Source organism: Ruegeria sp. CDSC079 (assembly GCF_059610505.1).
Window position 1 is genome coordinate 390,833 of record NZ_JBXWNT010000004.1, and the last position, 45,989, is coordinate 436,821.

Below are 45,989 nucleotides of genomic sequence, written 5' to 3' on the forward strand. Positions count from 1 at the left end.
CCGGTCGTTTCCGACTGCATTTGCGAAACTGTCTCGCCCTCTTGATAATACAGGGAAAGCGGCCCACACGCAGTTAGCAACAGAGTCAAAGAAATCGTGAGAGCTATTGTTTTCATACGCTTACCTTGCCTCAGCTTTGCTTGTGTTACAAACTAATTGACCGTCTGGGGGGCATCTGTCATTCAAAGATTTCAGGCAGAAGGGCCAATAGCATGAAGGTCATCATTTGCGGTGCGGGTCAGGTTGGCTGGCAGATTGCACGGCATCTTTCGGGCGAGTTGAACGACGTTACTGTGGTTGACAACAATCCTGATCTGGTGCGACGAGCGACCGAAACCTTGGATGTTCAGGGGATTGCGGGATTTGCAAGCTATCCGGATGTTCTGAACCGAGCGGGCGCGCGCGATGCGGATATGATTATTGCTGCCACCCATTCGGACGAGGTGAACATGGTCACCTGTCAGATGGCACATTCGGTTTTCTCCATTCAGCGCAAAATCGCCCGGCTTCGGTCGAAATCCTATCTCGAGGCGATTCATTCGGATCTGTATCGCCGCGATCACCTGCCGATTGATGTGGTGATCAGCCCCGAGCGCGAGGTTGCCGCAGCGGCGATGCGCCGGTTGTCTGCCCCATCCGCATTTGACACCGAGATGTTCATGGACGGCAAAGCGCAGTTGCTTGGCATACGCATCGCCGAGGATTGCCCGATCGTGAACACGCCATTGCGGCAACTGACCGATCTGTTTTCGACGCTCAGCTCTATCGTGGTGGGTGTCCGGCGCGAGGGTACGCTGTTTGCCCCGGAATCCGAGGACCAGCTGTTTGTCGGTGACGAATGCTATGTCTTTAGCAATGTCAAAGACGTGGACCGGACGATGGAGGTTTTCGGCAAGGCGCAAAAACGGCAGGACCGGGTGGTGATTGTCGGCGGCGGTAATGTCGGTCTTGAAGTTGCTCGGACTTTGGAAGAACGTGAAAGCCGCGTGCGTGCCAAGATAATTGAACGAGACCGCCACTGTGCGGAAGTGGCAGCCGAAGCGCTTGAGCGAACGATTGTCCTTCACGGTGATGGTCTGGACGCGGCGCTGCTGCGCGAAGCTGGCATCGAACGCGCAGATGCAATGTTGGCCGTCACGGATGATGACCGTGTAAATATGTTGGTTGCCGTGCGTGCCAAGGCCGAAGGTTGTGCTCTGGCGATTGCACTGATCAATGATCCCAGCATGGTTGCCCTGATGGGGCCGCTGGGTATCGACGCCTATATCAACCCCCGCGCCACCACCGTCAGTTCGATTCTGCGCCATATTCGGCACGGACGCGTGCGGCAGGTCTATTCCATCGGCGATGCCGAGGCCGAAGTGATCGAGGCCGAAGTACTTTCAACCTCGCCCATGGCCGGGCAGAGGCTGCGCGACATTGATTTCCCCGAAGGTGTGCTGGTTGGCGCAGTGCGTAAGGGCGATGAGATGTTGCGCCCCACCGGTAGTCTCAGGATTGAAGAAAAGGATGTGGTGGCGATTTTTGCCTTAGCCAAAGACGTGCCCGAGGTGGAACGGCTGATGCAGGTCTCGATCGATTTCTTCTGATGGCGCATGCACGGAAAAAACAGGTTAGCCTCATTCGGCGATTGCCGCTGTTTCTTCTGCTCTGGGGTATTTTTGCCGCCGCTATGTGGATGCCTGCCATATTTGCGCTGGTGCTGGATGATCACGAAACGTCCCGGTCGTTCTTCTATTCCGGGTTGCTGGGGTTGTTCGTGGTCGGGATCATCTCGCTGGCAACATCCAACAGAATGCCGCGCCGAGGGACATTGGGCCAGTTGGCGGTCTTGTTAGGCTGTTTCACCGTATTGCCCTTGTTTCTTGCGATCCCTCTGCATGATGCGTTGGGTAATACGAGCTTTCTGAACGCCTATTTCGACATGGTCAGCGCATTGACCACTACCGGGGCTGATTTGTTTCCAGATCCAGACCGGTTGTCGGCGCCGTTACACCTTTGGCGGGCTCAGGTCGGATGGATGGGCGGGCTTTTGATGTGGATTTCAGCGGCCGCGATCCTCGCGCCGTTGTCGCTGGGCGGGTTCGAGGTGACAGCCCGCGGTCAACCCGGTCGCCCGGTTTCAGGCGTGGCGCAAAGCGAGATGGTAGACCCGCGCGGGCGTCTAATCCGTGTCACGCTGACTTTGACGCCGGTTTATGTCGGGCTGACCGCTGTAATTTGGCTGTTGCTCGTGATCGCAGGAGAGCAGGGCCTGACCGCCATCTGTCATGCGATGTCGACCATGGCCACATCGGGTATCTCACCGGTTGGTGGGCTTGAGGGAGCGCAGGCCGGCGTAACCGGTGAGGCCATCCTGTTTCTGTTCCTGTTCTTCGCTTTGTCGCGGCTTACCTTTTCCTCGGACACAGCTACCTCCGGATATTCGCGGCTGGATAAGGACCCCGAGTTCCGGATCGGGCTCATGATCGTTGCAGGCGTAGCGGCGCTGCTTTTCTTCAGGGTTCTTGCCGGCGTCAGCGAAATTGGCGGCCAGATGGAGCCTCTTCAGGCGTTGAGCGTAATTTGGGGCATGATTTTTACGGTCTTGTCATTTCTGACAACCGCGGGGTTCGAAAGTGCGAACTGGGATGATGCCCAGCAAATTTCCGGTCTGGGCACCCCGGGATTGATCCTGATGGGGCTTGCGCTGATCGGCGGTGGAGTTGCAACAACGGCGGGCGGGGTAAAGCTGTTGCGGGTTTTTGCTCTGTACCTTAACGGCGCGCGCGAAATTGACCGTTTGATTTATCCGTCTTCGGTCAGCGGAGTAGGTGGTGGAAACCGCCGCATCCAAAGCGATGGGGCCTTTATCGCTTGGATATTTTTCATGATGTTTGCCCTGACAGCTGCTGTGTTCAATGTGTTGCTTGCTGCCATGGGTACGGGGTTCGAACACGCTATGGTGCTTAGCGTTGCAGCGCTGAGCACGACAGGGCCGTTGATCGAATTGGCAACCGATGTTCCTATCCGATTGATCGACCTTTCGGGCGGTGCCAAGCTGACCATGTGTGCCGCTATGGTGATCGGCAGATTGGAAACGCTGGCGATTATTGCCTTGATCACACCCGCTCTATTGAGGGGTTAAGAAACAATAACCATGCTAGTGACTGATTTTTCATCTGGAATATCGGTTAACGACACTCCATACTCCGCCGGAGGGAGCGCGTTGGTCCGCAGCGCGTAGCAAGAACAATGGCGAGATTATAAGAATATGGCTTCGGACAGACAGAATCTACAGGACGCGTTCCTGAATAATGTACGGAAAGCAAAAGTCCCGGTCACAATTTTCCTGATCAACGGTGTGAAATTGCAGGGTGTGATCACCTGGTTCGACAACTTCTGCGTATTGTTGCGCCGCGACGGACAGTCGCAGCTGGTCTACAAACACGCGATTTCGACCATCATGCCATCGCAGCCGATCAGCCTGTATGAGGGCGAAGACGCCTCTTGATGGAACATGAAAGGGTGCGCACCCGAGCGTGGGTGCTGCATCCGGAAATCAAATCAGATGAACAGCGCCGCGTTCCAGGACCGGCGCTGGCAGAAGCGGTGGCGCTGGCCGCTGCATTGCCCGACCTTGATGTGATCGGATCCGAAGTTGTGCGCTTACCTCGAGCGCAGGCCGGTTTTCTGTTCGGTAGCGGCAAGATCGAGGAACTGGCCGAACGGTTGCACGAGAACGAAGTCGAGCTGGTTTTGATCGACGGATCGGTTACGCCCGTTCAGCAACGCAATCTTGAAAAGGCGTGGAAGGTCAAGATCCTCGACCGGACCGGGCTGATCCTCGAAATCTTCAGCGACCGTGCGCGCACCCGTGAGGGCGTTTTGCAGGTGGAAATGGCCGCGCTGAGTTACCAGCGGACCCGGCTGGTGCGTGCCTGGACCCACCTGGAACGGCAGCGGGGCGGATTGGGCTTTGTGGGTGGCCCGGGTGAGACCCAGATCGAAGCGGACCGCCGGGCCATTGATGAACAACTGGTGCGCTTGCGTCGTCAGTTGCAGAAGGTGGTCAAGACTCGCACGCTGCATCGCGCCGCGCGGGCCAAGGTGCCATATCCGATTGTGGCGTTGGTAGGCTATACCAACGCGGGCAAATCAACCCTGTTCAACCGCCTGACCGGGGCTGATGTCATGGCCAAGGACATGTTGTTCGCCACGCTTGACCCTACCATGCGTCGAGTCGAACTGCCTGACGGTCCCGAAGTGATCCTGTCGGACACGGTGGGGTTCATTTCGAACCTGCCCACCGAATTGGTCGCCTCATTCCGGGCCACGCTGGAGGAAGTGTTGGGCGCTGATATCGTGGTTCATGTGCGCGATATCAGCCACGATGAATCTGAGGCGCAGGCGAAGGATGTCGAAACTATCCTGACTTCACTGGGTATTGACGATACGCGGCCCCGGATTGAGGTCTGGAACAAGATCGACCTGCTGTCCCCGGATGAGCGCGAAGCCGCGATGGCGCGGGCAGAGCGGGATCAGGGGATTTTCGCGATTTCAGCCGTCACCGGCGAAGGGATCGCCCCGCTTTTGGCGGAAATTGCCGTCACGCTGCAGGGCGTACGTTCTGAGGTAACGCTGGAACTGGGATTTGCCGAAGGCAACAAGCGCGCGTGGTTGTTCCGCCAGGAGGTCGTGCAGTCCGAAAAGCAGACCGAAGATGGCTTTGTGATCGACGTGCTGTGGACAGAGAAACAAGCTTCGCAATACGCAGCGCTTTGAACCCTGACTGGGGAAGAACTTTCCTATACCCATCGAACAAAGTGGTCCGTGATCAGCCGTCAATCTGGCGCTGAAAATCCTCGGCATCGAACCAACCCAAAGAGTTCTGGACCTGGTTGGTGTCGGTCATTTCCCATTCTTCCCAGCCCCGCGTCACGACGTGATTGCCGGTTTTGGAATGGTGCCCTTCAAGTGTCCAGACAAATATTGCGTGGCTTCCCGCCCAGCGAAACATGTCGCAGCGGACCTCAAGATCGGGGAAATCAGTGTAAAACCCGCGCGCCATTTCAGCCACCGCGGCGCGGCCTATGATCGGTTCTCCACGGTTGATCGTGATCTGTCCATCGGGCGCATAGAAACTGGCAACGGCCTCGGGGTCGCCCGAGCTCCAGGCGATCGCATAATCCCGCGCGAGATTGTTCAGCTTATCCCGGATACTGGCCATTTGGTCCCCCGCACACAAATCCTAGGCCTTTGGATCGTATGCCAAACGCCATTCAGCGTCCACGCGATGGAAAATAAACGGGCGAGGTCTTGCCGAAGCACGGAACTTAGCGGGGGATAAGGGTGGTCACTCCGACGGCGGCTGCATGTGCCAGGTCAAGGTCCAGGGACATCGGGATGTATTCACCCCGACGCCAAAGCTGGGCCTGATCGTCATAGTAGCGTGACAGGAAGTGACCCGACTGGCCCGTAGCCGTGATAAAGACCGAGCTGTCGGGATCCGCAAAATCATATACGCCACGATAGCCTGCACCGTGCACGTTCTGAAACGGATCAGGGCCTTCGCCCGATGTTCTGCCACGCAGCAGGGTGTTGTCGCCACCACTGGTGGACTGTCGGATATTCACAAAGAATCGCAGCACCGGAACCGATCCCAGAACCGGGTGGTCATGCGTCGCCTGATGCGCGTCACCCCAGCGTAGAGATTCCAGTGATCCTCCGTATTTTTCGGAAATCCAGATCAGCGCATCGTCCAGTGCCATGCGCGCCATATCGGTGCAGGTCTCTGTCGGCGCGCTCTGACGCACATTACACCAAGCCGAAGCTCCGTCGATGTCGCGATAGACACGTTCGATGAACAGTGGTTCGACATGTTTGTATTCAGCCGCCAGGGGGCCAAGCTCATCTGCGATCAACCGGATTTGCAGCGCCCGAACCCAAGCAGCATAGATCAGGGGTTCTGGCAGGTGTTCATTCATCTCGCCATTCCACTCGGCCAAAAGGTTCAGCGCGATCTGGCGCTGGCGTTCCTGGGTGCCTTCGGGGGCAGAGGCGCCGGTGTACCACAGATCAGCCCCGATCAGCGGAAGTAGAGAGCGCGCGGTAAAGCTGACGGTGTCCAGCTGTGCCTCGATAAAGCTGTCGCGCGTGTGTACCTCGCGCGATTGCATTAGCCGTTCCCAGCGATGGATGCGCTGCGTATCCCCCCATTCATATGAGACATGTTCGGGAAATGGCCGGTCGATGATCTTGTTGTTTGTGTTGCCCAGAATGCCGCCCGCAGGTGCGACGAATTCGGGGTTGTCAGCATAGGGCAGGCGGCCTTGCCACCGGTTTTCGGCCAGCCAGCCAGGCGTCGGAATACGCCCCCGGCTTTGGTTCTTTGCGGCACGGTGCGGCATTGCGCCGATCAGCTTCATGCCGATGGTGTCCTTGTCGACCAATGACAGGTTCTGAGATGGCGCCATGAACAGCTCGGCTGCGGTGATGGCTTGTCGGACAGTGTCCGCATTCATCAGCGCCATTGAGGCTGACATGGATGTGTCCTGTGCGCTCAGGGCTGTCCAGGACAGCGAGGCGACATGACCCGGCGGCGTGATCGTCCCAAGATCGTAATGGGTACCCGGCAGAACCGGTCCGTTCTCGGTCCAACGCAGGGTCAGAGTGATTGGGGCTTCGTCTTTGATCTCGATGATCGAAGGGCGGCTGCGAAAGGTCTTGTATCCTTCGGGGGTCAGGTATTCCTCGGGGTTTTCTGGGTTCAACTGCTCGATATGGATGTCCTGATCATCCAGATAGGATGAGGTCAAACCCCAGCCCAGTCGATCACTGCGTCCAGTCATCACCGCCGGGATGCCGGGGATCGTGGCACCGATCACGCCGCCTTTGGCCAGTTCCAGACGGGCCAGATACCAGATGCCCGGCGCTGTGAAACCCAAATGCGGGTCATTGGCCAGAAGCGTCCCTCCGCTGGCAGATCTTGTGGGCGCGGCAGACCATGCGTTCGATGCTCCGGCCAATCCGCGCTTTGGAAAGGGCGAGATGGGCATGTCCGGCATCGACGATCCGGCCGCATATCTGGGCAGGTTGGGAAACAGGGCGGCGTATTCGGGCAGAGCGGCGATTCCCGGCCCGGGGACATCAGGCAGAATATCGGCCAGTCGGGTCTGGTCATCCAGCATAAGCGATGTGCGCGCGCGCAGCACTTCATCCTCAAGATGGCCAGAAAGTTGCAGGCTCATGAGTTTGATGACGGCCAGGCTGTCGCCCGGTTGCCAGGGCGATACAGGCGCATTGAACAAAAACATCTCTGGCGCACCACGGCCCAATGCGTTTTCGTTAATCTCGGCCAGTCGTGCATTCACCCCGGCAGCATAAGCGCGCAGGGCCTCTTTGGTATAGTCGTCCTGGGCTTGTACCGACCGGTGTGCAAGCCCGTACAGATCAAACCGCCGCAACAGCTTGTCGATATGAACAGTGCGAGCGCCAAAGACTTCGGACAATCGTCCCTGCGCTGTCCGGCGCAGAACGGTCATCTGCCAGAGGCGATCCTGTGCATGGGCATAGCCAAGCCCAAAGAAGACATCCGGGTCTGATGCGCCCAGAATATGGGGAACATTCGCAGTATCCCTGACAACCTCAACCGGCGCAGTCAGGCCATCAACTTTAACGGTCTGATCGTAATCCGGCAGGGATTGACTGGCCAGAAAATACACCAGCATCACAGCCGCCAATGTCAGCAGAACAAGACCCGAGGCGATACGCACTAGCCAGCGAAAGACAATTCCCATCAGCGGTCACATTTCCGTTCACTCTATGATTGCGCAGACACTAGAGGATGGCCGCACGGATCGAAAGAGGAACCGCATGAGAACATGCGTGTTTACCGCGGTTTGAATGAAAAACCCCGCCTCGGGCCAAAGGCCGAAAGCGGGGTTTCTTGAAGGGGGAGGGTAGTCCGGTATCAGGGAATGATGCGGGTGTATTTCGTGCCTTCGACCGTCGCGCCGAACTTTAGCCCTGCCTGTCCGAAGACCGCCGCCAGAACCGGCGAACGCAGGGTGGTGGTGTCGGTCGACAGAGAGTCGCCCGTCGCATCGACCACGTAGCCGACTTCGGCCCCGGCGGTCCATCCGTTGGAACGGCGGAAATCGTTCAACGCATCCTGTGTCATGAAGAACAGGACATGCGCATATTGCTGGGCACCGATTTGCAGGCCAGCGGTTCCCGAAATTGCGGAATAGTAATCAACTGTCGCGCCCTGAATGCGTAGCGCGCCTGTGCCGTAGGCACCGCCAAAGACGATTAGTCCGGCATCGGTTATCAGAGGCATGACCAGCATGCCGTTGGCCTTGTTCGCGATTTCGAGCGTGTTGGGGTAGGTGGCGTACATCTGGTTCAATGTCGCATCCACACGGGCGTCAATCGTCGCTGCGTTGGAACTGCCGACGCCATTGCCGCAGGCGGCGGTCACTGACAGACCGGCCATGCCAAAAGCAAAGCCACGACGGCTTAATCGAGTAGGTTTGGAACTGCTCATGTTTTTTATCTCTGTATAAATGCCTGATTGTCGGGTGCTCCCGATCTTGTCCGCAAGAATACGCCGATTGTCGCCTCGTGTCACGGGAAAGCTGCCGGGTGACCAAAAATCGTCGGCGAAAAATCGCGGAAACGCGGGGGATTAGCCCTACAGGATCCGGGCGGCCTGAGGCGCGAAATAGGTCAGGATCCCGTCGCAGCCCGCCCGTTTGAACGCAAGCAGACTTTCGAGCATGACCTTCTCTCCGTCGATCCAGCCGTTCTGAGCCGCGGCTTGTATCATCGCGTATTCGCCTGAGACTTGATAGGCATAGGTCGGCGCGCCAAACGTGTCCTTGACCCGGCGGCAGATGTCCAAATAGGGCATGCCGGGTTTGATCATGACCATGTCTGCGCCTTCGGTCAGGTCACGCTCGATCATGCGCAGCGCCTCGTCCGAGTTTCCGGGGTCCATCTGATAGGTCTTTTTGTCCCCCGTCAGCGCGCCCGAGGCGCCCACTGCATCTCGGAACGGTCCGTAGAACGCACTCGCATATTTGGCCGCATAGCTGAGGATCATCACGTTGTGATGGTCTGCGCCTTCCAGGGCGCGCCGCATTTCACCGATCCGGCCATCCATCATATCTGACGGTCCGATGATGTCGGCGCCCGCATCTGCTTGCGCCAGCGTCATCTTTACCAGCGCCTCGATCGTTTGATCGTTTATGATCTCACCATCGACCACATAACCGTCGTGGCCGTTGATATTGTATGGGTCCAACGCCACGTCCGTCATCACCGCGATATTGGGTGCGGCTTTCTTGATGGCGCGAATGGCTCGGTTGGACAGGTTATCGGGGTTCCACGCTTCGGCGCAATCTTCGGTCTTTAGGGATACGTCGGTGTAGGGAAAGATGCAGATTGCCGGAATTCCCAGGGCCTGCGCTTCGACCGCAGCCTGTGCGATTAGATCGACCGAGCGGCGCATGACACCAGGCATCGAGGGGACAGGCTCTTCAATACCTTCGCCGTCTCGGACGAAAACCGGCCAGATCAGATCATCGGTGGTCAGTGTATTCTCGCGGACCAGCGCCCGCACCGCCTGTGATTGGCGTGTTCGACGAAAACGGGCCAGAGGATAGGGGGCAATGGTCGGTTTCATGACGCGCTCTCCTTGTAAATTCCAGCATTGGGTGGCATGAATTCCGTGTAGTCTCAAGGGTAACGATGGACGCGTCTTTGCGAAGAAGGTCCCTGAAGACGGAAATTAAGGGCTGACGCGTGGACTTATACTCTTCGATTTTTGAACTCATCGACATGCGCAGCTTTTCGAATCTCTGGTATTGGATCGGGCTTGCGGTGTTGTGGTCATCGGCCAGCCACTGGGCCATGGGCGTGCCGTATGACCTTGTTGTGCGCGCACGGCGGGTAGGCGGGCAATCGGAACAGGATTTGATGGATATCGTCCGCATTAACGGAAACCGATTGCTCTATATATTGGATGTATCCGGCCTCGCGATATTAGCGTTTAGTTGTTTTCTGTTCACGGGTCTCGCCACTTTGGGGTTCTATTACGGTGTCGAATTCGCGCAGGCCGTGTTTTTGTTGCTGTTTCCGATTTGTCTTGTCGTGCTGATCAATGTATCAGCCGCGCGGAAACTGCGCCGGGAAACACCCAGTCTGGAGTATATTTCCAAGATTCTTACGCGCTGCCGGATCTATACCCAGATAGTTGGTATGATTTCGATCTTGATCACTTCGCTTTGGGGCATGTACCAGAATTTTTCCATCGGCGTCCCGGGTTGGTAAAATCAGAAAGGCTTGGCGATGTCGGGTCCGAACCAAGTAATCGTTGGCGGCGCCCCCGAAGGGTTTGACGCGCAGCTTGTCCTGAATGAGCTGGCGCGCTCGGGCGGGCCGGTGTGCCATGTTGCGCGTGATGACAAACGGCTTGAGGCGATGCGCGCGGCGCTTGCCTTTTTTGCGCCTGACATGCCGGTATTTGTGTTCCCGGGTTGGGATTGTCTGCCATATGATCGGGTATCGCCCAATGCCGATATCTCGGCTGCGCGTGTGGCGACCCTGGCCGCGCTGGTACACCAGATGCCGCAGCAATACGTGCTGCTGACAACTCTGAACGCGGCAACCCAACGCGTGCCCGCCCGTGCAGTGCTGCGAGAGGCGGCGTTTACCGCCCGCGTCGATCACCGCATTGATGAAACCGCGCTGCGGAATTTCCTTGTGCGCATGGGCTTCACGCAAAGCCCCACGGTGATGGAGCCCGGCGACTATGCCGTTCGAGGGGGCATCATCGACATTTTCCCGCCCGGCGAATCCGGGCCGGTGCGGCTGGACCTGTTCGGGGATGTTCTGGATGGAGCACGTCGGTTTGATCCGGTGTCGCAACGTACGACCGAAAAGCTGGCTGTTGTGGAGCTGGCGCCAGTGTCCGAGGTCATTCTAGATGACGCCGCCATCACCCGGTTTCGGCAGAATTATCGCATCGAGTTTGGTGCGGCGGGCACCGATGATCCCCTGTACGAGGCCGTCAGCGCAGGCCGCAAGCATCAAGGCATCGAGCATTGGTTGCCGTTCTTTCACGAAAAGCTTGAAACGCTGTTTGATTATCTGCCTGGTGCCACAATCTCGCTGGATGATCAGGTCACGCCTGCGCGTTTGGCACGTTGGGAAACCATTGCGGATCAGTACGAAACGCGGCGGCTCGCACTGGAGAACCGGTCGCGCATGGACACGGTGTATAAACCGACACCACCGGGCCTACTGTATCTGGATGACACTGCTTGGGAACAAGCTGTCGGCGATAGGCGCGTTCTGCAATTCAATGCATTGCCTCAGGCCCTTGGGCCCGGGGTGATCGATGCTGGTGGTCGGATCGGGCGCAACTTTGCCCCGGAACGCCAGCAGGAAAACATCAGCTTGTTCGGAGCACTGGCCAGCCATATCACCGACAAAATGGCCAAGGGGCCGGTTCTGATTGCCTCTTATTCCGAAGGGGCCCGCGAACGTCTGACTGGGCTGATCGAGGATGAAGGCCTTGCCGAGGCGATCCCCGTGCCCGACGGTACGCGCATCGGCAAACGCGGGCTGCATCTGGCCGTCTGGGCGCTGGAGCACGGGTTCGAAACGCCCGACCTGACCGTGATCGCCGAACAGGATGTGCTGGGCGATCGGCTGATCCGGCAACCCAAAAAGCGCCGCAAGGCCGAGAATTTCCTGACCGAAACTCAATCCCTTAGCCCGGGTGATTTGGTTGTCCATGTGGATCATGGCATCGGGCGTTATCTGGGGATGGAAGTCGTGACGGCGGCCGGTGCCGCCCATGAATGTCTGCTGCTGGAATACGCAGAACAATCCAAACTGTACCTGCCAGTCGAAAATATCGAACTGCTGTCGCGATACGGTCATGATGAGGGTCTGCTGGACCGATTGGGTGGCGGCGCGTGGCAGGCCAAGAAGGCCAAGCTGAAAGAACGTATCCGCGAGATGGCGGATAAGCTGATCCGCATCGCTGCCGAACGGGCCTTGCGCAAGGCCCCGATCATGGACCCGCCTCCGCACGCGTGGGAGGAGTTCAGTGCGCGCTTTCCCTATCAGGAAACTGACGATCAGCTGCGCGCAATCGGTGAGGTCATGGAAGACATGCATTCCGGCGCGCCGATGGATCGTCTGATTTGTGGCGACGTGGGCTTTGGCAAGACCGAGGTCGCAATGCGTGCCGCTTTCGTTGCCGCAATGTCGGGCGTGCAAGTGGCGGTGATCGCACCGACAACGCTGTTGGCGCGTCAGCACGCGGCCAGCTTCAAGGATCGCTTCCGGGGCTTCCCGCTTGAGGTGCGGCAGCTGTCCCGCTTCATCTCGGCCAAAGAGGCGCAACAGACCCGTGATGGGTTGGCGCGCGGCACAGTGGATATTGTAATCGGCACCCATGCCTTGCTGGCAAAAGCGATACGGTTCAACAATCTGGGTCTGCTGATCATCGACGAAGAACAGCATTTCGGTGTTGGCCACAAGGAGCGTCTGAAACAGCTGCGTAGCGATATCCATGTCCTGACCCTGACCGCGACGCCGATTCCACGAACGCTGCAACTGTCCCTGACCGGCGTGCGTGACCTGTCGATCATCGGCACACCTCCCATCGACCGGCTGGCGATCCGCACCTATGTCAGTGAGTTCGACGCGGTCACGATCCGCGAAGCCCTGCTGCGTGAACATTACCGTGGCGGGCAGAGTTTCTATGTCGTCCCGCGCATCTCAGACCTACCCGAGATAGAGGAATTCCTGAAAGAGCAACTGCCCGAGCTGACTTATATGGTGGCGCATGGGCAGATGGCGGCTGGGGAACTCGACGATCGGATGAATGCGTTCTACGACGGGAAATACGATGTCTTGCTGGCCACCACGATTGTGGAAAGCGGGCTGGATATCCCGACTGCAAATACGATGGTTGTGCACCGGGCGGATATGTTCGGGCTGGCGCAGCTCTATCAGATCCGCGGCAGGGTCGGGCGGTCGAAAACCCGCGCCTATGCCTATCTGACAACAAAACCGCGCGCCCGTCTGACTGCCACGGCCGAAAAACGCCTGCGCGTTCTGGGCTCGCTCGACACGCTGGGGGCGGGGTTCACGTTGGCGTCTCAGGACCTTGATATTCGAGGGGCGGGTAACCTGTTGGGCGAGGAACAGTCGGGCCAAATGCGCGATGTGGGTTATGAACTCTACCAGTCGATGCTGGAAGAGGCGATTGCCAAGATCAAAGCCGGTGAGATGGAAGGCCTGTCGGATGCAGATGACCAATGGGCGCCGCAGATCAATCTTGGCGTCCCTGTCCTGATCCCAGAGGATTATGTGCCCGATCTGGATGTCCGCCTGGGCCTGTATCGCCGTTTGTCGTCGCTGTCGACCAAGGTGGAATTGGAAGGCTTCGCCGCTGAATTGATCGACCGCTTTGGCACGCTGCCGAAAGAGGTCAACACCCTGATGCTGGTCGTGCGCATCAAGGCGATGTGCAAACGGGCGGGGATTGCAAAGCTAGATGGCGGGCCCAAAGGCGCGACGATCCAGTTTCACAACGACAAATTCGCCTCGCCTCAGGGGCTGGTCGAGTTCATCCAGAACCAGCGCGGGTTGGCCAAGGTCAAGGATAACAAGATCGTCGTGCGCCGCGATTGGAAGAAGGACAGCGACAAGATCAAGGGGGCCTTTGCCATCGCCCGCGATCTGGCGGAAAAACTTGTGGCCGAAAAGAAAAAGGCCAAAGCCTAGTCACCGCTGACAAAGGTGCACAGCTGCCAGTCGCCCGCGTCGGATTGCGCCAATGCAGCCCGGAACCCGGTCATGGGCCACAGGAAATCGCTGTGCATATAGCCCTGGCCGCCGTCTGTCAGCAGAACCCTCTGGTACTGCGCGATGGGGGAGAAGTCGCGGATGATGACGACCTCATAGCTGATGAGGTCCAGTATCGCCGCGCCTCGATTTGGTGCGTTGCGCAGAGTTACATCCTGAGCGGTCACAAAATAGGCCAACGCCGGATCCAGCGAAGCGGGTAGGGTGAGCTGCCATTGGTGGGGCATCCAGAACTCGCCATCTTCGTTGAAATAGCCAGGCTGTGTCAGGGTGTTTTCCAGATCGGACCAAAAGGTTTCAACGACCTTTTCCCTGTCATCATCATCTTGCTCTGACGTTGCCGGTCCGGGAGTAAGATACTCGCGCAGCTCGTCCGGGCCGCCATTGCCGCCGTGGCTAAGGTAAATATCCGGGCAGGCAACAGACAGCACGCCTTCGATGTCGCGCTCGGCTACCATGTTCAGCAGGTTTGCCCGGAACGAGACGAGGGTGACATCCCGCTCGGCCTCGTCGACCGGCGGAAAGGATTGTCGATCCGCCAGCGCAGGGCTGCAGAGCAAAGCGAGCAAAAAGGCGTATCTCATTCGGCGGCCCTCATGGCGGCTTGAGCACAGAAACAGGACGCGCCAACAGCCCGGTCCGCACGAGCCAGAGCCAAATCCAGCCGTTGCCTGATCTGCACGATCTCAACCGTCTCACCGCGCGCCTTCAGGCAGTCATGCAGGCCCTTGAGGCTCCAGACATTGTCAGGATGGACAGAGGCACGGCTGAGCGTACCGCCCAACCCCAAATCCTCGCGGTATATGGCCTCGGCTTCGGCGGTATGCCCTTGTTCGAACAGCAATGCACCCAACGCGTGACGAGTGGGCTGCATCCATCCCCATGGCTCGTCATAGGGCAAGGTGTCGTCCAGTTCGACCGAGCGGCGCAGATGGGCGTAGGCCGCATCGTAGTTTTCCAGGCGATACTCGATTTCGCCACGCAGCATTTCGCGGGCAATGTCCAGCAGGTCGATCACGCGGTTATTGTGCAGCAATCGCGTTTCTGGCACGCGGGCCTTGGCAGCGAGGAACAACTGCTCTTCGGCTTCGGCTTCGCTGACCTGCCCTGTGGCGGCAAAAGCAATGGCTCGGGCATAATGCGTGGTTGCCGTGAGAGTGCAGTACAGATCGGGGTCCGAGGGCAGCTCAAGCGCCATTGCCTCTTCCCAACGGCCAAACCGGATGAGGATATGGGGGCCCATCGACATGTAACTTTCGAAGAAATCCGCCATGGGCGGGCTTTCTATGCGCAGCATGTCTTCGGGTGTGGTGTCCCACAATCCCTGATTGGCCCGCAGAGCCGGTTCCATCTGTCCCAGAAATAGGGCGCCATATATGACAAAATGATAATTGTGCTGGCGGTAGCCGGTGTAGATGTTGAACGCGCCTTCGCGTTCGTAATATTTCAGGTCGGCCTCAACGGCTTTTTGGTTCCAGTGGACGACGTTCTGGTAATGGCCGCACAGCACATCGATATGGGTGGGCATATGCACCAAATGGCCCGCATCGGGAACCAGCGTCCGCAGAACATCCCCCGCTTTCAGCGCTTTTTCCGGGGTCGGAGACATCTCCATCAGGTGGACATAAAGATGCAGTAACCCGGGATGAGACATCGCTGCTGGATCATCAGCCATCGCCTCCTCCAGCGTTTTTTGCGCCTCGACCGTGGCGGCCCCTTCGGCGGGCTGGCCGGTCGTCAAATCCCACATTTGCCAGGGAGTGAGGTTCAAAAGCGCTTCGGCATAGATCGTGCGCAGGTCCAGATGAGCGGGCTGCGATGCAAACGCTGCGCGCATGGCATCGGCAAAATCGTGATCCCAGTTGTGCATGTCGTCAATGGCTTCGCGCTGGGGATAGCGGGCGGGAAGCGCGCGGATCAGCGCTTGTTCAACCGGCGTACATTCGCCCGCAAGAGACATGGCCAGCTGCGTCGCATTATAGGCCAGCGTCAGCGCCTTTTGCCGGCCCGCGTCATCGTGCAGGTCCCAAGGCATGTTGTAATTCGGCCCCGCCGCATAGGCGACGCCCCAATGGGCCATGGCGCAGTTCGGGTCATGCTCTAGCGCGCGCTGAAAACAGACGACGGCCTCTTCGTGGTTATAGCCATAGGTCCAAACCAGCCCCCGGTCGAACCACAGTTGCGCATCGGGCGAAGAGGTGCTTACCGGACAGGAATGGGTGCCCAGATCGTAGTAGTCGCTCATTGAAAATCTCCCCTCGAAACAAGGGGAGGATAACGTGTTTCACGCGCTCTGCACAGATCAGGCGGGCAATCTGTCTTCTATCCGGCCCATATACAGCATCAGGCCGAACCCCATCGTGCACATAGTCAGGACACCTATTGCCAAGGGAAGGATCGATCCGTCAAACAACTGTCCCAGGGGGGCTGCCACTGCAGCGGCCAGAACGGTTGATACCGCGCCTATGACTGACGCTGCCATGCCCGCAATATGGCCCATCGGCTCCATCGCGATGGCATTCAGGTTGCCCATCGTCATACCGGCCATGAAGAACACGGCAGTCTGCCAACTGACGAAAAGCGCAAATGAGGCGCCATCAGAAAGGTCCAGACCGTTCATTACCATGACAAAACACGTAAAGACGATCTGTGCGCCCAAAGTCCAGGTTACAATCCGGCGCATCCCCAATCGGATGACCAAAGTCGCGTTCAACAAACTGGCCGAGCCAGCCATCAGAGCAACGAAACCAAACCAGAAGGGGAAACTGTCGGCTCTGTCGTAGATGATGTCATAAACAGGTTGTACCATCGTCAGCATGGTGAACAGCATCCCAAGGCAAAGCGTTTGCACCATGATCGAAACCCGCACAGTCGGGTGTGCAAACATCTGCCGCGCGGCATCAATCATGAGCGGCAGGCGCAGGGGACGGCGATTTTCGGGTGCCAGAGGTTCGCTCAGACGCAGGCCCATCCACGTGATGGTGATCAAAGAGAACAACATGAACGAAGCGAAGATGCCACGCCACCCGGCCAGAGCGATCACCCCGGCACCCATCATGGGCGCGATGGCGGGAACCAGCGTAAAGATCATCATGGCAATCGAGACGATGCGGGCCATCTCACGGCCGGAATAGAGGTCACGGATAATGGCCATGGCCACCACGCGTGGGGCCGCGCTGCCGATGCCTTGAAAGATGCGCGCAATCAACAGCATCTCAAGCGAGGAGGTGGCCCAGGCAACTGCGGCAGACAGGATATACAGCGCAGAGCCGACGTAAATTACCGGCTTGCGCCCGAATGCATCCGACAGAGGGCCGGTGAAAAAGGTGCCGATCCCCATGCCCAGCACAAATGAGGTCAGGATTAACTGCGCCTTGTTTGCATCACCTGGGCTGAGTTGCGCGCTGATCTGCGGCAGGGCGGGCAGCATCGAGTCGATAGAAAACGCGATTGTCGCAAACATCATTGCGATCAAAGCGACAAATTCTCCGCGCGGCATGCGATTACTCATGGGGCTCTCCTGACCCGTTCGCGCTATCACAGCGGATTGGGCACGGCCAGTGGTCAGAATGCACAGGAGGCTGTGCTATTTTGCAGGGGAAGCCTCGATTTGAGACATGATTTCACCGATCACGCGTTCCCACATTTCCGGTGGTTGCGCGCCGGGGACAGCATGTTGGTTGGCAACGATAAAAGTCGGTACCGACGTCACACCCATCTGCCGGGAATGCGCGTCACGGTTGCTGATGTCTGTGCGGTCGGCGTCGGATTTCAGCAGCTTCATGACGACGGCGGCGTCCATCCCCTGACTGTCGGCAATATCCGCCAGAACCTCGTGGTCGCCGATATCGCGACCCTGTACAAAATAGGCCTGAAACAGGGCATCAACTATAGCGTTCTGCTTGTTTTCGATCCCGGCCCAGTGGATCAGCCGATGAGCGTCCAGCGTGTTCGGGGTACGCTTCATCCCCTCAAAGTCGATGCCCAACCCTGCGTTTTCGGCATGCTCGACCACCGGGGCATACGCACGGATGGCTCCGTCTTTGCCGCCGAATTTGCGCTCCAAGTATTCGCGCCGATCCATGCCTTCGACCGGCATATCGGGGTTCAGCTGAAAGGGGTGCCATTCAATGATGAATGGATGGTCCGGAGTTGCAGCCAACGCCTTGTCCAGATGAGTCTTGCCAATATAGCACCAGGGGCAGATCGGGTCAGACATGATGTCGAGCTTGACGGTCTGGGTCATGTATTGGTCGCCTTGAAATAGGCCGGCAGCGCCCGGCGCAAAAGTTTGCCATTGCCGCCAGTTGGCAGCTGAGGCAGATGGATAAAGGCGCGCGGTTGCTTATAGCGCGCCAGATTTGTCTCGACATAGGCGCGCAGGGCGTCCTCGTCCAGCTTTTCCGGCCCGGTATAGAATGCCACTATGACAAAACTGTCCTGCTTGACCTCAACGGTGGCCGCGCCGACCTGCGTGATGCCGGGATATCGGGACAATGTGGCCTCGACCTCGATCGGTGAGACCCGGTAGCCGCCTGCATTCATCATATCATCGTCTCGGCCAAGATAGGTGATCTGACCATCAACTGCCATTGCACCCTGATCGCCGGTCAGAAACCACTCGCCTTGCATCCTGGCCAGCGCTTCGTCCGGCGCGTTGAGATAGGTCAGCATTAGGCCGGGGTCTGATCGGTGGATGGCGATGGTCCCTTCTTTCCCCTGTGGAACCGGCCCGTCTGGACCCAGAATTGCCACACGCCGCCCCGGTTGTGGTTGCCCCAGTGCATCGCCACGTGCCGGATAGGCCGGGCTTGAAGAGATGAAGGTCGAGCATTCGGACATTCCAAAAGCTTCATACAACTCGCGCCCGGTGATCCGTGTCCATTTCTGGTGCAGATGCCGTGAGAGTTTTTCACCAGCGCAAAGGCCGTGCCTCAGATCGGGAAGGTGCAGATCGTTTGCTTCGTTCAAAATTTTCCGAAACACGCCAGGAGCTGCAGCAAAAATCGTGGCACGGTGATTGCGCAGCATATCGGGTAGGGTCGACAGATCGGTGCCGGGTTCCGGTATCAGCGCTGTCGCGCCAATGGTCCAGGGATCCATCAGTCCTGTCCCCAACGTATAGGTCCAGTTGAACGCACCTGCATGGCACAATCGATCCGTTTCCTGCAGGCCGTACCACCCATCCACCATCATCTGCCGCGCCCAAATTGCACGATGGGCATGTGCAACGGCCCGTGGCTTGCCCGAGGTGCCAGACGTATAGACCACATAAGCCATGTCTTCGGGGTCGCCCATCCGAAACTCGGCCAGAGGTAGATCGCGCATCTCGCGCAGTTGGCTCAAAGATATTTGGTTCGGGTGATCCGCGCTGGCGATATCGGGATCGCGCAATATGGCGGCGGGCTTCAGATCTTGGATGATCTTTGCCGTTTCTGGCTGTGTCAGCTGTGACGATGTCGGCACGGGTACAATGCCGACCGCGATTGCACCCAGATAGGTTATTGGGAAATCAACCGTGTTCCCCAAACGCATCAAGACCAGATCGCCCGGTTTCAAACCGGCCCGCAGCAGACCTGTACCGGTTGCAAGGATCGCGCGTTTCAACGCAGCAAAGCTCCAGTTCTGTGCCGATGTTGCGCCAAGTACGGACAAGGCAATCTTGTCGCCATTGCGATCTGCTTGACGCAACACATGCGCGGCCAGATTGAAGGGGGTGGGGCAGGCCTTGGGCGGGCCTTGATCGAACAGGGAAAGCATGGCGTCTGGCTAACGCGGCAACTGCTGCGTTGCAAGCGGGACAGGCTGGCCCTATAGAGTGGCCCATGAGAACCAAAGAGCAGACATCTCTGATCCGAATTGCCCGAAACTCGGGCGAGCATACAGAGGTTGAACCGCTGGACCTTGGCGTCCGTGTGCGTGAATTGCGCAAGGCGCGAAACTGGACTTTGGAACAAGCGGCCAATCAGGCGGGATTGGCGCGTTCAACGCTCAGCAAAATCGAAAACGGGCAGATGTCGCCTACATACGATGCGCTGAAGAAACTGGCGATCGGGCTGGAAATCTCTGTTCCGCAGCTGTTCACGCCGCCACAGCGCGAGCAGGTGATCGGGCGTATGGCCGTGACCCGGATGGGGCAAGGCACCAGCCACGCAACCACAACATACGAGCACGAACTGCTGGCTGAGACGCTTACGAAAAAGCAGATGCTGCCCTATCGCGCCCGTGTACGTGCCCGGTCGATGGATGAGTTTGACGGGTGGGTCCGCCACGATGGCGAAGAATTCCTGTACGTGCTGACGGGTGTCGTTCGCCTGTATACCGAGTTCTACGAACCCGTCGAAATGCGCCGCGGTGACAGCGCCTATTACGACGGCAGCATGGGGCATAATGTCGTTTCGGTCAGTGAAGAAGACGCGATGATCCTGTGGGTGACGTCACTTACCTAGATGTTTGGTGACTTCACGGGTTAGCGCTTCGGTGAACAGGAAATCCTCAAGCTCTTCATGTGCCTCGTTCACCGTCAGATGATGGCGTTCGGCCAGATAAGCCTCGAATTGCGCACGGTCGCGCCCGACCGCATCCATGTCTCGGTCGCGCAAATTGGGAAACCGCCGTTTTGCACGGGCGTACATTTCATTCCAATCTTGCGTCAGATCGTTCCACTTAAACATCAATTGGGCTTTCTGTTTGTCTGGCTACAGATCTGCTCGGCCCTGAATTCAGGGTACGAATGGTGTTTGCAGGTAGGGCTATGGCAAAATGTCGCACCTTGAGCGTGCGAAGTTTAAATCAGTTAGGCCCGCCACAGGAAATCTGAGACGGGCCTACGGACCAAATAGTTTTGAGTGAGTGGAGGCTGGTCCGAAAATACTGTTCCTGACGTTGTAACACAGCTATGTGTCGGTAATGTTTGGCGTAATTCAAATTGGATACATTTGTACTAGTCGCAGGCTATATCTTTCGAACCCGTTACGTAAAGCCCCTTGTTGAAATTTTTCAAATTTGTCTGAAACTAGGGATCGCATCAATTTATAGCGGAATGCCCACAGCCTTTACCTGCATGTCGTGGTACTGCGGGTCTGTGCCAGAATCCGCCGAAGGGTATGAGACCCACACAGCAAACGCCGAACGGGTCTTATTGCATCACATCTGCAGCGGTTGCGATCCTCTGGAACGAGATTGGCACGGACAGTTAGCAATTAGGAAAGGACGGGGCCGCCTCTTTTGAGACGCTGCTATTCCTCGTACCACCAGACCTGCGGCATGTATTCCGGCCCGTCACCGTATATGGGCAGGGTTTCCGGCTGTTTCAGCTCACGCGCATGTGCAATCCGGCCGACGTCAAAGCTCCAGATCGGGATGACATACCGGCCAGCGGTTAGAACGCGATCCAGCGCGCGGGTCGCAGACACGAAATCTTCGTGGCTTTCAGAGGCCAGCATCGTATCGATCAAACCGTCCACTGCTGGCGACTGAACCCCCATCAGGTTACGTGTTCCTGCCGTGTCAGCATTTTCACTGCCCCAATACAGGCGTTGTTCGTTACCCGGCGACAGGGAAAGAGCCCGGCGAAATGGGGTCATGTCAAAATCATGCGCATCCATCCGAGAGGTGTATTGTGCGTCGTCGATTTTTTCGACTGTAAGCTCGATGCCAAGCCGTTCAAGCGTACGCGCATAGATTTCGGCGATCGTTCCGACATTCTGGACAACGTTGAGGCTGCCCTGGCTGATGACCATGTCAACGATGAACGCTTCGCCATCTGCGTTTCGCAACACGCCATCCTGAACTGTCCAGCCAGCCTCTTGCAGAAGCTTGGTTGCCTTGCGCAGATTGGCCCTGTTGCGTTCCGAACCGTCACCTACCGGCAGCTCGTAACCTTCCAGCGTACCGGGCAACAGTGTATCGGCGTACGGCTGCAGCAGTTCAGCCACCTGACCGGTGGCAGTACCGGGTTGCATCGCCAGATCCGAGCCCGAGAAATACGAGGTTATCCGCGGTTGCGCGCTTCCGGTGACGGTGTCGTTGATGAATTCGAAATTGAAAGCCAGAGTCAGAGCCTCGCGCACGCGCCAATCATCGAAGGGTGGCTTGCGCGTATTCATGACAAATCCGGTCACGCCCGAAGGCTTGCGATGCGGGATTTCGGTTTTCACCACATCGCCGCGCTGTACCGCGGGGAAGTCATACTGGTTGTTCCACTTATCGGCGTTAAACTCGCGCACGGCTGAGAGCTCGCCTGCTTTGAAGGCCTCGAATGCGACTGTGCCATCCCCGTAGAACTCGATCCGCATCTCATCCAGATTCATGGTGCCGCGCCGAAACGGAATGTCAGCGCCCCAGTAATCCGGATTGCGACGCAGGTTCACATACCGTCCGGCTTCGTACCCGTCGATGACATACGGTCCAGACCCCAGAGGGATGTCTTGCAGCGGCGCGTCGGCAAAGTCTTTACCCTCCCACTGTGCCTTCTGAAGGATCGGGCGCATCCCGGCGATCAGCGCAAGCTCGCGGTCGGGGTCGTTAAACGTGATGCGGACGGAACGCGGTCCGGTTTGTTCGATACTGTCGATCTTTCCCCAAAGGCCGCGATATCTCAGGTGCCCTTCGGTTCCCAAAGTCTCATATGACCAGATGACATCCTCGACAGTGACCGGTGATCCATCCGAGAATCGGGCATTCTCTCGCAGGGTAAATTCGACCCAGGATCGGTCTGGAGCCGTCTCAACTGATTCGGCTAACAACCCGTAAAGAGTGAAAGGTTCGTCCCAGGAACGCCCCATCAGGCTTTCATGGGTCCAAAATCGCAACTGCCAGGGTGACGTGCCTTTTTGCACAAACGGGTTAAGACTGTTATAGCCGCCGGTATTTCCAAATACGACTTTGCCGCCTTTGGGTGCATCAGCGTTGACATAGGGTAGCGACACAAAATCCGGTGGTAGGGCAGGGTCGCCATACATAGCTATGCCATGGGTCGATTCTGCATGGGCTGCTGCAACGGCAAAAACACTAACGATTCCCGCGATCATAGGGCGAACGGGGCGAAGAAAATCGGGGCTCATTTTGGAAACAATCCTGCTCTGGCCTTATTTTGTTGGGATTCACCGTAGCCATGATTTTTCATATTATCAAACTTTTAGCTTGGACGAAGGCGTGGAATTGCTTATAAAGGGCGTACTGCTCGATAGGTTTCTTGCCTGTATGAAACCTGCCTCAATAACTTAACGCCCGCTTCGTGCGGGCGTTTTTTTTGTGCGATTTTCGCTGATACAGCGCCCCCAATCTTTCCCCGTTTTCTTTGCAGGTGCAGCATGGCACTGTGCCGTCAACACGGAATCTGACGGAGAGCACCCATGAGTCTTTCAGGCAAAACAGCAATCATCACAGGATCGAATTCGGGCATCGGGCTGGGCATCGCCCGCGAGCTGGCCAAGGCCGGGGCGGATGTGGTGCTGAATTCGTTTACTGACCGCGACGAAGATCATGCTCTGGCCGCAGAGATCGGGCAGGAAACCGGAACCAACGCGCGCTATATCAAAGCGGACATGTCCAAGGGTGACGAGTGTCGGGCGCTGATCGAAAAGGCGGGAGCCTGCGATATCCTGGTCAACAATGCCGGCATTCAGCATGTGGCGCCGATTGATCAGTTTCCAACCGACAAATGGGACGCGATCATTGCGATCAACATGAACTCGGCCTTTCACACCACTGCCGCCGGGTTGCCGATGATGCGCAAGGCGGGCTGGGGACGGGTGGTGAATATTGCATCGGCCCATGGGTTGACGGCATCGCCTTTCAAAGCCGCCTATATCGCGGCCAAGCACGGTGTAGTCGGGATGACCAAAACCGTAGCCCTCGAGACCGCACAGGAGCCGATTACCTGTAATGCGATTTGCCCGGGATATGTGCTGACGCCGCTGGTCGAAGAGCAGATACCCAATACGATGAAAGAATACGATATGAGCCGTGAGGATGTCGTGAAGAATGTCCTGCTAAAGCGGCAACCTTCGAAAGAATTCGCTACGGTCGAACAACTGGGCGGTACGACGATCTTTCTGTGCTCGGATGCGGCGGCGCAGATCACCGGCACGACGATTTCAGTTGATGGCGGGTGGACCGCGCTCTGAGCCTTGGGGAGTAGGGCAGTGAAACGTATCAATCTGGCTTTGCAGGGCGGCGGCGCGCACGGAGCGTTCACTTGGGGTGTGCTGGATCGTCTACTGGACGAAGATGATATCGAAGTCGCGGCGATCACGGGAACATCGGCAGGCGCACTGAACGGTGCGGCCTATAAGTCTGGCATGGTACGGGGCGGCCGGGAGGGCGCGCGCACCAATCTGGATGCGCTCTGGGCCCGTATGGGGGCCGTCGATGATACGAACCTGACCAACTGGATGCGTGCGTTTGAGCCCTCACATATCGCACAGTCCATCGAAAATTCGCTGCCGTTTGCTGTAGGCGACGCCTGGTCGCGGTTGGTATCGCCTTATGCCTATGGGCCGTTCTACCGTAACCCCTTGGAGCCCGTGGTTAAGCGCTTTGATTTCGATGAAATATGCGCTGCCGAAGGTCCGCGTCTGTATGTCTGCGCGACATGCGTGCGCAGCGGAAAGATTCGGGTGTTCACAGGGGATGAGCTGTCGACTGAGGCCATCCTTGCGTCCGCCTGTTTGCCAACCTTGTTTCAGGCGGTCGAGATATTCGATCCAAAATCGGGCCGGACCGAGGCTTACTGGGATGGCGGATATACCGGTAATCCAGCTCTGTATCCCTTGTTCAATTCCGATCTGCCCGAGGACGTGGTGATCGTGAACATCAACCCCCTGGAACGGGAAGAAATCCCCAAGACGCCGCAGCAAATCCAGAACCGGATCAATGAGATCGGCTTTAACTCATCGCTGTTTCGGGAACTGAGGGCCATAAGCTTCGTTCAGCGCTTGCTGGAGGATGGCAAGCTGAAAGCGGGCGAAATGAGCCGCGTTCTGGTTCACATGATTGCCGATGACGCGTTGATGAATGACCTCTCGGTCGCGACCAAGACAGTGCCCAACCCTGTGGTCCTGCATAAGCTCAAAGAAGCTGGCCGCAATGCAGCTGATCAGTTTTTGACAGATCACAAGGCCGATTTGGGTGCACGCAGCACGGTCAATCTGCCGGAAATGTTTGGATAGTCATTCTGGTGGCTGGGTCGGGTCTTTGTCGTTCGGGTAAACAAGACCGGCCGAAATCACCAGTTTGGCGGCATCTTCGATCGACATGTCCAAAAGGATGACGTCCTCTATCGGAAAGAACAGCAGGAACCCCGATGTCGGGTTGGGTGTCGTCGGAATGAACACGCTGTACAGATCGCCACCCGCTTCTGCGCGTTCGTTGACTTCTCCCTTGGCGGTGGTCGAGACGAACCCGATGGCCCAGATGCCACGGCGCGGATATTGAACCAGACAGGCTTTTTCAAATGACCGTTCAGTCTGGGCAAAGACGGTCTCGGAAATCTGCTTGATGCCTGAATAGATGGACCGGATGACTGGCATCCTATTCACCAGGCTTTCGGTGAACGAGATAAAGGATCGGCCCAGGATGCCCTTGGCAACCCAGCCAACCACGACGGTGAACACCAGAAAAAAGATGACACCTACACCGCGCAGGTTGATGCCAACATATTGTTCAGGCTGGAATTGGTGGGGAACCAGCGGCAGAACCGCACTGTCGATCCAGCCGACAACAGACCAGATCAGCCAGATCGTCAACCACACCGGCGCAATAACGACGATGCCCGTCAGAAAGGACGCGCGCAGCCGTGAGAACAGGCCGGGCTGTCGGTTGGGTTCTTCGTCAAAAGGAGTGTTCATTACGGTCCTGAGTGGCTTGCGAATTTAGTTAAGCAGTCCTTGGCCTTGGTACAATAGCTATATGTTAATCCGCCTTGGCGGACAGGGCGCGGGCGATCCCGGCTGCCAGACGGGCATTGTTGCGGACCAATGCGATATTGGCGGTCAGAGAACGACCTTCGGTCTGCTCATAAATCCGTTGCAACAGGTAGGGTGTGACCCCTTTACCGCTGATCCGATGCACATCTGCATCCGCCTGTGCCGAGGCGATGATCGGGGCCAGTTCCTCGGATGGGATCTGATCGGCCTCCGGGATCGGATTGGCGACAAGTTGGCCGCCGGGCAGGCCAAGCGCGCGTCTGGTCGCATGTGCGTGCGCGATGTCTTCCGCACTGTCCATGCGCAGAGGGGCTGCCAGCGGGGATTTTGCCGACCAGAAGGCCGGAAATTCGTCCTGGCCATAGGCAATGACCGGAACGCCCAGTGTTTCCAGAACCTCAAGCGTCTTGGCCAGATCGAGGATGGCTTTGGCGCCTGCGGCAACAACCGTGACCGGGGTATGGGCCAATTCGTGCAGGTCAGCAGAGATATCGAACGAGGTTTCAGCCCCTTGGTGGACGCCTCCAATACCGCCGGTGGCGAAAACGTCGATCCCGGCGTGATGGGCGGCGATCATGGTTGCGGCGACCGTTGTTGCACCGGTGCCACCGGTTGCCATGCAGGCTGCCATATCGGCACGGGACAGTTTGGCGACCCCATGCGCTTGGCCCAGCGCTTTCAACTCTTCGGCTTCCAGACCGACGTGAAGCGTACCATTGATCACCGCCATGGTGGCTGGCACAGCGCCCGCGTCTCGGATGTCTTGTTCAACCTGTGCCGCAACCTCGATGTTCTGCGGGTAGGGCATACCGTGGGTGATGATCGTGCTTTCCAGCGCAACGATAGGTTGGCCTGCGTCTTTGGCGGCGCGGACCTCGGCAGAATATTGAATGTTGATCACAGTGGGGTTTCTCCGGAAACGTAAGTTGCGGCGGCATGCAGGGCACGTGACAGGGCCTCATCGCTTGGGGCACCGGTGGCCTCGGATGCGATATGCGCCGCCATGAATGTATCACCAGCGCCGGTCACACGGGTGACCAGAACGGATGGGGGTTTTTGGGTCAAGATTTCCTCGGCGCTGGCAACGGTTGCTGAACTGCCGCCATCGGTCACCAGCACGCGCAGCGCGCCGCGATCCAGCAGCCCCTTGGCGGCGCTTGCCGAATCCGCGAATTCGCGCTGGCACAGGATGCCAGCCTCTTCGAGGTTCACATAAAGCGTCGCGCGGGCATGTTTGAGGAAAGGCAGCAGACGATCGGCCTTGCCGGGAGAGGCCGGTGCCACGCGCAGGTCGGCCCCGGCGAAGGCTGGGCTTTGCGCGATTTCTTCCAAAAGCGACAGCGTCAGGTTGCCATCCAAAGCAACAGGACCATCAAATGGCATTGTCTCTGTGCCTAATGGGCCTTGCATCAGGGGTTTCAGAATTTTTGCCCCTGCAGCCTCAAGTGAATGGGCGTCCGCAATCGCGGCAATTAACCCATTGGCGCCCTCGACAGCCATATATCGGTCGGTCGGCAGGTCCTGCGAGCGATAGATGTGATCCGTTACCATCCCCAGCCGGGCGCAAGCATTGACCAACTCGTCGCCTTCGGGATCGCGACCAATAGCGGTCAGCAGGGTGGGCGTCATGCCAAAGCGCACCAGCGTCATGGCAATGTTCATCGCCACACCTCCGGGCAGGCGGGTGATCCTGCCGGGAACATCCGACCCCTGCCGCATGGCGCTGGCAGAACGTCCGATCACGTCCCACAGGACAGAACCGATACAAAGAATTTCGCTGTTCTGAGTCATGTCGACGTCATGCCGCAGCCCCGGCGTGGGTGCAAGGGTTAACGCTCACACCCGGTTCAGCCCATGGCGGCGATCAAAGTTTTCAGTGCGGCGGCTGGGTCTTCCTGTGGCCAGATTTCATCCCCGATGCCAAAGAAATCGGTGCAGGGGCCCAGGCCGCGGATCAAATCCGGTGTCAGGCCGCCTTCTGCCACAACCGGCACTTCGATCATCTCGGACCACCACTGGAACAGATCATGCTCGACCACGGTTCCGTCACCCAAGGAGGACGTGCCAACCGGGCCAAAGGCCACATAATCCGTCCCGGCCTCACCAGCCGACATGCCGTCATGGCTGGAGGTGCCGCAGAAGCAGCCGACAATGGCATCGGCACCCAATTCCTTACGCACATACCGGACCGAGCGCGCGCCATCATCCAGATGCACCCCATCCAGACCCAGACGCTGCGCCAACAGGACGTGGTTGGAAATCACCAGCGCCACGTCCCGCGTATGCGCAACCTCGCGGCAGGCATCAGCGGCACGGGCAATAGTATCCTCGTCATTTCCCGCAAGGGCCAGACGGATGCAGGCGATTTCGGTGCTGTCCAGAACGCGGGCCAGTTGGTCGGGGAACGTGCTCAACGTGATGGTCGGCGGGGTGATCAGGTAAATCTGCGGCTGCTCGGCGGTGTCCATCGGCGCGTCCTTAGCTTTAAGTCTTTTGCGCGGTTTAGCGGATTGCGGGCCGGAAGCAAACTTTTATGCCTGTTTCAGGTAGAATTGGCGCCGCCAATGGCTTGCCCTGCGTTGGCGCGACGATTACAGCAGGCGCAGTTTTCGGAGACAACCATGCCAAGCGACAAATCCCAGCCCTCATTTGTGCTCGTGCGCCCGCAGATGGGTGAAAACATTGGTGCCGCCGCGCGGGCGATGTGGAATTTCGGGCTGGACCGGATGCGGATCGTGGCCCCACGTGATGGCTGGCCAAACCCCAAGGCGGTGGCGATGTCCAGTGGGGCGGGCCGTCTGCTGGATGAGGCGCAGCTGTTTGACGATTTGGCTGGCGCACTCTCCGACAGCACCTATGTCTTTGCCACCACGGCCCGCCAGCGCGGGTTGACCAAGCCGGTCTTCAGCCCCGAACGCGCTATGCAGATCGCGGCCGAAAAGGTCGCTGCGGGCGAAAAAGTCGCCGTGCTGTTTGGCCCGGAACGGGCAGGGCTTGAGAATGAGGATATTGCGAAGGCCAATGCCATCATCTCGGTCCCGGTGAATCCGGAATATGCCTCATTGAACCTTGGGCAATGCGTGTTGCTGACCGCCTATGAGTGGATGCGCCAGACAGGCGACGTCGTGCATGAGGCAACCGATCTGGGCAAAGGCGACTGGGCCACAGGCATCGAGGTCGAAAAACTGGTCGAACATTATGAAGACCGGCTGGAAGAGGCGGGGTTCTTTTACCCGCCTGAAAAAGCCGAAAGCATGAAGACCAATCTGCGCAATCTGTGGTCACGGATGCGGATGACGCGGGCGGATGTGCAGATGTTGCACGGGGTCATGCGTCAGATGGTCCGTTGGAAAGACAAAGGGTAAGGCTGGACCTCGTCCCATGGTGGTCCTAGCTTGCAACGAAATTCAAGACACATGAGGAACGCATGAGCGGCAAGCGCAGCATCTTCGAAGAGGTCTCAGACTCTGAAAAACAACAAGCGGTTCAACCTGGTATGATTGACCGGGGCCGCGGTGGTGCGCGTAAGGCTATCCGGGCCTGGCTGATGATCCTATTTGCGCTTGTGGTTGTGATGATTGCGGTGGGTGGGCTGACCCGCCTGACCGATAGCGGGCTGTCGATCACCGAATGGCGCCCGCTCACCGGGGCTGTCCCGCCGATGACCGAAACCGACTGGCAGGCCGAGTTCGACAAGTACAAGCAAATCGACCAGTGGCGCATCCAGAACCAGTGGATGGAGCTTGCGGATTTCAAGTCCATCTATTGGTGGGAATGGGGCCACCGGCAGTTGGGCCGTGTGATCGGGCTGGTATGGGCACTTGGATTTTTCGGGTTCCTTATTGCCCGCAAGATACCAACAGGCTGGACCGGCAAGCTGATGATCCCCGGTGCTTTGGGTGGGATTCAGGGAGCGGTTGGCTGGTGGATGGTTGCGTCAGGCGTGACGCAGGGCGAGGGGATGATCGCCGTTGCCAGCTATCGCCTGGCGATCCATCTGGGTCTGGCCTTTGTGATCTTGGGTTTCCTCGCCTGGTATATGTTCGAACTTGGCCGGGATGAGCGTGACCTGATGCAAGCCCGCCGCGCGAAAGAGGCCAAACTGTTTTCCCTGTCTACCGGCCTGATGCATTTCGCATTCCTGCAGATCCTCATCGGTGCACTTGTCGCAGGTATCGACGCTGGGCGGTCTTATACCGACTGGCCATTGATCGGCGGGCAGATTTTCCCGCCGGACGCGGCGATACTGGAACCGATGTGGCGGAACTTTTTCGAAAGCCCCGGGCTTGTGCAGTTCATCCATCGTTGCGCGGGTTATCTGCTGTTCATCTTTGCCATCGTTGTCTGGCGTCGTGGCAATTCCAGTGCGCATCCGCAAACGCGCTTTGCCTTCAACACGATGTTCGCAGCCTTGTCGCTGCAGGTGGTTGTTGGGATCATGACCGTGATCTACGCGGCCCCCTGGCAGATCGCCATTTTCCACCAGTTCATGGCCGTGATCGTGTGGACTCTGACACTGCGTGCGCGCTTCCTGACAGCCTATCCCATCGCAACTTCGATCCGCGGAGCCTGACCCAGATGACTGCCTATGATGAACTGATGGCCTTCCAACGTGAAACCTCGGCACTTGGTCAGATTGCCGGGCGTCTGGGATGGGATCAGGAAACAGTGATGCCCCGCGGCGCAGCACCGCAGCGCGCAGAAGAAATGGCCGCGATCGAAGCTGTTTTGCATGCCCGACGGTCTGATCCGCGTGTGGCAGAGTGGCTGGAGCAGGCCGACCCGCAGGACGATGTCGCCCGCGCGCAACTGCGCGAGATACGCCGGTCCTATGAGCGGACCGTGAAAGTGCCCGCCGATTTGGCCAAGACCATCGCACGCGTTACTTCAGCCGCGCAGGGCACATGGGCACAGGCGCGCGCCGATGAGGATGTGGCGGCCTTTTTGCCCGTACTGGAAGAGGTTGTGGCGCTCAAACGTCAGGAAGGTCAGGCCCTGGCACAGGGCGGCGATGTCTATGACGCCATGGTCGAAGATTACGAGCCCTATACGACCGGCACTCAGATCGCTGCGATCTTTGACCAGATGCGTCCGCGTCTGGTGGCATTGCGAGCAGCCGTACTGGATCAGCCCGGACCGGCCGCCCTGACTGGGACGTTTGACTCAGCGACCCAGATGCGCCTGTCACAGAAGCTGGCCACCGGATTCGGTTACGACCTGAACACTGGCCGGGTCGACAAGGCCGTTCACCCGTTCAGCTCGGGCAGCGGATTGGACGTGCGGATCACCACGCGCACCAGCGAGACCGATCCGTTCAACTGTTTCTATTCAACCATTCACGAGGTCGGCCACGCCGCCTATGAACAGGGCATCGACCCAGCCTACCTTTTGACCCCGCTGGGGCAGGGCGTGTCGATGGGCGTGCATGAAAGCCAGAGCCGGATTTACGAAAACCAACTGGGTCGATCACGCGCCTATACTGGCTGGCTGTTTGGCCAGATGGTCGAGGCTTTTGGCAATTTCGGCGTCGCCGATGCCGATGCGTTCTATGCCACGGTCAACCGGGTCCATAATGGATATATCCGCACCGAGGCGGATGAGGTGCAGTACAACCTGCACATCATGCTGCGCTTTGACCTTGAGCGCGAGTTGATGAGCGGTGATCTGCAGGTCAGCGACCTTGAGGGCGCATGGAATGACCGGTTCAAGGCCGATTTCGGCTATGCGGTTGATAAGCCCTCGAACGGGTGTCTGCAGGATGTCCATTGGTCCGTCGGTCTGTTCGGGTATTTCCCGACCTACTCGTTGGGCAATGTCTATGCAGGGTGCTTGAATCAGGCCCTGAGGTCCGCACTGCCTGATCTGGACGCCCAGCTGGCCATAGGCGATACGTCGGGTGCCACTGGTTGGTTGCGCGACAACGTGCAGCGCCATGGTGGCCTGTTCGCCCCCCGCGACATCATCCAACGCGCCAGCGGTATGGAGCCGGGGCCGGAACCTCTGCTGGCCTATCTCGAGGCAAAATTCGGGGCGCTTTACGGGGTCTAGATATGCCTGCTCACATTGCCGTGTAAGCGCGTGGTCTTTTACGCGGTCACGGCTAAAGTGGCAGGCAAAGCACTCACTCGGAGAGCCCCTTGTCCCTTGACCGCAAAGTAAAATCCCGGCTTGCTCAGATCATCACAAGCCAAGCGGTTCTGACTGCACGACGGCAGGCGCATGAGGTTCGCCGCAGGGTGCGTGGCACCGGTCATGAGGTGCACTATTTCCACGATGTTGCTGATCCCTTTTCTCATCTGACCGCGCAGATACTTTCTCTGTTTCAGGACCGCTACCGGGTCAAGCTGCGCCCGCATCTGATCTCGGGGCCGCCATCGGAAGCTATTCCCGACGCAGACGCCCATCGGCAGAATGCGATTGCTGACGCGTCGCGGCTGGCAACAAAACTTGGGTTGGAGGTGCCACTGAAGTGCAGCGCTGAAGCGCAGGCGCAAGCCAATGGTCTGTTGGCGGCCTGCCTTGATGCGTCGGACTTTGCCGCCCAACTGGATAGGGTCAACAGGGCTCTGTTGTCTGGCAGTGATCTGCCATTGGGCACGACCATCGACCCATCAAAGGCTCTGCATGCCGGTGACAGTGCGTTGGCAGCCTTGGGGCACTATCTTGGCGGAACGTTCTACTATGGCGGGGAATGGTATTGGGGTCTGGATCGGCTGCATTACCTAGAAGAAAGATTGCAGGGGGCCGGGCTTGGCAAAAGCGCGCCACCGATCATAGCTCCGCCAAATCCCTCACCGGAAATCAGCAACGCAGCCGGCAAAGAGCTGGAGTTCTTTTTCTCGTTCCGCAGCCCGTATTCCTACTTGGCCTTTGACCGTGTTCAGTCCCTTGCCAACCGTCACAGCGCCCGTCTGATCCTGCGGCCAGTCCTTCCGATGCTGATGCGTGGACTGCCAGTTCCCACGGTCAAATCGGGCTATATCCTACGCGATTGCGCGCGTGAGGCGCGTAGGTTGGGCATTCCGTTCGGGCGTATCTGTGATCCGTTGGGCGCGGGTGTGGAGCGTGGATATTCCCTGCTGGATCATGCCGAATCCCAGGGGAAGATGGCTGCATTCTGCTCGGTCTTCATGCGATCTGTGTGGTCGGAAGGGGTTGATCCAGAGACGGATCGCGGCCTGGCGCGTATCGTTGCAGCAGCCGGGTTGAACTGGGACGAGGCGCGCGCCTGCCTGGGCACACATGGCTGGCGCGACCGGGTTGAAGCCAATCAGGCAAGACTGCAAGAGATCGGCCTGTGGGGTGTTCCCAGTTTCCACATTGCAGGGCAAAGCATTTGGGGGCAGGACCGTCTTTGGCTCGTGGATGATCTGGTGCGCGCATAAAAAAGGGCGCCACCCCGATGGAGCGGCGCCCTGTTCCCACCAGTATGGTGTTTACTCTTCTTCGGTTTCCTCGTCACCCTGATCGGCGATCCAGGCGACGCTGACAACCTCTTCGCCTTTGCCGGTGTTGAACACCTTCACGCCACCTGCTGACCGCGAGCGGAACGAGATGCCTTCGATCGGGACCCGGATCGACTGACCTTTGGACGTGGCCAGCATGATCTGATCTTCGATATCGACCGGGAACGAGGCCACAAGTGCTCCGCCGCGCATTGCCTTGTCCATCGCCGCAACACCCATGCCGCCGCGTCCGCGGACCGGGTAGTCGTGGCTGGAGCTCAGCTTGCCTGCACCGCCAGTGGTAATCGTCAGGATCATGTTTTCGGCAGCGGACATTTCGGCATAGCGTTCTTGCGTGATGGTGCCGGGGGTTGCTTCATCCTCATCCGTCTCACCGTCATCGGCGATGCCTGCCACTGCGCGGCGCATCTTGAGATAGGCGGCGCGTTCATCCGGATCAGCTTCAAAGTGGCGGATCACCGACATCGAGACGACACGGTCGCCACCGCTCAGCCTTATGCCCCGAACACCGGTGGATTCGCGTGAGTTGAACACGCGCACATCAGTGGTGCGGAACCGGATTGCGCGGCCCGAATTGGTGACCAGCATCACATCTTCGTCTTCTGAGCAGATGCGTGCATTCACCAGTTCGATGCCTTCGGGCAATTTCATCGCAATCTTGCCGTTGCGGCGGACATTGGTGAAATCCGACAGTCGGTTCCGGCGCACATCGCCTGCGCTGGTGGCAAAGATGATCTGCAGGTTTTCCCATTCTTCGTCCGGCACATCCACGGGCATGATCGCCGCGATGGACACCCCGGTCGGAATCGGCAGGATGTTGACAATGGCCTTGCCCTTGCCGGTGCGCCCCGACTGCGGCAGACGCCAGGTCTTGAGCTTGTAGACCATCCCGTCAGTGGTGAAGAACAACAACTGTGTATGCGTGTTCGCCACGAAAAGGTTGGTAACGACGTCCTCTTCCTTGGTCTGCATTCCCGACAGGCCCTTGCCACCACGTTTTTGCGCCCGGAAATCGGCCAGCGGAGTACGCTTGATGTAGCCGCCCGACGTGACGGTCACGACCATATCCTCACGCTCGATCAAGTCCTCGTCTTCCATGTCGCCGGACCAATCGACGATCTCGGTGCGACGGGGCACGGCAAACTGTTCACGAACGCTGCGCAGCTCATCCCCGATGATCGACATGATGCGCTCTCGCGAGGACAGAATATCCAGGTATTCCTGGATCTTACCCGCCAGTTCTTCCAGTTCGTCCGTAACCTCTTTGACACCGATCTGGGTCAATCGCTGCAGGCGCAGGTCGAGGATCGCGCGGGCCTGAACTTCGGTCAGGTTATAGGTGCCGTCGTCGTTCATCATGGACAGAGGGTCGTCGATCAGGCGCAGATAGCTTTCGATCTCAGCCGCGGGCCAGCGGCGGGTCATCAGCTTTTCACGCGCTTGCGCGGCGTCAGCGGATGAGCGGATGGTTGCAACCACCTCATCCACATTCGAAACTGCCACGGCCAAACCGCACAAGATGTGACTGCGTTCGCGGGCTTTGCGCAGGTCGTACGCAGTGCGACGGGCGACGACGTCCTCGCGGAAGTCAATGAAGGAGGTCAGGAAGCGGCGCAGAGTCAGTTGCTCGGGTCGCCCACCATTCAGCGCCAGCATGTTGCAGCCAAACGAGGTCTGCATCGGCGAAAAACGGAAAAGCTGGTTCAATACAACTTCGGGCGTGGCATCACGTTTCAGTTCGACCACCACGCGTACGCCGTTACGGTCGGATTCGTCCTGAACGTGGCTGACGCCTTCAATCCTCTTCTCACGCACGGCCTCGGCGATCTTTTCGATCATCGAAGCCTTGTTCACCTGATATGGAATCTCATCAACCACGATGGCATAGCGGTCTTTGCGGATTTCCTCGACGCGGGTCTTCGAGCGAATTATGACGCTGCCGCGCCCTTCCAAATAGGCTTTGCGCGCGCCGGACCGGCCCAGCATTACGCCGCCGGTCGGGAAGTCGGGGCCTGGAACATACTCGATCAGCTGCTCGGACGTCAGATCGGGATCGTCGATCAGGGCGAGGGTGGCGTCGACCACCTCACCAAGATTGTGCGGCGGGATATTGGTCGCCATGCCCACGGCAATGCCGCCAGCGCCGTTGACCAGCATGTTCGGGAACCGTGCGGGCAGGACTGTCGGCTCTCTGTCTTTACCGTCATAGTTGTCCTGAAAATCGACGGTGTCTTTCTCGATATCCGCCAGCAGAGAGGCGGCGGGCTTGTCCATCCGCACTTCGGTATAGCGCATGGCCGCCGGGTTATCGCCGTCCATCGAGCCAAAGTTGCCCTGACCGTCCAGCAGCGGCAGCGACATCGAGAAATCCTGAGCCATCCGCACCAACGCGTCATAGATCGCGCTGTCACCGTGGGGGTGGTATTTACCCATCACATCGCCGACCGGACGGGCCGATTTGCGATAGGATTTGTCATGGGTGTTTCCGGTCTCGTGCATCGCGTAAAGGATGCGCCGATGTACCGGTTTCAACCCATCGCGCAGATCAGGAATCGCACGGCTAACAATGACCGACATCGCATAGTCCAGATAGGACGTGCGCATTTCGGATTCGATGGAGACCGTCGGGCCACCGTAAACGGGGCGTTCTGGTGGGTTTTCATCCATATTTTCAGGAACTTCTGGCGTATCGCTCACGTAAACTGCCCGTTCTGTATGCAGACTCTATATCTTGTGGATACACCTTATCAGACCCGGCACATAAGGTGCAAGCAAGCAACCATTTTGCAAGTGAGAAACTCCGGTAACATCACGGTAACATATTGTTAACTAAGGATTAGGGTGTTTTCGTGATACAATAGGGGGACCTTGCAATTAATATTGAGGTCGAAATGGAGCGCAGCGAAACGGAATTGATGCTTAAAGGTTATGGGCTGACAACGGCGGAATTATTCTACCACATGCCCGACTATATCCATGTTCTGAACACCTTCATCTGGCAGGAATACGATCTGGCGCCGGATCATCCGAAACTGTTCGAGTTCATTGATTTCTGGCAGCGAGAGATCGAAGGGCCCTTACATTCCGTAAAATTCACGCACCGTAAGATGATCGCGCCCGGAGAGTGGCGCAATCAAGTTGGCGAGTTTCGGGTGAATTAGCCGCCCTGACAGATTATTGGCTGTGTAACGAAAGGGCGTGTTCCATTTGATTTTCTTAGGCTAGGGTCGTGTCCAAGCCATTGATCAGCTAAGGAAATGCCGCATGCCCAGAATGTTGCTGTTTGTCGCCGCCGTTTTGCTTGGTGGGCCAGTCGCCGCTGAGGGAGTTTTGGACAAGATCAAAAAAGGCGCGGCAAACGCGGCTGACGTTGTCGGGCAAGGGGCCGAAACCGTTGGCGAGACAATCGATAAAGGCGCGAAAGCTGTTGAGGGTACGGTCGACTCGACCACCGAATTGCTAAGCAATGAGGCCACTCCGGAAGAGACGCGCGCCAAGCTGGACACATTGGCCACGCAGATTCTGGATCAGTTGCTGGCCGAAAATCCCGAAGCGCAATCACTGTACGAGGTCTGTGCCGGCTATGCCGTGTTCGACTCGCGCAAGGTTACGGTGTTTCCAGTCTCGGCTGGGTATGGGCGGGGTGTGGCGGTGTCAAAGGACACCGGCCAGCACACATATATGAACATGGGAACAGGCGGCGTGGGTGGAGCGATCGGCATCGGCGGTTTTGAATCCAAATTTGTGATCATGTTCGAAACATCTGCTGATCTGGATAAGTTCATCACTCAAGGCTATGACGCGACCGCCGAAACCGGTGCCATGTACGGCGACGAAAACACGACGGAAATCGTGCGATTCAGCGACGGTCGGTCCTTTTTTGCATTGTCCAAGACAGGGTGGCGTGTGGCAGCGGGCGCGTCGGGTACAAAATTCTGGAAATCGCCGGAACTGAACTGATCAACCCGAGCAGCTGGCCCCGCCCAGAACGCAGAATTTGGCACAATGCGGATGGTTAAGGTGCACGTCCGCTTCCGCCTCGGCCAGCGTATGCCCCATCTCGAATTCCGGCTCATAAGGCAGCAACGTGCAGGCCAGAACGGCCGGTTTTTCAGCGCCCTTGCGTTTGACCACCATCCGGGCACTGGCGCACATCACAGTCGCGGGTGATTTGTCCAAGATACCCCAGCAGGCGGTGGTAATTTCCGGCACTTCGACGGTTTCGTCCATTTCAGGGAAAAGGACCGTTCGCGCAGGGTCATGCGCGTCGATGCCAAACCCGTGGCGGTTGAATAACGTAGCATATCCCTGACGGCTTTTTTCATCGTCCTCGCCCCATACGGTTCTGCCGGCAACAGCCATCCGGAATCCGCCATCGCGTAGCCACTTCATACCTTCCACGGTTTTGTCAAAACTGCCTTTGCCACGTTCCTTATCGTGCAGGTCGGCACGATAATGGTCGAGCGATACCCGCAGCGTCAGTTTCCCAGCGTAGTCGCGCTGAAGTTCAGTCAATCCCTCGCGCATCTTCTGGCGCATCATTGGCCGCATCGCGTTGGTCAGTATCAACACCTCATAGCCGCGTTCCAGCGCAGCGCGTGCCATCTCGATCATGTCGGGGTTCATGAACGGCTCACCACCGGTAAAGCCAATCTCACGCACGGGCCAGTTTCTGTCTTCGATCTGGTCCAGATAGTCCCGCACTTCACCCGCCGAGATATAGACCAACGCATCATTGGTCGGGCTGCTTTCGATATAGCAGTTCACACATTCGATGTTGCACAGAGTCCCGGTATTGAACCAGAGCGTCTCGGGGTTGGTCAACGCCACCGAGGCACGAGTCTGGCCATCCGCTGTCACCAATTTGTTTTGAAACTTGCCGATATTGACGATCTGAGGGGCGTTGTCTTTCATTCCGGTTTCCGGTTCTTTTCTGTTGTCACCTTGAATTAGAGGTTTCAGACCGTTTCGCAAAGTGAGACATGGGTGAACTGACAGAGAATTGATGTCGCGGAAATCCGCAAAAATGGTTGCGCTAACATTGGACATTGAGCATAGGGCAAGGTAAGGAAAACACATGGTTTCTCGCGTCATACCTGTAGACCCCTTTGATCTGGTCATTTTTGGCGGAACCGGCGATCTGGCGCAGGGTAAAATCCTGCCCGCTCTGTTTCGCCGGTTTTGTGCTGGCCAGTGGGCTGAAGGCGCGCAAGTAATCGGGGCGGCTCGAACGGATTATGACCGTGACAAGTTCCGCAATTTGGTCCGCAACTCGCTTGAGGCACATGCCGGACGACACAGTCAGGACACCGCTGCGCTGAACGCGTTTTTGCAGCGGGTTGATTATGTGACATTGGATGCTGTTGCGGATCATGGCTGGGCCGAGCTTGCGCAGAAACTTCAGCCGGATCGGGTTCGGGCGTTCTATTTTTCGGTGGGGCCGCGGTTGTTTGGCCCTCTGGCGGAACGGATCGAGGCGTATGATCTGACAACGCCGCAGACGAGGATCGTGGTTGAAAAACCCTTTGGCCATGATCTGGAAAGTGCGCGGGCTTTGAATGCCACGCTGGCCGCGCATTTCAGGGAAAGTCAAATCTATCGAATCGACCACTATCTGGGCAAGGAAACCGTCCAAAACCTGATGGCTGTACGGTTCGGCAACATGTTGTTCGAACCACTTTGGAACAGCCAGTATGTCGACCATATCCAGATCACCGTAGCCGAATCCGTCGGAATTAACGGCCGTGAAGAGTATTACGAGCGCGCAGGCGCGATGCGCGACATGATGCAGAACCACCTGATGCAGCTTTTGTGCCTGATCGCCATGGAACCTCCGGCCAAGTTCGACCCGGATGCGGTGCGCGATGAAAAGCTCAAGGTCATTCGCGCTCTGGACCCGGTAAAGCCGCATCATATCGTGCGGGGGCAGTTTGAGGGCGAAAGTTCAAGTTACCGCAAAGCCGTTGGAAATCCGCGCTCGACCACGGAAAGCTATGTGGCGCTGCGGGCGCATATCAGCAACTGGCGATGGGCGGGAACACCGTTCTACTTGCGCACGGGCAAGCGCCTTGTGGCCCGGTCTTCGGTGATCAATGTGATGTTCAAAGACGCGCCGCACTCGATCTTTGGAGCGGATGCCGGGCGTCATGCGAATGCGCTGTCGATCCGCCTGCAGCCAAATGAGGGCATCACGCTGAAAGTAACGATCAAAGAGCCCGGGCAAGGCGGCATGCGTTTGGTCGACGTGCCCTTGGACATGAGCTTTGCCGAGGCCCTGGGCGCCGAGAACCAGGACCCGCCAGACGCCTATGAACGTCTGGTGATGGATGTGATCCGAGGCAATCAGACGCTGTTCATGCGCGGTGATGAGGTCGAGGCCGCCTGGGCCTGGACAGACCCGATCATCGCAGGATGGCAGGCGCGTGGCGATGTGCCGAAACCTTATGAGAGCGGCAGCACTGGGCCGGGCGACGCCGAGCTGCTGATGAAACGGGACGGTCGCCGTTGGCAAGGGATAAACCCATGAAAATTCAGGAATACGCCGACCGGGATATGCTAGCCATCGACGTGGCCAATGCTATCGCCGGAGATCTTGAGGCGGCGCTGCTGCATCACGATCTGGTTTCTTTTGCTGTGCCGGGCGGTACCACACCCGGGCCGGTCTTTGACGGATTGTGTGCCGCTGATTTGGATTGGGACCGGGTCCGAATTCTGCCAACGGATGAACGGTGCGTGCCCAGCGACAGCGATCGCGCAAATGCGCGGCTGATCCAAGAGCGTTTGCTGACCAATCGCGCCTCGGTCGCGCAATATGTGCCGCTGTATCTGGATGGCAAAGATCCGGAATCGGTGCTGCCCGAAATTGAAAGCTTGATTGCGCCTGTGCTGCCTCTTTCGGTTCTCATGCTGGGTATGGGCGAAGATATGCACACCGCCTCGCTGTTTCCGGGGATGGACGGGTTGGCGGCCGCATTGGACGGGCATGCGCCACCTTTGGCCGTGGCCCGACCCGAAGTTCAGCCCGAGGCGCGGATTACATTAACGGCTCCGGTCTTGGACGGCGCATTGTCTAAGCATCTGGTGATTTTTGGGGAAACCAAACGCAAGGCGCTGGACCGGGCCATGTCCCTGCATCCCAAAGAGGCGCCGATTGCTGCTGTGTTGGGCGGCATGACGGTCCATTGGGCGGAGTAGAGTTATGAACCTGGATACTCTCAAGGCATTTGCGTCAGATGGCGGTCATTCCATTTTGGACTTGTTTGAACAAGACGTGGATCGGGCACAGGTTTTCTCGACCTCAACGGGCGATATGCTGTTTGACTATTCAAAGACGCAGATTGACGCAGATATTCGCGCAGCCCTGATCCGCCTATGCGACGAGGCGGGGCTTGCCGACAGGCGCGACGCGATGTTTGCGGGTGCCAAGATCAATGAAACCGAAGAACGCTCGGTTCTGCATTCGGCATTGCGGAATCTGGATGGCGGTCCGGTCGACGTGGATGGTCTGGATGTCATGCCTGGCGTTCTGGATACGCTGCAGCGGATGCGTGTCTTTGCCGAAGAGGTCCGTGGGGGGGCCGTGTCCGGGGCAGGGGGCAGCTTTACCGATGTGGTGAATATCGGAATTGGTGGGTCTGATCTGGGACCGGTTATGGCCACGCATGCGCTGGCTCCGTATCACGACGGGCCGCGGCTGCACTATGTCTCGAATGTAGACGGGGCACATATTGCCGATGTTCTACGGCAGCTGGATCCGACGCGGACACTTGTGATTGTCGCGTCCAAGACGTTCACGACCATTGAAACCATGACCAATGCCCGCACCGCGCGCGCCTGGATGGTCGATGGCGGCGGGGAGCCGGCCCGACAGTTTGCTGCGGTTTCCAGTGCTTTGGACAAGACTCAGGCCTTTGGCATTCCCGAACAGCGCGTGTTTGGTTTCGCCGATTGGGTCGGCGGGCGTTATTCGGTTTGGGGGCCTGTGGGCCTGCCGGTGATGATTGCCGTAGGCTCGACGGCCTTTGACGCGTTTTTGCGTGGTGGACAGGCAATGGACGTGCATTTTCGCGCCGCCGATTGGTCCGAGAATATGCCGGTGATGTTGGCTTTGACCGGTATCTGGCATCGGCAGGTTCTGGGATATGCCAGCCGGGCCGTGCTGCCATACGATCAGCGTCTCCTGCGCTTGCCCGCATATTTTCAGCAGCTCGAGATGGAGTCGAATGGCAAATCCGTTGCCATGGACGGCTGCGCGCTGACCATTCCTTCGGGTCCGGTGGTCTGGGGTGAGCCTGGTACCAATGGTCAGCATGCGTTTTATCAGCTGATCCATCAGGGCACAGACGTTATCCCTTGCGAATTCATGGTCGCTGCCGAGGGACATGAGCCCGAGCTGACCCACCATCACCGTCTGCTGCTGGCCAACTGTCTGGCCCAGTCCGAGGCGCTGATGCGCGGCCGATCGCTGGACGAGGCGCGGCAGCGCATGGCCGACAAAGGGTTGACGGGTGAAGAATGCGAACGTCAGGCCCGACATCGGGTGTTTGCTGGCAATCGTCCCTCGACCACGCTGATGTACCCCAAGCTAACGCCTTTTGTTCTGGGGCAGATCATCGCCCTGTACGAGCATCGCGTATTCGTCGAAGGGGTCCTGTTGGGGATCAACTCTTTTGACCAGTGGGGCGTTGAACTGGGCAAGGAACTGGCGACTTCACTGGGGCCAATCGTGGACGGTGCAGAAGGTACCGAGACCAAAGACGGGTCAACCGCCGCCCTTGTTGCCTATGCCATGTTGCACCGGGAAACCGAATAAAAGCCAGCTTTGCAGCCCTTGCATGACGCATTCTTCTATTGTCAGACAATTAAATGCTTGGCAGGATTTCTTTTGACCGCGCCAACAGTCAAAGATGCGTGGCAAACAAGAAGGTGCTGCAAAAAGCGGCCCCGACACAGGGAGGATGTCCATGCTGGGACAAATGATGACGCAACCGTTGCTGATCTCGTCACTGATCGAGCATGCCGATCGCTATCATGGCCAAACCGAGATTTATTCTGTCGAAACTGACGGCAGTTTGACTGAAACAAACTGGTCGCAAGTCGCCGAGAACGCGCGAAAATTGGGCTCTGCACTGTTAGGTCTTGGGCTGGAACCGCACGCTCGGCTAGCGACATTGGCATGGAACAACCGCCGCCATCTGGAAATCTACTATGGCACTTCGGGTGCTGGATTCGTCTGCCACACCGTAAACCCCAGGCTGTTTCCAGAGCAGCTGACCTATATCATCAATCATGCGCAGGACCGGGTTCTGTTTTTCGACGCCACATTCATCCCGCTTGTCGCCGCTTTGAAGGACCAACTGACAGAGGTGCAGCATTTCGTGTTAATGGGTCCGCGGAATGATGACGCAATCGCGCAGGTTCCAGGGGTGCAGTTCTATGATGAGCTGATCGAAACCGGTGATTCCGGCTTTCAATGGCCGAGGCTGGACGAAAACACAGCCTCAAGCCTTTGTTACACTTCGGGCACAACCGGCAACCCCAAAGGGGTGCTCTATTCCCATCGCTCGACAGTTTTGCACAGTTTTGGGTCCAACACGCGTGACGTGATCGGATTTTCGGCGATGGATGTGGTACTGCCAGTTGTACCGATGTTCCATGTGAACGCTTGGGGATCGCCGTACGCTTGCGCGATGTCGGGGTCTCGGATGGTATTGCCGGGACCAGATTTGCATGGCGAGGCATTGGTCAATTTGATTGACAGCTATGGCGTGACACTGGCCATGGGTGTGCCGACGATCTGGCAGGGTCTGCTGGCCTCTGCCAAGAAGTCGGGCAGTCAACTGTCCAGTCTTGAGCGCACAGTTATTGGTGGGGCCGCATGTCCGCCGTCGATGATCGAGACGTTCCGCGAAACCTACGGTGTTGATACAGTCCACGCCTGGGGGATGAGCGAGATGAGCCCGCTGGGAACCGCGAACCAGCCCTTGGCGAAACATGGAAAACTGCCCAAAGAAGAGCAGTATGGGCTTCGGGAAAGTCAGGGCCGTCCTTGTTATGGGGTCGAATTGAAAATCGTTGATGATCTGGGCAATGAGCTTCCGCGCGACGGTGAAACACAGGGAGACCTGATGGTGCGCGGATACTGGGTATTGGACAGCTATTTCATGATGCAGGATCAGGGTCTGCTGCAAGACGGTTGGTTTGCCACTGGCGACGTGGCGACACTGGACCCGGACGGGTATATGACGATCCGAGATCGCTCAAAGGACATCATCAAATCCGGCGGTGAATGGATCAGTTCGGTCGAGCTCGAGAATATCGCGGTGGCACATCCAAAGCTGGCAGGTGCAGCCGTTGTGGGTGTGCCGCATCCGAAATGGGACGAACGGCCCGTTCTTGTGGCGGTGAAAGCCGAGGGGGCAAATCCAAGCGAAGAAGAATTGCTGGCGTTTTTTGGTGGTAAGATCGCCAAGTGGCAGATCCCGGACAGGGTAGTCTTTGTGGACGCGCTGCCACTGAACGCGACTGGCAAGATACTGAAACGCAACCTGCGGGAAGATTTCAAAGATCTGCTGAGTACCTAGCGCAAAATCACTGGCCTGGCAGACACAAGCGAGATTGTTTGCCGGGGTTCCTGACTTCGCGGCGAACGTAGATCTCTAGCCCCTCAGCCTTCTGAAGTTCCACGCCTGAAATCTGCCAGTTTGGGTTTCCTCGTGCGCCTGAAATACTCGAACGAACTGCCTGGCCAGTTGGTGGTTATCCGCTCGCCATCTTTGTAATAGCTGCGCTTGATCCGCGCCCACTGACTTTTGGCAAGTCGCCGTTGCATCTCGTCATCGAAACGCAATGCCGCCTCAGGTTTTACTTCGATCGTGCCGTGATCGGCCGCCTTGATAAGTTGGATGACAAAACCGATTTGCGCTTCGATCATGGCCAGGACCGTCGTGTGGCCAAGGTTTGTGTTTGGTCCGTAAATAATGTGCAGATTGGGAAATTTGGGAACCGAAATACCAAGATAGGCCCGCGCACCACCCTTATCCCAAACATCGCGCAACAAGATACCATCACGTCCCTTGATATCAATAGCTTGCAGGAAGGGGTTGGATTGGAACCCGGTGCCAAGAATGACCACATCATGGTTGCGTTCGGTACCGTCTGTGGTCTTGATCCCATCTTTGGTGAAACAGTCGATTCCGTCCGTCACCAACTCAACCTTATCCTGGTTCAGGGTCTGATAGTAGCTGTCCGAGACCAAAAGACGACGCGCGCCGGGCGGGTATTTTGGTCGAAGCGCCTCACGGAGTTTTGGGTCCGATATCGTCTTTTCCAGATGCCGGTTCAGTATGTTCTGCATCAGCATCTCGTGCAGTTTCGATCCTTTCATGACTGGAAAGATCTTGAATTCATTCTCGGCCCAAAGGCGGAAACGATAAAGTTTTTGAAGGAAAGGCATCGAACGCATCAGCGACTTGAAGCTCTCGCCATAGGTCTTGTTGCCTTTGGGCATGACCCAATTTGCCGTGCGTTGATAAACTGTCAGAATGTCTGCCTGTTTGGCGATCTCTGGGATGAACTGCAGCGCGCTGGCTGCATTTCCAATCACGGCAACTGATTTGTCCTTCAGGTCGATATCATGGCGCCATTCGGCAGAATGGAATATGGTTCCCCCGAAGAGTTTCATCCCCGGTATCCCAATACGGTTGGGAAAGTGCAACTGACCAACCGAGCAAACCACGTGGCGGCAGAGATAGGTTTCATCTCCATTGCCCTTGGTCGTTACAGTCCACATTTCTCTGGTCGGATCGAAGCTTGTTGAAGTGACAGCGCAGCCAAGGCGTAAATGCGCGATCACTCCGAATGTTTCCGCACAATCCCGGATGTAATCCAGAATCTCTTTCTGTCCCGACCATTTTCGGCTCCAGTTCGGCGTTTTGCTGAAAGAGTAAGAATACAAATGCGAGGGCACATCGCATTCCGCACCGGGATAGGTGTTATGCTGCCAAGTGCCCCCAAATTCAGTGGCCTTGTCGAGTATTGCGAAGCTGTCGATTCCCGCTTGTCTGAGCTGGTAGCCCATACCAATGCCGCCAAAGCCAGCACCTATGATCAAACAGTTCACCTGCTTCATGATACTTCCTTATGCTCGTATGTCCGTTTCGCGACTTGCCAGTGGCGTTTCTGATCTGCCTGGTTTGGCTTTGGGACAAGCGTGACCGGCATAATATCTTCTTTCAATTTATCTCAAGTTCACCTGAGCTTGCTAATAACTTGGGCCCAGACTAAGTCCTTCAATGCAAATGTAATTGGGAACTTATCCCTCAACTTTGAGTTGAAGGGAATGAAAAAATTAGAGGATGAACCTTTGAAACCGTTTATCATCTGCCTTGAGTTATGGCGCACGGCCTGAGGCAGGGTGTTTTTATAGTCGTGAAGATTTTGGAAGATTGGCTCCGGCGGTAGGGATCGAACCTACGACCAATTGATTAACAGTCAACTGCTCTACCGCTGAGCTACGCCGGAACGGTTCGCGCCGTATAGCAACCCGACTCTTCGCCGTCCAGTGGGGGGCGTGAGTTTTTTCGTCGAAAAAACGTGCACACAGCGAAGGCGGGCATCCATGATAATTTGCGGTGTGTTTTGGGGGTATTGGCTCCGGCGGTAGGGATCGAACCTACGACCAATTGATTAACAGTCAACTGCTCTACCGCTGAGCTACGCCGGA

38 protein-coding genes and 2 tRNA genes (1 of these 40 cut by a window edge) are annotated in these 45,989 nt (G+C 57.6%); 19 read left to right on the forward strand and 21 right to left on the reverse strand.

Annotation, left to right across the window (positions count from 1 at the left end; all coding sequences use genetic code 11):
* Nucleotides 1-116 carry the beginning of a hypothetical protein gene (locus tag AC2FIC_RS10050; RefSeq protein WP_496691156.1) on the reverse strand. Its footprint begins 364 nt before the window's first position, so 116 of the gene's 480 nt are visible here — the first part of the coding sequence; its start codon is at nucleotides 114-116; its stop codon lies beyond the left edge, outside the window.
* A 96-nt stretch (nucleotides 117-212) separates the two neighbouring features.
* On the opposite strand from AC2FIC_RS10050, the gene trkA reads away from it, so the two are divergent.
* The 4 genes from trkA (at nucleotide 213) to hflX (ending at nucleotide 4,764) form a co-directional block, all read left to right on the forward strand.
* Nucleotides 213-1,589, forward strand: a complete 1,377-nt coding sequence (gene trkA / locus AC2FIC_RS10055; RefSeq protein ID WP_142633524.1) for a Trk system potassium transporter TrkA — start codon at nucleotides 213-215, stop codon at nucleotides 1,587-1,589.
* Nucleotides 1,589-3,127, forward strand: coding sequence for a TrkH family potassium uptake protein (locus AC2FIC_RS10060; RefSeq protein WP_142633526.1), 1,539 nt, complete (start codon nucleotides 1,589-1,591; stop codon nucleotides 3,125-3,127). The genes trkA and AC2FIC_RS10060 overlap by 1 nt, the downstream gene beginning before the upstream one ends.
* Nucleotides 3,128-3,253: 126 nt before the next feature.
* Entirely contained in the window at nucleotides 3,254-3,493 is a 240-nt protein-coding gene (gene hfq, locus AC2FIC_RS10065; protein WP_010440340.1) for an RNA chaperone Hfq, read from the forward strand.
* Nucleotides 3,493-4,764, forward strand: a complete 1,272-nt coding sequence (gene hflX, locus AC2FIC_RS10070) for a GTPase HflX (protein WP_496691157.1) — start codon at nucleotides 3,493-3,495, stop codon at nucleotides 4,762-4,764. Before hfq ends, hflX begins: the two co-directional genes overlap by 1 nt.
* Before the next feature lie 52 nt (nucleotides 4,765-4,816).
* Here hflX and AC2FIC_RS10075 read toward each other — a convergent pair whose 3' ends face one another.
* From AC2FIC_RS10075 to hemB, 4 genes are all read right to left on the reverse strand, one after another.
* The gene (locus AC2FIC_RS10075) at nucleotides 4,817-5,209 is read right to left on the reverse strand and encodes an SgcJ/EcaC family oxidoreductase (RefSeq protein ID WP_496691158.1); all 393 of its coding nucleotides are present in this window, start codon (nucleotides 5,207-5,209) and stop codon (nucleotides 4,817-4,819) included.
* A gap of 106 nt (nucleotides 5,210-5,315) precedes the next feature.
* Nucleotides 5,316-7,778: a penicillin acylase family protein gene (locus AC2FIC_RS10080; protein ID WP_496691159.1), complete on the reverse strand. Its 2,463-nt coding sequence runs from the start codon at nucleotides 7,776-7,778 to the stop codon at nucleotides 5,316-5,318.
* A 173-nt stretch (nucleotides 7,779-7,951) separates the two neighbouring features.
* Nucleotides 7,952-8,527: a lipid-binding SYLF domain-containing protein gene (locus AC2FIC_RS10085; RefSeq protein ID WP_496691160.1), complete on the reverse strand. Its 576-nt coding sequence runs from the start codon at nucleotides 8,525-8,527 to the stop codon at nucleotides 7,952-7,954.
* Nucleotides 8,528-8,674: 147 nt separating this feature from the next.
* Nucleotides 8,675-9,667 carry a porphobilinogen synthase gene (gene hemB / locus AC2FIC_RS10090; protein ID WP_496691161.1) on the reverse strand — a complete coding sequence of 331 codons (993 nt, stop codon included), beginning with the start codon at nucleotides 9,665-9,667 and terminating at the stop codon, nucleotides 8,675-8,677.
* Nucleotides 9,668-9,786: 119 nt separating this feature from the next.
* Here hemB and AC2FIC_RS10095 point away from each other — a divergent pair, with 119 nt between their 5' ends.
* Both AC2FIC_RS10095 and mfd read left to right on the forward strand, forming a co-directional pair.
* Nucleotides 9,787-10,314 carry a component of SufBCD complex gene (locus tag AC2FIC_RS10095; RefSeq protein WP_142633539.1) on the forward strand — a complete coding sequence of 176 codons (528 nt, stop codon included), beginning with the start codon at nucleotides 9,787-9,789 and terminating at the stop codon, nucleotides 10,312-10,314.
* Nucleotides 10,315-10,332: 18 nt separating this feature from the next.
* Nucleotides 10,333-13,788, forward strand: a complete 3,456-nt coding sequence (mfd, locus tag AC2FIC_RS10100; RefSeq protein WP_496691162.1) for a transcription-repair coupling factor — start codon at nucleotides 10,333-10,335, stop codon at nucleotides 13,786-13,788.
* Here mfd and AC2FIC_RS10105 read toward each other — a convergent pair.
* The 5 genes from AC2FIC_RS10105 to AC2FIC_RS10125 all read right to left on the reverse strand — a co-directional run bounded on the left by AC2FIC_RS10105 (nucleotide 13,785) and on the right by AC2FIC_RS10125 (nucleotide 19,629).
* Nucleotides 13,785-14,453, reverse strand: coding sequence for an SH3 domain-containing protein (locus tag AC2FIC_RS10105; RefSeq protein ID WP_496691163.1), 669 nt, complete (start codon nucleotides 14,451-14,453; stop codon nucleotides 13,785-13,787). The genes mfd and AC2FIC_RS10105 overlap by 4 nt on opposite strands.
* Nucleotides 14,450-16,114, reverse strand: a complete 1,665-nt coding sequence (locus AC2FIC_RS10110) for a hypothetical protein (RefSeq protein ID WP_496691164.1) — start codon at nucleotides 16,112-16,114, stop codon at nucleotides 14,450-14,452. The genes AC2FIC_RS10105 and AC2FIC_RS10110 overlap by 4 nt, the downstream gene beginning before the upstream one ends.
* 57 nt (nucleotides 16,115-16,171) lie before the next feature.
* Complete coding sequence (locus AC2FIC_RS10115) at nucleotides 16,172-17,380, reverse strand: multidrug effflux MFS transporter (RefSeq protein WP_496688255.1); 1,209 nt, start codon at nucleotides 17,378-17,380, stop codon at nucleotides 16,172-16,174.
* A gap of 75 nt (nucleotides 17,381-17,455) precedes the next feature.
* Nucleotides 17,456-18,115 carry a DsbA family oxidoreductase gene (locus tag AC2FIC_RS10120; protein ID WP_142633547.1) on the reverse strand — a complete coding sequence of 220 codons (660 nt, stop codon included), beginning with the start codon at nucleotides 18,113-18,115 and terminating at the stop codon, nucleotides 17,456-17,458.
* Nucleotides 18,112-19,629, reverse strand: coding sequence for a class I adenylate-forming enzyme family protein (locus AC2FIC_RS10125; protein WP_496691165.1), 1,518 nt, complete (start codon nucleotides 19,627-19,629; stop codon nucleotides 18,112-18,114). Before AC2FIC_RS10125 ends, AC2FIC_RS10120 begins: the two co-directional genes overlap by 4 nt.
* Before the next feature lie 65 nt (nucleotides 19,630-19,694).
* On the opposite strand from AC2FIC_RS10125, the gene AC2FIC_RS10130 reads away from it, so the two are divergent.
* Nucleotides 19,695-20,318 (forward strand): helix-turn-helix domain-containing protein, encoded by a 624-nt coding sequence (locus tag AC2FIC_RS10130; protein WP_142633550.1) that lies wholly within the window; start codon nucleotides 19,695-19,697, stop codon nucleotides 20,316-20,318.
* Here the strand turns inward: AC2FIC_RS10130 and AC2FIC_RS10135 are convergent.
* Nucleotides 20,307-20,543, reverse strand: a complete 237-nt coding sequence (locus AC2FIC_RS10135; RefSeq protein ID WP_142633552.1) for a hypothetical protein — start codon at nucleotides 20,541-20,543, stop codon at nucleotides 20,307-20,309. The two genes, AC2FIC_RS10130 and AC2FIC_RS10135, sit on opposite strands and share 12 nt — an antisense overlap.
* A gap of 564 nt (nucleotides 20,544-21,107) precedes the next feature.
* Entirely contained in the window at nucleotides 21,108-22,934 is a 1,827-nt protein-coding gene (locus AC2FIC_RS10140) for an extracellular solute-binding protein (RefSeq protein WP_496691166.1), read from the reverse strand.
* Between the two features lie 291 nt (nucleotides 22,935-23,225).
* Between AC2FIC_RS10140 and AC2FIC_RS10145 the strand changes: the two genes are divergently transcribed.
* Together AC2FIC_RS10145 and AC2FIC_RS10150 are read left to right on the forward strand one after the other, a co-directional pair.
* On the forward strand, nucleotides 23,226-23,999 hold the full coding sequence (locus AC2FIC_RS10145; RefSeq protein ID WP_496691167.1) for a 3-hydroxybutyrate dehydrogenase: 774 nt from the start codon (nucleotides 23,226-23,228) through the stop codon (nucleotides 23,997-23,999).
* 18 nt (nucleotides 24,000-24,017) lie between these two features.
* The gene (locus AC2FIC_RS10150) at nucleotides 24,018-25,043 is read left to right on the forward strand and encodes a patatin-like phospholipase family protein (protein ID WP_496691168.1); all 1,026 of its coding nucleotides are present in this window, start codon (nucleotides 24,018-24,020) and stop codon (nucleotides 25,041-25,043) included.
* Here the strand turns inward: AC2FIC_RS10150 and AC2FIC_RS10155 are convergent, their stop codons facing one another.
* From AC2FIC_RS10155 to AC2FIC_RS10170, 4 genes are all read right to left on the reverse strand, one after another.
* Nucleotides 25,044-25,721 (reverse strand): DUF502 domain-containing protein, encoded by a 678-nt coding sequence (locus AC2FIC_RS10155; RefSeq protein ID WP_142633557.1) that lies wholly within the window; start codon nucleotides 25,719-25,721, stop codon nucleotides 25,044-25,046.
* Between the two features lie 64 nt (nucleotides 25,722-25,785).
* The gene (locus tag AC2FIC_RS10160) at nucleotides 25,786-26,700 is read right to left on the reverse strand and encodes a pseudouridine-5'-phosphate glycosidase (RefSeq protein WP_496675820.1); all 915 of its coding nucleotides are present in this window, start codon (nucleotides 26,698-26,700) and stop codon (nucleotides 25,786-25,788) included.
* A complete protein-coding gene (locus tag AC2FIC_RS10165; protein WP_281972023.1) occupies nucleotides 26,697-27,590 on the reverse strand; it encodes a PfkB family carbohydrate kinase in 894 nt (297 codons plus the stop codon). The genes AC2FIC_RS10160 and AC2FIC_RS10165 overlap by 4 nt, the downstream gene beginning before the upstream one ends.
* 56 nt (nucleotides 27,591-27,646) lie before the next feature.
* Nucleotides 27,647-28,267, reverse strand: coding sequence for a thiamine phosphate synthase (locus AC2FIC_RS10170; protein ID WP_496691169.1), 621 nt, complete (start codon nucleotides 28,265-28,267; stop codon nucleotides 27,647-27,649).
* 153 nt (nucleotides 28,268-28,420) lie between these two features.
* Between AC2FIC_RS10170 and AC2FIC_RS10175 the strand changes: the two genes are divergently transcribed.
* From AC2FIC_RS10175 to AC2FIC_RS10190, 4 genes are all read left to right on the forward strand, one after another.
* On the forward strand, nucleotides 28,421-29,164 hold the full coding sequence (locus tag AC2FIC_RS10175; RefSeq protein ID WP_281972025.1) for an RNA methyltransferase: 744 nt from the start codon (nucleotides 28,421-28,423) through the stop codon (nucleotides 29,162-29,164).
* Between the two features lie 62 nt (nucleotides 29,165-29,226).
* Nucleotides 29,227-30,372: a heme A synthase gene (gene ctaA, locus AC2FIC_RS10180; RefSeq protein WP_496691170.1), complete on the forward strand. Its 1,146-nt coding sequence runs from the start codon at nucleotides 29,227-29,229 to the stop codon at nucleotides 30,370-30,372.
* A 5-nt stretch (nucleotides 30,373-30,377) separates the two neighbouring features.
* Nucleotides 30,378-31,847 (forward strand): carboxypeptidase M32, encoded by a 1,470-nt coding sequence (locus tag AC2FIC_RS10185; RefSeq protein WP_496691171.1) that lies wholly within the window; start codon nucleotides 30,378-30,380, stop codon nucleotides 31,845-31,847.
* An 89-nt stretch (nucleotides 31,848-31,936) separates the two neighbouring features.
* Nucleotides 31,937-33,184: a DsbA family protein gene (locus AC2FIC_RS10190; protein WP_496691172.1), complete on the forward strand. Its 1,248-nt coding sequence runs from the start codon at nucleotides 31,937-31,939 to the stop codon at nucleotides 33,182-33,184.
* A 51-nt stretch (nucleotides 33,185-33,235) separates the two neighbouring features.
* Here the strand turns inward: AC2FIC_RS10190 and gyrA are convergent, their stop codons facing one another.
* Nucleotides 33,236-35,932, reverse strand: coding sequence for a DNA gyrase subunit A (gene gyrA, locus AC2FIC_RS10195; RefSeq protein WP_496870160.1), 2,697 nt, complete (start codon nucleotides 35,930-35,932; stop codon nucleotides 33,236-33,238).
* 224 nt (nucleotides 35,933-36,156) lie between these two features.
* Here gyrA and AC2FIC_RS10200 point away from each other — a divergent pair, with 224 nt between their 5' ends.
* Nucleotides 36,157-36,426 (forward strand): usg protein, encoded by a 270-nt coding sequence (locus AC2FIC_RS10200; protein WP_142633572.1) that lies wholly within the window; start codon nucleotides 36,157-36,159, stop codon nucleotides 36,424-36,426.
* Nucleotides 36,427-36,529: 103 nt separating this feature from the next.
* Complete coding sequence (locus AC2FIC_RS10205; RefSeq protein WP_496691173.1) at nucleotides 36,530-37,225, forward strand: lipid-binding SYLF domain-containing protein; 696 nt, start codon at nucleotides 36,530-36,532, stop codon at nucleotides 37,223-37,225.
* On the opposite strand, the gene AC2FIC_RS10210 is transcribed toward AC2FIC_RS10205, so the two are convergent.
* On the reverse strand, nucleotides 37,226-38,179 hold the full coding sequence (locus AC2FIC_RS10210; protein ID WP_496691174.1) for a radical SAM protein: 954 nt from the start codon (nucleotides 38,177-38,179) through the stop codon (nucleotides 37,226-37,228).
* A 163-nt stretch (nucleotides 38,180-38,342) separates the two neighbouring features.
* On the opposite strand from AC2FIC_RS10210, the gene zwf reads away from it, so the two are divergent.
* The 4 genes from zwf to AC2FIC_RS10230 all read left to right on the forward strand — a co-directional run bounded on the left by zwf (nucleotide 38,343) and on the right by AC2FIC_RS10230 (nucleotide 43,848).
* Entirely contained in the window at nucleotides 38,343-39,791 is a 1,449-nt protein-coding gene (gene zwf / locus AC2FIC_RS10215) for a glucose-6-phosphate dehydrogenase (RefSeq protein WP_496691175.1), read from the forward strand.
* Nucleotides 39,788-40,459: a 6-phosphogluconolactonase gene (gene pgl, locus AC2FIC_RS10220; protein WP_142633575.1), complete on the forward strand. Its 672-nt coding sequence runs from the start codon at nucleotides 39,788-39,790 to the stop codon at nucleotides 40,457-40,459. Before zwf ends, pgl begins: the two co-directional genes overlap by 4 nt.
* 4 nt (nucleotides 40,460-40,463) lie before the next feature.
* A complete protein-coding gene (gene pgi, locus AC2FIC_RS10225; protein WP_496691176.1) occupies nucleotides 40,464-42,077 on the forward strand; it encodes a glucose-6-phosphate isomerase in 1,614 nt (537 codons plus the stop codon).
* Nucleotides 42,078-42,228: 151 nt separating this feature from the next.
* Nucleotides 42,229-43,848 (forward strand): long-chain-fatty-acid--CoA ligase, encoded by a 1,620-nt coding sequence (locus AC2FIC_RS10230; protein ID WP_496870158.1) that lies wholly within the window; start codon nucleotides 42,229-42,231, stop codon nucleotides 43,846-43,848.
* Between the two features lie 83 nt (nucleotides 43,849-43,931).
* On the opposite strand, the gene AC2FIC_RS10235 is transcribed toward AC2FIC_RS10230, so the two are convergent.
* From AC2FIC_RS10235 to AC2FIC_RS10245, 3 genes are all read right to left on the reverse strand, one after another.
* Nucleotides 43,932-45,395 (reverse strand): flavin-containing monooxygenase, encoded by a 1,464-nt coding sequence (locus AC2FIC_RS10235; protein ID WP_496870159.1) that lies wholly within the window; start codon nucleotides 45,393-45,395, stop codon nucleotides 43,932-43,934.
* A 317-nt stretch (nucleotides 45,396-45,712) separates the two neighbouring features.
* Nucleotides 45,713-45,787: transfer RNA gene (locus AC2FIC_RS10240), tRNA-Asn, on the reverse strand.
* Between the two features lie 127 nt (nucleotides 45,788-45,914).
* A tRNA-Asn gene (locus AC2FIC_RS10245) sits at nucleotides 45,915-45,989 on the reverse strand.

Coding starts and splice junctions, on each gene's coding strand:
- trkA (WP_142633524.1), top strand. CDS start 213: ATGAAGGTCATCATTTGCGGTGCGGGTCAGGTTGGCTGGCAGATTGCA.
- AC2FIC_RS10060 (WP_142633526.1), top strand. CDS start 1,589: ATGGCGCATGCACGGAAAAAACAGGTTAGCCTCATTCGGCGATTGCCG.
- hfq (WP_010440340.1), top strand. CDS start 3,254: ATGGCTTCGGACAGACAGAATCTACAGGACGCGTTCCTGAATAATGTA.
- hflX (WP_496691157.1), top strand. CDS start 3,493: ATGGAACATGAAAGGGTGCGCACCCGAGCGTGGGTGCTGCATCCGGAA.
- AC2FIC_RS10075 (WP_496691158.1), bottom strand. CDS start 5,209: ATGGCCAGTATCCGGGATAAGCTGAACAATCTCGCGCGGGATTATGCG.
- AC2FIC_RS10080 (WP_496691159.1), bottom strand. CDS start 7,778: ATGGGAATTGTCTTTCGCTGGCTAGTGCGTATCGCCTCGGGTCTTGTT.
- AC2FIC_RS10085 (WP_496691160.1), bottom strand. CDS start 8,527: ATGAGCAGTTCCAAACCTACTCGATTAAGCCGTCGTGGCTTTGCTTTT.
- hemB (WP_496691161.1), bottom strand. CDS start 9,667: ATGAAACCGACCATTGCCCCCTATCCTCTGGCCCGTTTTCGTCGAACA.
- mfd (WP_496691162.1), top strand. CDS start 10,333: ATGTCGGGTCCGAACCAAGTAATCGTTGGCGGCGCCCCCGAAGGGTTT.
- AC2FIC_RS10105 (WP_496691163.1), bottom strand. CDS start 14,453: ATGAGATACGCCTTTTTGCTCGCTTTGCTCTGCAGCCCTGCGCTGGCG.
- AC2FIC_RS10110 (WP_496691164.1), bottom strand. CDS start 16,114: ATGAGCGACTACTACGATCTGGGCACCCATTCCTGTCCGGTAAGCACC.
- AC2FIC_RS10115 (WP_496688255.1), bottom strand. CDS start 17,380: ATGAGTAATCGCATGCCGCGCGGAGAATTTGTCGCTTTGATCGCAATG.
- AC2FIC_RS10120 (WP_142633547.1), bottom strand. CDS start 18,115: ATGACCCAGACCGTCAAGCTCGACATCATGTCTGACCCGATCTGCCCC.
- AC2FIC_RS10125 (WP_496691165.1), bottom strand. CDS start 19,629: ATGCTTTCCCTGTTCGATCAAGGCCCGCCCAAGGCCTGCCCCACCCCC.
- AC2FIC_RS10130 (WP_142633550.1), top strand. CDS start 19,695: ATGAGAACCAAAGAGCAGACATCTCTGATCCGAATTGCCCGAAACTCG.
- AC2FIC_RS10135 (WP_142633552.1), bottom strand. CDS start 20,543: ATGTTTAAGTGGAACGATCTGACGCAAGATTGGAATGAAATGTACGCC.
- AC2FIC_RS10140 (WP_496691166.1), bottom strand. CDS start 22,934: ATGAGCCCCGATTTTCTTCGCCCCGTTCGCCCTATGATCGCGGGAATC.
- AC2FIC_RS10145 (WP_496691167.1), top strand. CDS start 23,226: ATGAGTCTTTCAGGCAAAACAGCAATCATCACAGGATCGAATTCGGGC.
- AC2FIC_RS10155 (WP_142633557.1), bottom strand. CDS start 25,721: ATGAACACTCCTTTTGACGAAGAACCCAACCGACAGCCCGGCCTGTTC.
- AC2FIC_RS10165 (WP_281972023.1), bottom strand. CDS start 27,590: ATGACTCAGAACAGCGAAATTCTTTGTATCGGTTCTGTCCTGTGGGAC.
- AC2FIC_RS10170 (WP_496691169.1), bottom strand. CDS start 28,267: ATGGACACCGCCGAGCAGCCGCAGATTTACCTGATCACCCCGCCGACC.
- AC2FIC_RS10175 (WP_281972025.1), top strand. CDS start 28,421: ATGCCAAGCGACAAATCCCAGCCCTCATTTGTGCTCGTGCGCCCGCAG.
- ctaA (WP_496691170.1), top strand. CDS start 29,227: ATGAGCGGCAAGCGCAGCATCTTCGAAGAGGTCTCAGACTCTGAAAAA.
- AC2FIC_RS10185 (WP_496691171.1), top strand. CDS start 30,378: ATGACTGCCTATGATGAACTGATGGCCTTCCAACGTGAAACCTCGGCA.
- gyrA (WP_496870160.1), bottom strand. CDS start 35,932: ATGGATGAAAACCCACCAGAACGCCCCGTTTACGGTGGCCCGACGGTC.
- AC2FIC_RS10200 (WP_142633572.1), top strand. CDS start 36,157: ATGGAGCGCAGCGAAACGGAATTGATGCTTAAAGGTTATGGGCTGACA.
- AC2FIC_RS10205 (WP_496691173.1), top strand. CDS start 36,530: ATGCCCAGAATGTTGCTGTTTGTCGCCGCCGTTTTGCTTGGTGGGCCA.
- AC2FIC_RS10210 (WP_496691174.1), bottom strand. CDS start 38,179: ATGAAAGACAACGCCCCTCAGATCGTCAATATCGGCAAGTTTCAAAAC.
- zwf (WP_496691175.1), top strand. CDS start 38,343: ATGGTTTCTCGCGTCATACCTGTAGACCCCTTTGATCTGGTCATTTTT.
- pgl (WP_142633575.1), top strand. CDS start 39,788: ATGAAAATTCAGGAATACGCCGACCGGGATATGCTAGCCATCGACGTG.
- pgi (WP_496691176.1), top strand. CDS start 40,464: ATGAACCTGGATACTCTCAAGGCATTTGCGTCAGATGGCGGTCATTCC.
- AC2FIC_RS10230 (WP_496870158.1), top strand. CDS start 42,229: ATGCTGGGACAAATGATGACGCAACCGTTGCTGATCTCGTCACTGATC.
- AC2FIC_RS10235 (WP_496870159.1), bottom strand. CDS start 45,395: ATGAAGCAGGTGAACTGTTTGATCATAGGTGCTGGCTTTGGCGGCATT.